We start from the raw sequence: 57,671 nt of genomic DNA, 5'->3' as shown, positions 1-57,671 counted from the left end.
ATAGCGGACAACGACTACATCGCCATCTACGATTTCATCGGTCAAGACGGCTTCGATTGCTTCTTCTTCAGAATCAAAGACCTTGGCTGGACCTGTATGGTTGCGGACTTTCACACCAGAAACCTTGGCAACGGCACCTTCAGGAGCAAGGTTACCTTTGAGGATGATGAGTGGGCCATCTGCACGTTTTGGATTTTCGAGTGGCATGATGACCTCTTGACCTGGAGTCAAGTCTGCAAAATTCTCTAGGTTTTCAGCAACGGTTTTACCTGTACATGTGATGCGGTCGCCATGAAGGAAGCCGTTTTTGAGCAAGTATTTCATAACCGCAGGGACACCGCCGATATTATAGAGGTCTTGGAAGACATATTTACCAGATGGTTTTAGGTCAGCTAGGTGAGGTACTCGTTCTTGGAAATCGTTGAAATCTTCCAATGTTAATTCAACATTAGCAGCATGGGCGATGGCTAGAAGATGGAGCGTAGCGTTGGTTGAGCCCCCCAGAGCCATTGTGACTGTAATAGCATCTTCAAAGGCTTCACGCGTCATAATGTCAGATGGTTTGATACCAAGTTCTAGCATGCGTACAACAGCACGACCAGCTTCTTCGATATCAGCCTTCTTCTCAGGAGATTCAGCAGGGTGAGAAGAAGAGCCAGGAATAGACATACCCATTACCTCAATGGCAGTAGCCATGGTATTGGCAGTGTACATACCCCCACAACCACCAGGTCCAGGACAGGCATTACACTCAATCTGACGAACTTCTTCAGCAGTTAAGTCGCCATTGTTCCATTTTCCGATTCCTTCGAAGACAGAAACCAAGTCAATATCTTTACCATTGAGGTTTCCTGGTGCGATGGTTCCACCGTAGGCAAATACAGCAGGAATGTCCATATTGGCGATAGCAATCATAGAACCAGGCATGTTTTTATCACAGCCGCCGATTGCGACAAAGGCATCCACGTTGTGCCCTCCCATAGCTGCCTCAATAGAGTCGGCTATGATGTCACGGGAAGTCAAGGAGAAGCGCATACCAGGTGTTCCCATGGCGATTCCGTCTGCAACGGTGATGGTACCGTATTGAACAGGCCAGGCACCTGCATCTTTTACCCCTTCTTTGGCTAATTTTCCAAAGTCATGAAGGTGCATGTTACAGGGTGTATTTTCAGCCCATGTCGAAATAACCCCAACAATAGGCTTTTCAAAGCTATCGTCGGTCATTCCTGTTGCGCGAAGCATGGCACGGTTGGGTGACTTGACCATCGAATCATAGACGGAACTACGATGACGGAGGTTTTTAAGTTTGTTTGTATCGGTCATAATTTTCTTCTCCCTATCTTATTTTACCCATTATATCATAGATATGAAAGAAACGATAAAAGATTTGACAAATAATTGGAAATTTCCGAATTTTTCAACAATTTATTCTGCAGTAAAAGGCACCTAAAAATTTTAAGTGCCCTTATCATTTATTTGTAGATTAAGTGGTTGTTTTTCGGCGATTGTTTGCGGATGGATTGATGAAAAGACCGACTAACGATAGAACTAGGAAGGCTGCGCCGATGTACCAATAAGGTTGATCTAAGGTAGTTGAACGTCCAGATAGGTTGATAATGCCTAGGAGAAGGCAACCAGCTGTAATAGTTGCAACGCCAGAATTCCACAAATTATAGGAGAGACGTGAAAGAGTAGGTATAAGTTGCAGCAGACCGAGTAGCACAGCTCCGCCTATTAATGGTACACAGAACATATAATGCATAAAGACAGAGACTTCGCCATAGCTGAGACTTTCATAGATTCGACTGAAAATAAACAGGAAAGCTGTTATTGCTAAGTAGGAGATAAATGTTCTTGAAACTCTTGTAGTTGAATTAGTAACCGATGTAGACAATGTCACTCACCGCCCTTTCTGAGATAGTATTTCCATTTGTTGTTGGGTTGTTAATAACTTGACCGTTAAAGTAAAGAGTGGATGAACCACCGCCATCAAGGTTGTAGGCAGTTTGAGCACCATATTGTTTCATAACTTCTGCCAATTGATAGAGAGAGAGTCCTTCGCTTTCAGACGTACGTCCATCTGCTACGACGATGATATAATGATTTTCATCGATAATCCCGATAGCAGAACGAGGGTTGGATGACATTGCACGTCCAACTTCTGTTGAAGTATCGACGACAATTTCGCCGTTTTCGACCAATGATGGACCAAATGCTAAGAGGTTGACAACGCCCTTGTCAATCAATTCTTGGGCGGTAATCTCATTTTCATAAATGACCTCAAATGAGCCGTCTGCGTAGATGGCCAAGTCGCCATAAGATGCATTGTCCCGAACGGTGTCTCGATACAGAACTCTATTCTTAATAACATAACCAGTTGGGTTGGCTCCGTAGTAGTCACCATTAACCGCTAGAATGGCATTGTTTGCAGCCGCTGTTTCTGAGGTTTTAGCTGTTACGTTTGTACCGTAAGTGTTTTGTGCAAGTGCTGTTTTTAAATACTCGGGTGAGCTGACTTGAATATCTGCGACGTAAACAGTTGTGTTATTGGTGGTAATCGTCTCTAAATTTATCTGAATATTATCATCAGAGTAACTAGTATCAGTAGTAGATACATTGGTTGCTGTTGTGGTAGTGGTGGAAGACGAAGCTGTGGTCGTATTCTGCTCGCTCGTAGAAGTAGCATTGCTTGCTGAGACGGTTGTTATCGCTTCAGAAATGACGAAGGTTTTTAACATGGAGTAAGTAAAGCCTCCTGTCAAAAGCATTCCGAAGATGGATGCGTAGGCAAAGGGTTTTTTAAGCAATTTCATGGGAAAATGATTTCCTTTCTTTAAAAATAATATTCTTTTGAACAAACCAAGAAGCTAGGAAAAGGAAGATACCAACTGCAAGTTTGACAATGTAGAGGTTGAGTCCTAGAATTTGGTGGAAGAGATAGAGGAGGGCTGTATCGCAAAGGAAGAGGACAAGGGCTAGCGTAAAGTAGCCTGCGCCTGTTCGTGCGATGCTCTCTTCATTGTTAAAGACTAATTTCTTATTAAGTGCAAAATTGCAGGTAGCGCTACAAATGCGAGCAATCGTGTTTGCGACCAATAAGCGTACAGCAGTTGGTAAGCTAGTGAGTAGCAATAAGGCAAGTGCATATACTCCGTAGTCAACTAGAAATCCACCAAAAGATGTCAGGGCAAATTTGAAGAGATTTTTGTAAACGAGCAGCCCATCTTTTATGGGACGAAAATGCGAACTGGCATTATCATCGATATAAATGGTTTGGATTGGAACTTCCGTAATTTTATAGCGTTGACTTGCCTGAGTTAACATGTTCATCTCGTACTCATAGCGATCGCCTTCAATATCTAACATGAATGGAATTAAGTCAGTATGGAATCCACGCAAGCCTGTTTGTGTGTCGGACACATTGACACCAGTTTGCAGTCTAAACAATACTCTGGTTAGTTTGTTACCAAAACGACTCCGAAAGGGAATGTCTTTGGTAAATTGACGAACACCAAGAATCAGGCGACTTGGCAAATTCATAGCTGCACGGGCGATGCGGTCAATATCATTCACAGCATGTTGACCATCTGCGTCAGCAGTTACGATAACACCTGGTTTTCTCAAATCTTGGATGAAACTAAAGGCTGTTCGCAAGGCTTGGCCTTTTCCTTTATTGACATCATGGTGTAGAACAATTGCATAGGTTTTGGCGATTTCAAGAATATTTTTGGATGCGCCAGTACTACCATCATCCACAACGATGACCTGACAATTTAGCCTGTTTTTCATTATTTCTAATAGTTGGATTAATTTTTCATCTGGCTGGTAAGCCGGTATCACTACATAATACATATCCTAAACCTCATTTATTTTTCTTGTTGGGACTACTATACTGAAGTTTTCTAAAAGCAAGCTAAAACCAAGCCAGTCAAGGGATTTGCTTAAGTTTTGCTTAAGAAAACGTTAGGAAATGGTTAAGAAAACGAACAAATGTAGGAATTTTCAGAAAATTCCTTGACATTCTACTTCCTTGTGATATTATAGTAGATAACAAATTTGCAGAGAGGAGGAATATTCGTGCAAGAAATTCAACTAGACCAACCGCGTTCGGGGTCCTATCTCATTTTGGACACCCTGCATCAGCTAGGAGTAGACCTTGTTTTTGGTTATCCTGGTGGGGCAGTTTTGCCTCTATATGATGCTATCTATCAATATGAGGGAATCCAGCATATTTTGGCTCGTCATGAACAAGGAGCGGTCCACGAGGCCGAAGGATACGCTAAATCATCAGGAAAGGTGGGCGTAGCCATTGTAACCTCTGGGCCAGGAGCAACCAATGCCATTACAGGCATTGCGGATGCAATGGGTGATAGTGTTCCTCTTTTAGTTTTTACTGGTCAAGTCGCAACACGTGGTATCGGTAAAGATGCTTTTCAGGAAGCAGATGTCTTGGGGATGACAATGCCGATTACCAAGTACAATTACCAAATTCGGGATACGGCAGATATTCCTAGAGTCATCACAGAAGCTCTCCATATTGCAACAACAGGGAGACCGGGTCCCGTTGTTATTGATGTTCCAAAAGACATCCAAGAAAGAGTTGTTGATTTTTATCATGACCCAACTCTACACCTACCAAGTTATCAGCCAACGATTGAACCAAATGGTTTGCAGGTTAAGAAAATTTTGAAACAGCTTAGCCAAGCTCAAAAACCAGTTATATTGGCTGGTGGTGGTGTCAATTATGCAGATGCCAATAAAGAATTAGTTGCCTTTGCAGAGCGCTACCGTATTCCAGTAGTTTCAACCCTCCTTGGATTAGGTGCAATGTCCATTGAGCATGAATTATCCTTGGCTATGGGGGGGATGCACGGTTCATACGCTGCCAATATGGCTATGGATCAGGCTGATTACATTATCAATATTGGAGCGCGATTCGATGACCGCCTAACAGGAAATCCAACAACCTATGCGCCAAATGCGACGGTAGCACATATTGATATTGATCCCGCAGAAATTGGTAAAGTTGTCAAAACGGCTATTCCAGTAGTAGGCGATGCTAAGGCAACCTTGAAAGCTCTACTTGCTTTAGAAATAGTTGAAACAGGCTATGCTGATTGGACGGCACAAGTATTGGAAAACAAACGTCGGGCGCCATTTTGGTATGATGAAGATGAAAAGGTTATTAAGCCACAGGCGGCAATTGAATTAATTGGTCAGTTGACGCAAGGGGATGCCATTGTCGTGACAGATGTTGGTCAGCATCAAATGTGGGCTGCCCAATTCTACCCCTACAAACATGCACGTCAACTTGTAACATCTGGTGGCATGGGGACCATGGGCTTTGGTATTCCTGCAGCTATCGGCGCCAAATTAGCCAATCCAGATAAAGAAGTAATCATCTTTGTTGGTGATGGCGGTTTCCAAATGACCAACCAAGAATTGGCTATTTTGAATGGCTATGGTGTACCGATTAAGGTCGTATTGATCAATAACCACTCTCTTGGAATGGTTCGTCAATGGCAGGAATCCTTCTATGAAAAGCGTCGTAGCCAATCTGTATTTGACGATGAACCGAATTTCCAATTGTTGGCAGAAGCTTATGGCATTAGTCATTATAGTTTTGACAATCCAGCGACTCTAAGTGAAGACATGAAAGTTATCTTAGAAGATAAACCAATGCTCATAGAGGTTCATATTTCTAATCGTGAACATGTTCAACCGATGGTGCCAGCAGGTAAGAGTAATGCAGAGATGTTGGGGGTGAAGTTCAATGCGTAGAATGTTAACAGCTAAATTACGAAATTCATCAGGCGTCCTCAACCGCTTTACGGGTATTCTATCTCGTCGCCAAATCAATATTGAGTCCATCTCCGTCGGCCCAACAGAAGTAGATGGCATCTCACGTGTGACGGTGATTGTAGACGTGACCAGTCACGATGAGGTCGAACAAATCATCAAACAGCTGAACCGCTTGATTGATGTGGTCCGTGTCCGTGATTTGACGGATATACCCCACTTAGAGCGTGAGGTGATTCTTGTCAAAATGTCAGCTCCGCCAACAAAACGAGCAGAAATTTTAGCGATTATCCAACCCTTTAGAGCAAATGTTGTCGATGTGGCACCTCACTCTATTACCATCCAAATGACAGGTGACGGAGATAAGATTGACGCCCTCCTGCGCGTGATTCAGCCTTACGGCATTAAGAATATCGCAAGAACGGGTGCGACTGGCTTTAGTAGAGACTAATCCTCTTCGATAATCAATCCTATACTGCGTTGACTTGGCTTGATGAACGTTAGTTCTATCTTCGCCTACATCGCCTAGTCTAGCCTTCATTTTCTTTGAGCATCCAACCTTATAAATAAAAAAATAGAAAAGAGAATCTTATGACAGTAACAATGCAATATGAAAAAGATGTAACAGTAGCAGCACTTGACGGTAAACGTATCGCCGTTATCGGTTATGGTTCACAAGGTCATGCCCATGCCCAAAACTTGCGTGATACAGGACACGATGTCATCATCGGTGTGCGTGCAGGTAAGTCATTTGACAAGGCAAAAGAAGACGGTTTTGAAACTTTTGAAGTAGCAGAAGCAGCAAAACAAGCAGATGTCATCATGATCTTGGCTCCAGACGAAATCCAAGCTGACCTTTACAATGAAGAAATCGCTCCAAATTTGGAAGCGGGCAATGCCCTTGGTTTTGCCCATGGTTTCAACGTTCACTTTAAATTTATCAAGGTACCAGCAGATGTGGATGTCTTCATGTGTGCACCAAAAGGTCCAGGTCACTTGGTACGCCGTACCTTTGAAGAAGGTTTTGGAGTACCAGCCCTCTATGCTGTTTACCAAGATGCAACTGGCAATGCAAAACATATTGCGATGGACTGGGCAAAAGGTGTTGGTTCAGCCCGTGTTGGTCTTCTAGAAACAACTTTCAAGGAAGAAACGGAAGAAGACTTGTTTGGTGAGCAAGCTGTTCTCTGCGGTGGTTTGACAGCCCTTATGCAGGCAGGTTTTGAAGTCTTGACAGAAGCAGGTTATGCACCAGAATTGGCTTATTTCGAAGTTCTCCACGAGATGAAACTTATCGTTGACCTTGTCTACGAAGGTGGCTTTAAGAAAATGCGCCAATCTATCTCAAACACTGCTGAATTCGGTGACTATGTATCAGGCCCACGTGTAATTACAGACCAAGTCAAAGAAAACATGAAGGCAGTCCTTGCAGATATTCAATCTGGTAAATTTGCAAATGAATTTGTAAATGACTATAAAGCAGGCCGTCCACGTATGGAAGCTTATCGTAAAGAAGCAGAGAATCTTGAAATCGAAAAAGTAGGTGCAGAACTCCGCAAAGCAATGCCATTTGTCGGACGCAATGATGACGACGCATTCAAAATCTATAATTAAACACTATCAAGGTAGATAGGGTGATAGTCAGCTTTACTTTGAGTGATGGCAATACATTTAAGGTTTGAGTTGGCAGATGAGGGGATGTCATTCCCTTTTTCCCCTATCTCCGAAAATGAATAAAAGAGCTGGTTTTCCCAGCTCTTTTGCCCATTTTGTTCATAAATAGATTTTTATAAAATTAAACATTCGTTTTCTGTTGAATAACATGCTAGTAGCTTGAATATAAGTCTAATTGCTAGGATTTTTCAGGGAATATTGGTACAATAAATATAGAAAGAAATTAATGGAACTATGATTACAGCAAAAAATGTAGAACAAGCATACTCCGTTCTTAAGCGCGTGGTAGTACGTACCCCCTTGGATTATAGTCGATACTTGTCGGAAAAATATGGTGCAACTATTTATTTAAAAAGAGAAAATGAACAGCGTGTTCGCTCTTTTAAAATTCGAGGAGCCTATTATGCTATTTCACAATTGACAGATGATGAGAAGTCACGCGGAGTGGTCTGTGCTTCAGCCGGAAACCATGCTCAAGGTGTGGCCTATACCTGTCAGGAAATGCAAATTCCTGCTACGATTTTTATGCCCATTACAACTCCGCAACAAAAAATAGGGCAGGTTAAATTTTTCGGAGGAGACTACGTAGAGATTCGGCTCGTAGGTGATACCTTCGATGAGTCAGCCAAGGCAGCACAAGATTATACTCAGGAAAGTGGGAAAACCTTTATAGACCCATTCGATGATGAAAATGTGCAGGCTGGTCAGGGAACAGTAGCCTATGAAATCTTGGAAGAAGCGGAGGAGCAAACCATTAGTTTTGACCAAATTTTAGTTCCCATAGGAGGAGGTGGTCTGGTTGCAGGCGTTTCGGCCTATCTGAAAGAACATGCACCTGAAATTAAGATTGTTGGTGTTGAAGCAAGTGGGGCACGGTCAATGAAAGCGGCTTTTGATAAAGGTCGTCCGGTTAAATTAGACCAAATTGATAAATTTGCTGACGGTATTGCGGTACAGAAAGTTGGTAAGTCGACCTACGAAGTGGCTCGGAAATACGTAGATCGCCTGATTGGTGTGGATGAAGGATGGATTTCTGGGACTATTTTAGACCTCTATTCTAAGCTGGGTATTGTTGCTGAGCCAGCAGGAGCAGCAACGATTGCAGCTCTTGAGGTAGTCAAGGACCAAATCAAGGGGCAAACCATTTGTTGTATCATTTCTGGTGGTAATAACGACATCAACAGGATGCCGGAAATGGAGGAACGTGCGCTTATCTACGAGGGAATTAAACACTACTTTGTTGTTAATTTTCCACAACGTCCAGGGGCTCTTCGTGAATTTGTAAATGATATTCTAGGGCCAAATGATGATATTACTCGTTTTGAATATATCAAACGTGCCAATAAGGGAACAGGGCCGGTTCTAATCGGTATTGCCCTAGGAGATAAAACAGATTATATGCAGTTTATTTCTCGCTTGGAAGAGTTTGATCCCCAGTACATCAATCTTCATGAAAATGATTCGCTTTATAAAATGCTAGTTTAGGAGGTCATTATGGTGCTTGGTCCAATTGTTTTTATTGGTAGTTTCTTGTTCTTTGTACTGATTGCTTTGATTTTGATTGCTTCAGGGCTATACGTTGTCAAGCAGCAGACGGTCGCTATTATTGAGCGCTTTGGGAAATACCAAAAAACATCCACTTCAGGTATTAACTTTAAAATACCATTTGGAGTCGATGTCATCGCAGCCCGCATTCAATTGCGTATGTTGCAAAGTGAAATTGTGGTAGAAACTAAGACGCAGGATAATGTTTTTGTCACAATGAATGTGGCAACTCAATATCGAGTAAATGAAAATAATGTGACGGATGCCTATTACAAGCTCATGCACCCAGAAGCACAGATTAAGTCCTATATTGAAGATGCCCTGCGTTCATCTGTACCTAAATTGACCCTGGATGAGCTCTTCGAGAAAAAGGATGAGATTGCACTTGAGGTACAAAAACAAGTAGCAGAAGAAATGTCAACCTACGGTTATGTTATTGTCAAAACCTTAATTACCAAGGTAGAGCCAGACGCCGAGGTTAAGCAATCTATGAATGAAATTAACGCAGCTCAGCGGAAACGGGTTGCGGCCCAGGAATTGGCAGAAGCTGACAAGATTAAAATTGTCACAGCAGCAGAAGCGGAAGCTGAAAAGGATCGCTTGCATGGTGTAGGTATTGCACAACAACGTAAGGCGATTGTAGACGGACTGGCAGATTCGATTTGTGAACTGAAAGAATCAAATGTTAGCCTATCTGAAGAGCAGATTATGTCTATCTTGCTGACCAACCAATACTTGGATACTCTCAATAATTTTGCACAAGGAGGTAATCAAACCATTTTCCTTCCTGCGAATCCGGAAGGAGTAGAAGATATCAGAACACAACTACTATCATCTCTTAAAGTAAAATCATAGTAAAAACCGAACAATTTGCTTGACAAAATAGGTTTATCTGTATTATACTTAATTGCACGAATAAAAAAGAAAGGGGTTTCTAATGACTAGTTACGAAAAAGTAGCCGCTGTTGTCGGCTGGGTTCGTGAAAAGAAAATCACAGGTTACCGTATCAGTAAGGAAACAAATGCTCGTGAAATGTCAGTTATCGCTCTTGCACAAGGTCGCGCTAAGATTGACAATATTTCATTTGCAACTGCCTTGGGTCTGATTGATTTTTACGACAAAAACCACAAGAAATTTGAAAACTAATCTAAATGGTTTCATTTAGAGATGTCCAAAAAGAGGAATTTTGCGATTCCTCTTTTTTTTAGTCTAAAAAAACTTACCAGCTTTGAAACTGGTAAGTAATAGTCTTCTATGGAACAGATTGAGTTTATCCAAGGAAACGCTGAAGGAATTCACGTGTGCGTTCTTCCTGGGGATTTTCAAAGATTTGCTGTGGGCTGCCTTCTTCGGCGATGACACCCTTATCCATAAAGATAACGCGGTCAGATACGTCACGGGCAAATTCCATTTCGTGAGTTACGATAAGCATCGTCAATCCTGATTTTGCCAAATCTTGCATGGTTTTGAGAACTTCCCCGACCATCTCTGGATCGAGAGCAGAAGTCGGCTCATCAAAGAGGATAACTTCTGGGTCAACAGATAGGGCGCGTGCAATGGCCACACGTTGTTTCTGTCCACCAGAGAGTTGACTTGGTTTGGCTTGCCAGTACTGTTCGGTCATGCCAACCTTGTTGAGATTTTCTTTGGCGATTTTCTCTGCCTCAGCTCGATCTCGTTTCAGTACCGTAGTTTGTGCTACAATGGCATTTTCCAATACATTTAGATTGTTGAAAAGGTTGAAGGATTGGAATACCATACCTAGTTTTTCACGGTAAGTCGTCAAATCATATCCTTTAGCCAAAACATCTTGTCCGTGGTATAGAATCTGTCCTTCTGTTGGTGTTTCCAAAAGGTTGATAGAACGGAGGAAGGTTGATTTTCCCGAACCAGATGAACCGATGATTGAGATAACCTCGCCCTTTTCAACGCTAATAGAGATGTCTTTGAGGACTTGATTTTGTCCGTATGATTTCTTTAGATTTTTGATTTCAAGAATTACATTTTTAGTCATGTGGCACCTCGACTTGCATTTGGTTTGCACCTGTTGTGTATGTATCTGTATCAAAATGCTTTTCAATTGCGCGTAAGATACGTGTCACAGTAAAGGTTAGAATGAAGTAGATAATAGCAATAACCGTAAAGGTTTGGAAATATTGATAGGTTTGGGTTGCGACAGTATTTCCTGAGAAATAGAGTTCAACAACTGAGATAACGTTCAATACAGAAGTATCTTTGATATTGATGACAAATTCATTACCAGTCGCTGGTAAGATGTTACGAATAACCTGTGGAAGGACAATCTTACGCATGGTCTGATTATGGGTAAATCCGAGAGCAGTAGCAGCTTCAAATTGGCCCTTATCGACGGCAAAGATACCACCGCGGACAATCTCACTCATGTAGGCACCTGTGTTGATGGATACAATGAAGATAGCGGCAAGTGTGCGGTCAAGATTGAGTCCGAATGCTTGGGCGGTACCATAGTAAATAACCATGGATTGTACAATCATCGGCGTACCACGGAAAATTTCGATGTAGATATTGATAATCCAACCGAGTACTTTTTGACCAATAGCAAGCGCCTTATTTGCTGCTTTTGGAGCTGTACGGAAGACACCAATGAGGAGACCGATAGCAGTACCGATAATTGTACCGAGGATGGAAATGAGTAATGTCATCCCAGTTCCGCGCAGAAGTTGTTGCCAGTTGTTAACAACAATATTCCAAACTTGGGCGAAGAAACTAGGTGTTTCGCCCTCGCTGGCTTCTTCAACGGGTTGGTTTTCAATCATATCATCCATAAGTGCGATTTGCTCTTCTTCTGAAATAGTTGCTAAGACTTCGTTGACCTGAGTGATACGAGCGTCATCTTTGCGCATACCGACAGCAATGGTCACGTCTTCGGCATTGGTTTCAAAACTGTCTGCCAATTCAACCATTTTGAAAGCTTTATTTGCAGCTTCTGCTGTACGACCTTCTGGACGTTCAGAAACATAGGCGTCAATAATGCCAGATTCTAAAGCTTGACGGATTTGGGAGAAATCTCCCATGGCAGTCTGTTTGTTAGCCCCTTCAATTTGGTCAATCAAATCATAGAGGTAAACCCCTTGCTGGGCAGTGATTTTTGCGCCAGCAAAATCTGCCAAGCTGGTTGCGTTTGCGTACTGACTATCAGAACGAACAACCAGGGTAGGAATTGAAGTGTAGTAGCTATCTGAGAAGGCGATTTCTTTCTTGCGCTCTTCTGTCGGGCTCATACCGGCGATAATCATATCGATTTTACCCGATGTAAGAGCAGGGACCAACCCTTCCCACTTGGTTTTAACAACCAAGAGTTCTTTGTCCATGGATGCAGCGATTTTTTTTGCAACCTGAACATCATATCCGTTGGCAAATTGATTGGTTCCCTCAATAGGAACGGCACCGTTGCTATCATTTTCTTGGGTCCAGTTAAATGGTGCGTAGGCGGCTTCCATACCGACCCGCAGGTATTCGTCTGCCCGAACCCCTGTTGTTACAGAAAAAACAGCGATTAGGATCAGCAGAAATATACTGAGTTTACGTTTCATAATGTCTCCTTTAAAATGCTATTACACCATTTTATTAAAAATTCTGACAAATTTCAATATCCTTGTACTATGAATAGGGAGTTTTTTTATGATATAATGTAGAGAATTGATGAAAAGGAGCTTTTTATGCTATTGGAATTGTTGAAGGCTATATTTTTAGGAATCATTGAAGGGGTAACGGAATGGTTGCCAGTTTCTTCAACTGGGCATTTAATTTTGGTTCAAGAGTTCGTGAAATTAAATCAAAGTAAGAACTTCCTAGAAATGTTTAATATTGTCATTCAGCTAGGAGCAATTCTAGCAGTTATGACTATTTACTTTAAAAAATTGAATCCATTTCAGCCTGGAAAAACCAAGCGTGATATTCAATTGACTTGGCAATTATGGGCCAAGGTTGTCATTGCCTGTATTCCGTCCATCCTAATTGCAGTCCCGTTGGATAATTGGTTTGAAGCGCACTTCAATTTTATGGTACCGATTGCGATTGCTTTGATTGTCTACGGTATTGCCTTTATTTGGATTGAGAACCGTAACAGAGGTGTAGAGCCACAGGTGACGGACTTAGCGAAAATGTCTTATAAAACTGCCTTGTTGATTGGGTGTTTCCAGGTCTTAAGTATCGTTCCGGGGACTAGTCGCTCAGGTGCGACCATTCTGGGAGCAATCATTTTGGGGACCAGCCGATCTGTGGCGGCAGATTTTACCTTCTTCCTTGGGATTCCAACCATGTTTGGTTATAGTGGCTTGAAGGCTGTTAAATATTTCTTAGATGGCAATAGCCTGAATATGGAGCAGGTATGGCTCTTGTTAGTCGCTAGTGTGACGGCTTACTTGGTATCCTTAGTTGTTATTCGTTTCTTGACAGACTTTGTTAAAAAACATGATTTCACGGTTTTTGGTTACTACCGCATCATTTTAGGGGCGATTTTATTGGTTTATGCCTTTATCACATTTTTATTTTAAGAGCAGGGAGACCTGCTTTTCTTTTGTCTTTCGAGCTTGGTTTTAGTATAATGGTGGAAGATATGTATGAGTATTGAAAATGATCAATCAATTTTAAGAAATTGATGAATCAATGAATGAGGTAGTTATGAAAGTAAAGCAAATTAGTGATTCAACCTTGAAAATCACTATAAAATTAGATGATTTGGAAGAGAGAGGAATGGAACTTTCGGACTTTCTCATTCCGCAAGAAAAGACAGAGGAGTTCTTCTATACTGTTTTGGATGAATTGGATTTACCAATGACTTTCCGAGAAAGCGGTATGCTGAGTTTTCGTGTAACTCCGAAGCCAGATCGGGTGGACATATTTGTTACCAAGTCTGATTTGGATCAGAGCTTGAATTTCGATGAATTTACAGATTTGTCGGAACTTGGTGATGTCGCAAGTATGACTCCAGATGAGTTTTTCAAGAGTTTGGAGCAAACCGTTCGTGAGAAAAGTGCACCGGATGCAACAGCCGTTCGTCATTTGGAAGAGGTAGAGCAAGAGGAAGAAGTAGATGAAGAGGAGCAGGAGCGCTATATTTACTATATTTTGGAATTTCCAACGATAGAGGATCTGTTTACTTTTGTTGGTACGGTTGATTATCCAGTAGAAGAATCGGAATTATATAAAATGGATGGTCACTACTATTTGACCGTTCTTATCAATGTAGAAAATTGTTCCAAGCAGTATCCAGGCTACATTCTCTCACGGATGTTGGAATTTACCAATGATACTAAGTTGACCAGACCTGCTTTACAAGAACACGGAACTTTGATGCTTCCGCTTGCGGCAATCGAGGAGCTTAGGAAGGTTCCGACAGTATGATTCCTTTTGCTCTAAAATACATAATGGTCATTATTACAACCATGGTCATATCAGCCATTGCGACCCCCTTGGTTCGTTTTATGTCCCTGAGGGTTGGAGCAGTCGATAATCCCAATGCACGGCGGATAAATAAGGTGCCCATGCCTTCAGCGGGAGGTCTGGCCATCTTTGTGGCATTTACCATTTCTGTCCTATGGTTTTTACCAGGAATTGTTACCCGTGTCAATTACCATGGCACTTACTTGCATTATATCTGGCCCCTGGTCCTAGCATCCAGCATTATCGTTCTTACGGGATTCATTGATGATGTCAAGGAGCTAAAGCCTGCTCCTAAAATGTTTGGTATTCTAGCTGCAGCGACGATCATTTGGATTTTTACGGAATTTCGTTTTGATAGCTTTAAAATTCCTTTTGGAGGACCTTTCCTTCAATTCCCTGTCTGGCTCTCTTTTCTATTAACGGTCCTTTGGATTGTTTCCATTACGAATGCAGTCAACTTGATTGATGGTCTGGATGGTCTGGTTTCGGGAGTATCGATTATTTCCTTGACAACGATGGGAATTGTGTCTTATTTCTTTTTGCATGATAGCAATATTTTTTTGACCTTAACCATCTTTGTTTTGGTTGCGGCGATTGTTGGTTTTTTACCTTATAACTATAATCCCGCCATCATTTATCTTGGCGATACAGGAGCCCTTTTCATTGGGTTTATGATTGGAGTCTTGTCGCTTCAAGGACTGAAAAATTCGACAGCTGTTGCAGTGGTTACTCCGATGATTATTCTTGGAGTGCCTATTACGGATACTGTAGTAGCCATCATTCGTCGAAAATTGTCTGGGCAAAAAATCTATGAAGCAGATAAGATGCATCTGCATCATAGATTGCTCTCTCTGGGACTTACTCATCGTGGCACAGTATTGGTGATTTACGCCATCTCTTTCTTATTCTCCCTGACCTCTCTTTTGCTCAATGTTTCGAGTCGAATAGGGGGGATTCTCCTATTGGTGACCATGGGACTGGGGATTGAGATTCTCTGTGAATTGATTGGCATCTTTGGTATCAATAGAACTCCGTTGCTCAATCTTCTTCGTTTTATTGGTAATAGTAGTTACCGTCAAGAAAAAATCGCAAAGTATAAAAAGTGCTACGAAGAGAAAAAAAGAAAATAAGAATCTTTCTAAACAAGATAAGAGCCGTCAGGCTCTTTTTTTGATATAATATAGTGGATATGATTAATTAAAATTGTCAGAAAAGACTATTTTATAGATTAACACTCTCTGAAAATCATCATTAACAAGAAAAGAGGCTGGGCTCAAGCCCCGCACCGCTTTTCAAAGTTAGCGTCAACATCTCAATGCAGTGGTGGTTAACAGCCCAGTGGAGTGAAACAGTCTGGGAATAGACTGTTTCAGCTCAACAACTAGAAATAAAGACTTGTTGACGAACTCTTCTATGAATGGTCGGGTTCTTTCCCACTGCCAAAGTTGAGTCTTATCGGTGTATCTAGTTAGCTTGGTCAGTTAATGTGGTTTTTGAAGAGGACAAAAATGAAAAGGAGCACAGCATGTCAGTATTAGAAATCAAAGACCTTCATGTGGAAATTGAAGGCAAAGAAATCTTGAAGGGTGTGAATTTGACCCTTAAAACAGGTGAAATTGCAGCCATCATGGGACCGAACGGAACAGGGAAATCCACCCTTTCAGCAGCCATCATGGGCAATCCAAGTTATGAAGTGACCCAAGGTGAGATTCTGTTTGACGGTGTCAATATTTTAGAATTAGAAGTCGATGAACGTGCCCGCATGGGACTCTTCTTGGCTATGCAATACCCGTCAGAAATTCCAGGGATCACCAATGCAGAGTTCCTCCGTGCTGCTATGAATGCTGGTAAGGAAGATGAAGACAAGATTTCTGTCCGTGATTTCATTACTAAGTTGGATGAAAAAATGGAACTCCTCAATATGAAAGAGGAAATGGCAGAACGTTACCTCAACGAAGGATTCTCAGGTGGTGAGAAAAAACGCAATGAGATTTTGCAACTGCTCATGTTGGAGCCAACCTTTGCCCTTCTTGATGAGATTGACTCAGGATTGGACATTGATGCGCTTAAAGTCGTGTCAAAAGGAATCAATGCTATGCGTGGTGAAGGCTTCGGTGCCATGATTATCACCCACTACCAACGCTTGCTCAACTACATCACACCAGACGTTGTCCATGTCATGATGGAAGGCCGTGTCGTGCTTTCAGGCGGACCAGAATTGGCACAACGCTTGGAAAAAGAAGGATATGTCCAAGTTGCAGCAGAGCTTGGCATCGACTACAAAGAAGATGACATTTAAGTCTTTGGAGGAAGCTATGACCAAAGAAAAAATTCAAGAATTTTCAGCCTTGCAGGCAGAACCAACTTGGTTGACAGACCTGCGTCTTAAGGCTTTTGACAAAATAGCAGAGCTGGACTTGCCAGTTATTGAGCGGGTCAAATTTCACCGCTGGAACCTTGGTGACGGAAGTTTAGCTACAAATGATGAAATCGGGGCAGTTCCAGATTTTACAGCCATCGGTGACAATCCTATGCTGGTACAGGTTGGCAGCCAAACTGTTCTAGAGCAGTTGCCGGTTGACCTTGTAGAGAAGGGTGTAGTCTTTACAGACTTCGCATCGGCTATGGACATCATTCCAGATGTACTTGAAAAATACATCGGCGCTGCCGTAGCCTACGACGAGCACAAGTTAGCGGCTTACAACACAGCCTATTTTAACGCAACAGCTGTCCTCTACGTACCAGATAATGTTGAAATCGACCAGCCAGTTGAGGCCCTTTTCTACCAAGACAGCACTAGTCCAGTTGCCTTTAACAAACGTGTCCTCATCATCGCAGGAAAAAATGCCAAGCTTAATTATCTAGAGCGCTTTGAAAGTCTGGGCAACGGAGCAGCAGCGACTTCAGCCAATATTGTTGTGGAAGTAATTGCTCTTGCTGGTAGCCAAATCAAGTTTGCGGCCATTGACCGCCTTGGTAAGCATTTGGATACCTACCTCAACCGTCGTGGCTATCTCGGAAACGATGCAACGATTGACTGGGCGATTGGTCTGCTCAACGAAGGAAATGTGGTTGCCGATTTGGACAGCGAATTGAAAGGAAACGGCAGTCATGCCAACCTCAAAGTTGTCGGCCTTTCATCTGGTCGTCAGGTACAAGGTGTGGATACGCGCGTGACCAACTATGGTCATAATTCGGTCGGACACATCCTGCAACATGGGGTTATCTTAGAAAGCGGAACCTTGACCTTCAATGGTATCGGACACATTGTTCGTGGTGCTAAAGGTGCAGATGCCCAGCAGGAAAGCCGTGTCCTCATGCTGTCTGACAAGGCTCGCTCCGATGCCAACCCAATTCTCCTTATCGATGAGAATGAGGTCACAGCTGGACACGCAGCCTCAATCGGTCAGGTAGATCCAGAAGACATGTACTACCTCATGAGTCGTGGTCTGGACCGAGTAACTGCTGAACGCTTGGTTGTTCGCGGTTTCCTTGGCGCAGTCATTACCGAAATTCCTGTCAAGGAAGTTCGTGACCAACTGATTGCCGTAATTGAAGAAAAACTAACAAAGAGATAAGATATGGATTTGGAACGCATTCGCAAGGATTTTTCAATCCTAGACCAAGTTGTTAACGATGAGCCGCTGGTCTATTTGGACAATGCGGCGACCACTCAAAAACCGCAGCAGGTACTAGATGTGCTGGCGGATTATTACCAGAAGGACAATGCCAATGTCCACCGTGGCGTTCACACCCTTTCGGAACGGGCAACGGCGCGCTACGAGGCGGCTCGACAGAAGGTGGCTGATTTTATCCAGGCCAAGTCTAGTAAGGAAATTCTCTTTACCAGAGGAACGACCACCGGTCTTAACTGGGTGGCTCAGTTTGCAAAGGAAATTCTCCAGCCAGACCAGGAAGTGATAATCTCAGTTCAAGAGCACCACTCCAATATCATCCCTTGGCAGCAAGCCTGTCAGCAAACAGGTGCTAAGCTCCGCTATGTGACCCTAAAAGACGGCGAGCTAGACATGGACCACCTGCGGTCGCTACTGTCTTCCAAGACCAAGTTTGTCTCCCTAGCCCACGTGTCCAATGTCCTAGGTGGCGTGGCTCCTATTGGGGAAATAGCAGAGCTGGTGCATCAAGTCGGTGCCTACTTGGTGGTGGACGGAGCCCAGTCAGTTCCCCACATGGCCGTCAACGTGCAAGAATTAGACGTGGACTTCTATGCCTTTTCAGGTCATAAGATGTTAGGTCCAACAGGAATCGGCGTTCTCTACGGCAAGGAAGAATTGCTCAATCTCATGTCACCTGTTGAATTCGGTGGTGAGATGATTGACTTTGTCTATGAGCAGTCAGCCACTTGGAAGGAATTACCTTGGAAGTTTGAGGCAGGAACGCCCAACATTGCAGGTGCCATTGGGCTGGGAGCAGCCATTGATTACCTGACCGAAATTGGCATGGACGCTATCCAGGCCCACGAGGCGGAACTGGTTGACTATGTCTTTCCAAAATTGCAGGCTATTCCAGGATTGACCATTTATGGCAGTCAGGACCTGTCCAAGCGGACGGGGGTTATTGCCTTTAACTTAGACGACTTGCATCCGCACGATGTGGCGACTGCCTTGGACTATGAAGGGGTTGCGGTGCGGGCAGGTCACCATTGTGCCCAACCGCTTCTCAGATATTTGAAAGTGCCAGCCACCGTGCGAGCAAGTTTTTATATCTACAATACCAAGGCTGACTGCGACAAGTTGGTTGAGGCAATTATCAAGACAAAGGAGTTTTTCAATGGCCCTATCTAGATTAGATTCTCTTTATATGGCAGTTGTGTCTGAACACTCCAAGTCGCCTCGTCATCGCGGAAGTTTGGATGGAGTGGAAAAACTAGAACTCCACAACCCAACCTGCGGCGATGTGATTGAATTGTCAGTCAAGATTGAAAATGGTCGGATTGCCGACATCGCTTTTGACGGAGTTGGGTGTACCATTTCAACCGCGTCGGCTTCCATGATGACCGAGGCTGTCCTTGGAAAAGAAATCAGTCAGATTCAAGAACTGGCAGAAATCTTCTCACAAATGGTCCAGGGACAAGAAGACACACGTCAGAAGGATCTAGGAGATGCCTCGCTCCTTGCAGGCGTTGCCAAATTTCCTCAACGCATCAAGTGTGCTACACTTCCATGGAATGCCCTAAAGAAGACAATCGAACGCAGTGAAAGTGCTGACTGAGCACCATCGAATAAACAAAAAACGAAAATCATACAGAAAGGATTGTTCAGTTTCTGATTGGAATTGAAATTGAACAGGCCCAGCAAGTATTGAAGAGAGCGTAACTGTTATTTTCATACTTTTTGGGCTTAGTATCTTATATTATGTCAGAAGAAAGAATTGAACCAACCCCGATTGACCTTGGGGAATACAAATTCGGTTTCCATGATGAAAACGTGGAACTGGTGGCTTCGACTGGTAAGGGCTTGAGCGAAGAAGTCATTCGTGAAATGTCCCGTATCAAAGGCGAGCCTGAATGGATGTTGGAATTCCGTTTGAAATCCTACGAAACCTTCAAGAAAATGCCTATGCAGACTTGGGGAGCCGACTTGTCTGAACTGGATTTTGATGATATTGTTTACTATCAAAAACCGTCGGATAAGCCAGCACGCAGCTGGGACGATGTGCCAGACAAAATCAAGGAAACCTTTGAACGCATCGGAATTCCAGAAGCTGAGCGTGCTTACTTGGCAGGAGCTTCTGCCCAGTACGAATCAGAAGTGGTCTACCACAACATGAAGGAAGAGTACGACAAGCACGGTATTATCTTTACAGATACCGACACGGCCCTCAAGGAACACCCAGAACTCTTCAAAAAATACTTTGGAAAACTCGTTCCGCCATCAGACAATAAACTAGCTGCCCTCAACTCAGCGGTTTGGTCAGGTGGGACCTTCATCTATGTACCAAAGGGTGTTAAGTTGGATATTCCACTCCAAACCTATTTCCGTATCAACAACGAAGGAACAGGTCAGTTTGAACGCACCCTCATCATCGTGGATGAAGGAGCGAGTGTTCACTACGTAGAAGGCTGTACCGCTCCGACTTACTCAACCGCCAGCCTCCACGCTGCTATTGTGGAAATCATTGCCCACGAAGGTGCCTATATGCGTTATACCACCATTCAAAACTGGTCAGATAACGTTTATAACCTGGTAACCAAGCGTGCTCGTGCTGAGAAAAATGCTACAGTTGAGTGGATTGACGGAAACCTTGGTGCTAAGACGACCATGAAATACCCTGCGGTTTACTTGGAGGGTGAAGGAGCTCGAGGGACTATGTTGTCCATTGCCTTTGCCAACAAAGGTCAGGTCCAAGATACCGGAGCCAAGATGATCCACAATGCACCACGGACTTCATCTTCTATCGTATCCAAATCCATTGCCCGAGGCGGTGGAGAAGTTAACTACCGTGGTCAAGTCACTTTTGCTAAAAACTCAGCCAAGTCAATCAGCCACATTGAATGTGATACCATTATCATGGATGATATTTCCAAATCAGACACCATTCCATTTAATGAAATCCACAACTCACAAGTGGCCCTCGAACACGAAGCCAAAGTATCAAAAATCTCAGAAGAACAGCTCTACTACCTCATGAGCCGAGGCCTATCCGAGTCAGAAGCCACAGAGATGATTGTCATGGGCTTTGTCGAACCATTCACCAAAGAACTCCCAATGGAATACGCAGTCGAACTCAACAGACTGATTGCCTATGAAATGGAGGGCTCGGTTGGTTAGATTTTTGGCAATTTAGCAAATATGAGTTTGCTAAAAGCCAAAAATCTCCAACCGAGGTGGGAGATAAGGAGTAGCGAAAGCTACTCTACATTGTAATGCCAACGCTCGTTGGAGATAGGGAGCGACGGCAGTCGCTCTTCTTTATAACCTTATAAAAATTCCATGCCTTCCACGCTCGTCATTTTCTGTAAGAAAATGATATGTAGTGAGGAGTTCCACAGGAACTCTCTCCAACTCAATCTCCAACCGAGGTGGAAAATAGGGAGCGACGGCAGTCGCTCCTCTTTGTAATTCAGCTAACCTTGTGACTCAAACAGCTTTAAAGCTGTTCAAGCACGTCAAACTCCCTACTGAAGTAGGAGAAGAGGAGTAGCGGATGTCACTCTGCGATAAAAAAATAGTATGTCGAAAATCGTTCGACATACTATTTTTTATAATTTTTCATTGACATAGCGGACAAATTGATTCCACCAAGAGAAAGGCCAGGATGCTTCTTTCATATCGCTAGGGATAATCATATCGACACTAGCTTGCTCGGAAATATAACCTTTTCCAATGAGATCTTGATCTTTCAGTTGCAGTTTGCCAACCAAGGTCCCTGCTTTGAGGGGAGCATCAATTTCTTTTATATCCGTTGTGAAAGTTGCGGTGGGGACATTATCAGTTTGATTTCGTTGAACAACAGTTAAATCTGCTGCTGCAACAACAGGACTTGTTTCTTTTTCACCATTGAAAACCTTTATCTTACTACCTTCAAAAGCTTCCCCTTTTTTTACTAGCGTAACAAGCGAAAAGTTAGAATAAACATAGTTCATCAAATCATTTGTCGCGACAAATCGATTTTCTGGAGAGGTCAGCCCATCAGTGGCATTCAATACTACTGTGATAATGCGCATACCAGCTTGTTGAGTTGTTGCAAGAAAACTTGAACCTGCTGAGTTTGAGGTCCCTGTTTTTAAGCCGTCAACCCCTCCACGAGCGTGAGTACCATCGCTTAGCATTTGGTTGGTGCTATAGTAAGTGTAGCCACCAAAATCGTAGGCGTTTAGTGAGGTAATGTCGAGTACCTGAGGATAGTCGAGTATTAATCGTCTTGCAATGATAGCAACATCTAGGGCTGAAAACATATTTACATCTTCAGGACTGGAACCTGGATAAATATTTTCACCCAAGTCGGTATTGTCTAGTCCGGACACATTGACAATCTTTGCGTCGGTAATTCCCCATTCTTGGACTTTTGCTTTCATTCGATCCACGAATGCAGCTTCGCTACCGGCTATTTTTTCTGCCAGAGCAATAATAGCACTATTGGATGATGTTATTAAAGAAGCGTTTAATAGGTCTCTTACTGAATAGGAACGTGCATCAAGGTTGACGTTGCTTAATTCTGTATTAGAAGTGAGGCTATAGGGATAATCAGAAATATCTACCATAGTATCTAAAGTGATCTCACCCTTTGCCAGTGCTTCGTAGATCAGGTAAATGCTCAATGTCTTACTGATAGAAGCGATGCTTGCTTTGGTTTCGGCATCTTGCTCATACAAGATTTTGCCGCTACTTACCTCAACTGCGATAGCATGCTTAGCTGCAACAGAAAAATCTTCTGCCAAAATAGGTGTGGAAGTGAAAAAAAGAGCAATAACTGTAGTGAGTGTTAGTAAAAATTTACGCATAATCATTCCTTTGGCTGTTACTTTATTCTATTATATCACAAGAAATGTGAGAAAAATTTGGAAAAAATATGTAAAAAATGAGAAAATGCTGAAAAATTATGTTTTTACAAAATTTTCTGACAAAAAGACTTTATTTAAGAAAATTTTATGATATAATGATTTTTATAAGACATAGTAATAAGTGTCAAACAAAAAGAAAACAGAGGTGTTTTATGAAAAAGACAACGAAACTTTTTGCACTTGCAGGTGTGACTCTCCTTTCAGCATCTGTTCTTGCAGCATGTGGTTCAAAACAATCAGGTGCAGCAAAACAGGAATTGTCATTCCCAGCTGAGGTAAAACAAGACGGAACAGCAGTGTCTGACGCTCAGTTGAAATATGCATGGGTATCACCAACAACTTCATCAGGTCTCTTGATTGACGAGTTGACTGAAAATACAACTGACTCAACATTTGGTGGTTTTGTTGATATCTCACTGTTCGGTTTCGATGGAAATCGTAAGTTAGATGATTCAGGTCTTGCTAAAGCTGAATTTGATGTAGCAGGTAAGAAAATCACAGTTAGCTTGACAGGTAAGGACTACAAGTGGTCAGATGGTCAACCATTCACAATCAACGACTACATCTTTACTATCAAGTCAATGGCAAGCAAAGATTATACAGGTGTTCGTTTTGATGATAAATTCTTGAACATTGAAGGTATGCAAGAATTTGTTGACGGTAAAGCATCAGACATCTCAGGTATCAAGAAAATCGATGACTACACAGTGGAATTGACTGTAAAAGAAATGTCACCTTCTATGATGTATGCGGGTGGTGATGTCCCAGCCTATATCCAACCAGAACATATCTATAAAGATATACCTGTTGCAGACTGGGAAAAGAGCGAGTACTCACGTACAGCTAAACTTGTTGGTATGGGACCTTGGAAAATCAAGGAAATCGTAAACGGTGAGTCTATCACTTACGTACCAAATGAATACTTCTTCAAAGGTACAACACCAAAAACAAGTTCATTGAAGATTGACATCGTGTCTCCAGATACAATCGTTTCTGAGATGAAAGCTGGTAACTATGACATCGCAGATATGCCAGTTGATCAGTTGGATTCTTATAAAGATGCATCTAACTTGAATATCGTTGGTTCATTGGATTCAGCTTATGAATATATCTCATTCAACCTTGGTAAATATGACGAGTCTGCTGAGAAGAACGTCATGGATGAAAATGCTAAGATGAATGATGTAAAACTTCGTCAAGCGATTGCCTATGCGATTGATACCAAGACAGCTGGTGAGTCATTGTACAATGGTCTTTACCACCCTGCAAAATCATTGATTATCTCATTCTTCGGCGATATTCATGATTCAGAGTTGGAAGGTTATTCATACGATCCTGAAAAAGCGAAAAAACTCTTGGATGAAGCTGGCTACAAAGACGTAGATGGCGATGGTATCCGTGAAGGCAAAGACGGTAAGGAATTCAAGATTACCTTTGCTGCTCGTAAACGTACTGAAGCTAACGAAGCGCTTGTACAACAGTACATTGCTTGGTGGAAAGAAGTCGGCTTGAACGTTGAACTTTACACAGGCCGTACAGTTGAAATCAATACATTCTACGAAGCTGTTCAAGCAAATGACCCTGCTATCGATATGTACGCCGGTGGTTGGTCAACAGGTTATGATCCAAACCCAACAGGTACTTGGGGTCCTATCGCTGCCTTCAACATGTCACGTTTCGTGTCTGATGAAAACACTAAATTGTTGAATGCAATCAGCTCAACAGAATCATTTGACGATAAGAAAAATGTTGAAAACTACAAGGCATGGCAAAAATATGCTCACGAGCAAGCATTTGCCATTCCAACATTTGAGTCTGAGTCAATTACTGCGCTTAACAAACGCGTGAAAAACTATGATTCAAACTATGGTTCAGCTTCAGGTAAAGGTATCGCTCTTGAAAATATCGAACTTACAGCTGATAAAGGTGTAGCAGAATAGTCTGCAAGAAGACAATAGAATTTGAAAAAGCCAACTTGGTTGGCTTTTTTCAGATTGCTATTGGAATTTTCAGATAATTGTGGTATAGTAGACTCAGTACACAAAAATGAGTCCCTACTAACAAAAACTCAAGATGGATCACATTAACCTACTCAATTCCTAATTGAGACAGTAATAGGGATGGTCTTGATTTATGATTGGATATACGTACATTTTTTACTTCTGGATAACCGCTATCAAACGATAATTGATAGAAATATGTTATTCTAGAGTAGTTATATAAAGTCAGTTAATCAAACATTATATGAACTTGATAATCGTAAGGATATTGAATTGATTGAGCTTGATTAGCTGGCACATAAAGGAGGAAAAAGCGTGGCTACCGAAAAACCGCTTTTAGACATTAAAGATTTACACGTCGGTTTCCGTATTGGAGATGATTATTTTGACGCTGTTGACGGTGTTGACATCTCATTGCAAAAAAATGAAATTTTGGCAATTGTAGGGGAATCTGGTTGTGGTAAATCAACTTTGGCAACGACCATTATGGGCTTGCATAACCCTTTGAATACCAAAATCACAGGAAGCATCCAGTACAACGATATGGAATTGATTGGTATGGATGAAGCCAAGTACAATACGGTACGTGGTAATGATATTGGTATGATTTTCCAAGATCCCTTGGCTTCTCTGAATCCATTGATGACGATTGGTGCACAGATTGATGAGGCGCTGTTCTATCACACTGATTTGGATGCCAATGCTCGTACAGAGCGAGTTTTGGAACTCTTGGCTCAGGTAGGTATTCCAAATCCTAAGCGGACATTTAAACAGTATCCACATGAGCTTTCAGGTGGTATGCGTCAGCGTATCATTATTGCGATGGCCTTGTCTTGTAAACCGCCAATTATTATTGCGGACGAACCGACAACAGCCTTGGATGTTACAATTCAAGCACAAATCTTGGATCTCTTAAATGATATTCAAGCGGAGACAGGTTCGGGTATTATTTTGATTACCCATGACTTGGGAGTAGTTGCAGAAACTGCTGATCGTGTGGCTGTCATGTACGGTGGTCAGTTTGTCGAAGTAGCGCCAGTAGAAGAACTCTTTACCAATCCAAAACATCCATATACACGTTCGCTCTTGAAGTCAAATCCTCAATCAGGTAGCGAAGGAGGCGATCTTCATGTTATTGAAGGTATTGTGCCACCGATTACAAAAATGGTTCGTAAGGGTTGCCGTTTTGCTCCACGTATTCCGTGGATTGGAGCAGAGGCTCATGAAGAGAATCCGAGCATGCACGAGGTAGGTCCAAATCACTTTGTTCGTTGTACCTGCCATGAGACATTCTATTTTGAAGGGGAGGCCTAATAGTGGGATTTATTGAAGTAAAAGATTTAAAAGTCCATTATCCAATTCGTAGTGGCTTCTTTAACCGTGTGACGGATCATGTCTATGCTGTCGATGGCGTTAATATTGAGTTTGAAGAAGGAAAAACCTATGGTTTGGTAGGTGAGTCAGGTTCTGGGAAATCGACCATTGGTAAGGCAATTATCGGTTTAGAGCGTGCCACTTCTGGTCAGATTATCTATGAGGGACAAAATGTAACCAACAAATCACGTGGTAAAAAAGGAAACTTTAATCGTGATGTTCAAATGATTTTCCAAGATTCTCTTTCAAGTTTTAACCCGAAAAAACGTATTTTGGACATCATTGCGGAACCAATCCGTAACTTTGACCGCTTATCTCCAGATGAAGAAAAGAAAAAGGTTCTTCATCTCTTGGATACAATCGGTCTAAATGAAGAAGCCCTGATTAAATATCCTCATGAATTCTCAGGTGGTCAGCGCCAACGTATCGGTGTTGCTCGTGCCTTGGCTAGTAACCCTCGTTTGATTATTGCTGATGAGCCGGTTTCTGCCTTGGATTTGTCTGTTCAGGCACAGGTCTTGAACTATATGAAACGTATCCAAGATGAGTTCAAGCTTAGCTATCTCTTTATTTCCCATGACCTCGGTGTTGTACAACACATGTGTGATGAATTGTTCATCATGTATCGCGGACGTTTCGTAGAGACAGGAAATAAGAACGATATTTATAATAATCCACAACATATTTACACTAAACGTTTGTTGTCTGCGATTCCAACGATTGACCCAGTCAACCGTTTGAAGAATAAAGAAAAACGTTTGGCTGCTGAAAAAGAGTATCAAGAAATGCAAGGTCAATACTATGATGAAAACGGTCGTGTGTACGATTTGAGATCCTTCTCAGAAACTCATCAAGTAGCCCTTCCAGAAGGAGGTCAGAACTAAGATGTGGAAAACAGTATTACGTCGTTTACTCATGATGATTCCGCAGATTATTATCTTGAGCATCATTGCTTTCTTTGTTGCGAAGATGATGCCGGGGGATCCCTTTACAGGATTGATTGACCCAAATATCGATCCAGCAATCATCGAACAAAAACGGATTGCGGCAGGTTACTATGACCCAATCCCTGTTCAGTATTTCCGTTGGATTGGTAATCTTTTGCAGGGGGATTTTGGTCAAAGTATCCTCTTCAAGCAACCTGTTGTTGATGTTATCATGCAACGTTTAAACAACACTATTTGGTTGTCTTTATTGACGATGGTGTTGACTTATTTGATTGCCCTTCCATTGGGGATGATTGCAGGTCGTTACCAAAACTCGCTTGCAGATAAAATCATTGGCGTGTATAACTTCTTGACATTTTCAACTCCAACTTTCGTTTTTGCCATCCTTATGCTTTGGATGTTTGGCTTTAGTTTGGGTTGGTTCCCAACGCGTGGGTCGATTGACGGTGGTGTAGCAGGATTTGCAGCCATTCTCAGTCGCTTACACCACATGATTCTGCCAGCGATTACAATGGCAATTTTGTCAACAACAGTCACTATTCAATATCTTCGTACGGGGATTATCGATGCGAAGAGCCAGGACTATGTTCGTACAGCTCGTGCCAAAGGTGTTCCTGAGAGAGTTGTTTATAACCGTCATATCTTCCGTAATTCTATCTTGCCAATTGCATCTTTCTTGGGCTATGAATTGACAGGGTTGATTGGTGGTTCTATCTTCATTGAAAATATTTTCACTTATCCAGGTATCGGTCAGTTATTCTTCAACTCTATTTCTAGTCGTGACTATAGTGTCATCTTGGCTTTGTTGTTGATATTTGGTATGGGTACCTTGTTGGGGACATTGATTTCAGATATTATCATGAGTATCGTGGATCCACGTATCCGTGTGAAATAGAAGGAGGAGTAAGGTGAGTAAAGAAAATAAAAAACAAGCACAATCTGCTTCAACTCCTCCAGGTGGCTTCCGTGTCATCGCGCGGGAGTTTATGAAGGATCGACTTGCATTGACCTCATTAATTATCTTAGTGACGGTTCTCTTGGCAGTCTTTATCGGAGCGCTTCTGTTGGATCAAGAACAAGTTATGAAAGTCAACCTTTTGGGACGTTACTTGGAACCAGGTGTTAACGGCTATATCTTGGGGACAGATGAAGGTGGTAAAGATATCTTTGGTCAGCTGATTATCGGTGCTCGTAACTCAATCATTATCGGTTTTACCATTACGATTATTACTAGTATCGTTGGTATCTCTATCGGTCTGATTTCTGGTTATTACGGTGGTCGCTTGGACGGATTCTTGATGCGTATTGTCGATTTCATCATGATTTTGCCGGTGACTATGTTGATCATTGTGTTCGTGACAGTTATCAAGAACTATACGATCTATCACTTCATTCTCATCATGAGTGCCTTTTACTGGACAGCCAAGGCTCGTCTATTCCGTACAAGGACATTGTCAGAGGCAAGCTTGGATTATGTCAATGCATCAAAAACATTGGGAACAAGCGACTTCATGATTATGTTCCGTGAAATTTTACCAAACTTAAGTTCATTGATTATCGTTAACTTGACCTTGAACTTTGCGGGAAATATTGGTATCGAGACTTCGTTGACTTATCTTGGTTTCGGTCTACCATCGACAGTACCAAGTTTGGGTACCTTGATTGCCAATGCCCGCAATGCAGATATTTTGGAAAACAAGACATGGATTTGGTTGCCAGCAGCCATCTTCATCCTTGTGATGATGCTCTGTATCAACTATGTCGGACAAGCTTTCCAACGTGCAGCAGATGCTAAGCAGCGTTTAGGTTAATTGTGAAAAGGGTTCCTTTGGGAGCTCTTTTTTTGTAAAATCCGATGTAACAAGCTTGTTTTTTACAGAAAGCAGAAAATATGGTAAAATGGAGTGATAAAACTATTTGAGGTAACGAATTATGACTGTTAAAATCAATACTAAAGACGGCCAAATCGAATTGACTGATGACGTGATTGCCACAGTTGTTGGCGGTGCTACGACTGAGATTTTCGGTGTTGTTGGGATGGCTAGTAAGTCTGCGATCAAGGATAATTTTCAAGCACTTTTGAGAAAAGAAAATTATTCTAAAGGTGTTGTGATCAAGACCTTGGAAGATGGTCGCATTGCAGTCGATGTTTATACTGTGATGAGCTACGGTGTAAAAATCAGTGAAGTATCTCGCAATATCCAAGAACGTGTTAAGTTCAACTTGGAAAATCAACTAGGTATCTCTGTAGATGCCGTCAATGTCTTTATCCAAAATATCAAAGTCGTAGGAGAATAATTGTGTCTAAAATTACAACTAGTTTATTTCAAGAAATGGTGCAAGCAGCATCAACTCGTCTGAATAAACAAGCCGAATATGTGAACTCACTCAATGTTTTCCCAGTTCCAGATGGGGATACTGGTACCAACATGGGGATGACTATTACCAATGGTGCTAAAGAAGTAGCAGATAAGTCTGCTTCTACTGTTGGAGAAGTTGCACAAATTCTTTCTAAGGGCTTGTTGATGGGAGCTCGTGGAAACTCAGGTGTTATTACGTCGCAATTGTTCCGCGGTTTTGGTCAATCTGTTAAAGGCAAGGTTGAATTGGACGGTAAGGATTTGGCGCAAGCTTTTCAACATGGTGTAGAAGTGGCTTATAAAGCCGTTATGAAGCCAGTTGAAGGTACAATTCTTACTGTTTCTCGTGGGGCAGCCACTGCTGCTTTGAAAAAAGCAGAAGAGACTGATGATGCGGTTGAGGTCATGCGTGCTACTCTTGACGGTGCTAATCGTGCTCTTAAGAAAACGCCAGAGATGCTTCCAGTCTTGAAGGAAGTTGGTGTTGTCGATTCAGGTGGACAAGGTCTTGTTTACATTTATGAAGGCTTCTTGTCAGCTTTGACAGGTGAGTATATTGCTTCGGAAGATTTTGAGGCGACACCTGCTGTTATGTCTGAAATGATCAATGCTGAGCACCACAAGTCAGTTGCAGGTCATGTAGCGACTGAAGATATTACCTTTGGTTACTGTACCGAAATCATGGTGGCTCTTCGCCAGGGTCCTACTTATGTCAAGGACTTTGATTATGAAGAATTCCGTAACTACCTTAACGACCTTGGGGATTCCCTCCTTGTGGTCAACGATGATGAAATCGTTAAAGTCCATGTCCATACAGAAGATCCAGGTTTGGTCATGCAAGCGGGTCTTCAATATGGTAGCTTGGTCAAGGTAAAAGTGGATAATATGCGTGAGCAACATGAAGCTCAGGTTGAGAAAGAAGAAAGTTTCCAAAAACCGGCTGAACAAAAAGAGTATGCTATTATTGCGGTAGCTGCTGGGGAAGGTTTGACAGAAATCTTCAAATCACAAGGTGTTGACTATGTGATTTCAGGTGGTCAGACCATGAACCCATCAACAGAAGATTTTGTCAATGCTATTGAATTGGTCAATGCCCGTAATGTCATCTTGTTGCCAAACAATAAGAACATCTTGATGGCGGCTCAGACGGCTGCTGAGGTTGCAGAAGTTGCGGTTAAGGTTGTGGAAACCAAGACCCTGCCACAAGGGTTCACTAGCTTGCTTGTTTTTGATCCAAGTCGTGATTTGGAAAGCAACTTTGAAGCGATGACGGCATCGCTTGCAGAGGTGAAAAGCGGTAGCGTGACAACTGCGGTCCGCGATACAACCATTGACGGTCTTGAAATCCATGAGAATGATAACCTTGGTATGGTTGATGGCAAGATTGTGGTTTCTAATCCAGATATGATGGAAACACTTGTCGCTACATTTGAGAAAATGCTTGATGAAGATAGCGAAATCGTGACAATCTATATCGGTGAAGATGGTAATGAAGAATTGGCTCAAACTCTTGCTGAACAGCTAGAAGAACAATTTGAAGATGTCGAGGTCGAAATCCATCAAGGAAATCAACCAGTCTACCCATATCTTTTCAGCGTAGAATAAACAAAATCGCAGGCTCTGGCTTGCGATTTTTTCTGTCGACTTGTCGACAATTTCCAGTAGACCTATGACAAACTACTGGGGCTATGGTATAATTAAAGACATGTATAGTCAGAAGGAAAATGAATTGATTGCCATTGGTGAGAGAATTGGAAAAGCCTGTAAGCCAAATCAAGTTCTAGTATTATCAGGGGATTTGGGTGCTGGGAAAACTACTCTGACCAAGGGTTTGGCCAAGGGTTTAAAAATTGAACAGATGATTAAGAGTCCTACTTATACGATTGTTCGAGAGTATGAGGGGACCATGCCACTCTATCACTTAGATGTTTATCGAATTGGAGATGATCCTGACTCGATTGATTTGGATGATTTTCTCTATGGAGGTGGTCTAACGGTTATCGAGTGGGGAGAATTACTGGATGTCAGTCTGTTTGATGACTATTTGCTCATTCGTATAGAGAAAGAGGGAGATGGTCGACGATTGACAGTCGAATCTCATGGGGCTCAAAGTAGCGATTTAGCGAAGGAGTTCCAAAATGTCTGAAAAAGAAGTGTATTTTAGTGAAGCTGAACCAGCTGATGCAGCAGCTTTTATTGATTTTATGAATCAAGTTGCTAGAGAAACGGATTATCTGGTCATGGATGAGACTGGTTTTCGATTTAGTGTTGATGAAATGGAGACCATCTTCGAAGCAGGAATCGAAAATCCTCGTGAATTGTGCCTGCTGGCTAAGGTTGGTTCGGAAGTCGTCGGCGCAATTTCTGTTAAGTCCTCTAAGCAGTTTCGCATTAGCCATATCGGAAATATTTTTATTGCAGTAAAAAAAGCCTATTGGGGTCACGGTCTAGGGACGATTTTACTGGAGGAAGTATTGCATTGGGCAGAGGAAATGGATGTATTGAAACGTTTGGAATTAACGGTTCAGGTTCGCAATCAGGCGGCAGTACATTTATACCAAAAACTAGGATTCAACATTGAAGGAACCCAGGTACGTGGGGCTAGAACAGATGAAGGAGAATGGCTTGATCTTTATTATATGGGCAAGTTAATTGGTGAAGTATGACAATTGGAAAAAAAATATTCTTAATGTCTTTGGCTATTGTTGGTTTAACACTAGGTGCCGGCTTAATATATGGAGCCAGCTTGTTAAATTTTTCTACAGGTACTATTTCAAAAACCTATAAGCAGCTAGATGGAGAAAAAGAAATCACTCCTATTGATGCGACAGAGCCCCTAACCATCCTACTGATGGGAGTGGATATGGACCAAGCAACCCGTGGGGGAGATTGGGAGGGTGGTCGTAGTGATTCGATGATTTTGGTAACTGTTAATCCTAAGACTAAGGAAACCAATATGATGAGCTTGACTCGTGATATTATGGTTGAGATTGCAGAAGCGAATGGGGAGTCTTCAGGAACGGTTGAAAAACTAAATCATTCTTATAGCTACGGACAGGCACCGATGGCCATTGCCACGATCGAAAAGATGATGGATATTAACATTGACCGCTATATCGAAATAAATATGGATGGTCTGATTGAGCTTGTTGATGCGGTTGGAGGTATTGAGGTAAACAATACTCTTGGCTTCCCTATATCCATTTCGGAACATGAGCCTGCCTACACCTCTATTGTTCAGCCGGGGAAACAGTTGGTAAATGGGGATCAGGCGCTGGTTTATGCTCGGATGCGCTATGATGATCCTGAGGGTGATATCGGACGTCAGAGACGCCAACGAGAAGTTATCACGGCTATTATAAAAAAACTCCTCCAGTTAGATGGTTTGACCCAGTATAAGAAGATTTTGACCGCCATTTCCAATAATATGCGAACCAACATTGAGATTAGTCCTGCGACAATTCCAAGCCTCTTGGGTTATAAAGACTCGGTCTCTAAGTTGAATTCCTATCAGTTGCGCGGTGTGGATCAAATGGTTGATGAAATCTATTATCAATTACCAACCAGTGAACATCTATTGGAAATGCAAAATATTTTGAAAAAATCTATCGGCTTAGAAGAAAAGACCGACTTAGTCACAAACGTGAAGGTCTACGAAGGACAGATGGGATTACCAAGTCCAATCAACGTTTATGATGTATATACAAATCTCTTGCTGTTAGAAGCAAGTCCATGGGCAGAAAGCTTGGATCCGGAAATAGGGAGTCCATCGGCTACTACGACTGTGACAACAGAAGAGCAGGTAACCGATTTTTCAACAGAGCCAGTACTTGGTGATGAAAACGGGTCACAATAATGTAGTCATCTAGTTCTTCTTTTATTACTTTGACAAGCGAGTGCTAAAAGCCTATAAAAATAGAGGTTGTTTGCAACCTCTCAGATTGAAGAAAAAGTCCATTTTGGACAATGTTCTTCAATCTTTTTTCTTTATGTTGAAAATAAAAAACTCTCAGAAACGCCGAAATATCAATGTTTCTAAGAGTTTAATGACTTGCTATCTTTTGCAAACTTCTTCAATTTTTTATATTTTTATAGGCTTTTAGTTTACTTTTAGTACTCGCTCCAACTATCTGGGAGATAGTTGGAGACTGGGGATAAAGTGAACGATGTTCACATCAAAAGCCGCAGGCATAACTGAAGTTAGGCAAGGCGAGTTCAAACAATCCAGTGGAGTGTTTGAAGTTGGAAATAAGGAAACAGAGTTTCCTCTTACGTCCAAGTAATAAAAGAAAAACTAAATGATGATATTTGGAAATTCCCTATGTTAGGGAGTGTTATTCTCATTCTGGTATTTTTTGAGAATCTGTTGGATTTCTTCCAAGTTTCCTGCAATACTTTGCTGATAGACTCGAGTCTTATATTGTAAGTCAGAAGCCATTTCCTGCAAGGGTTCTTGAAAACTTTGGATAATGGCAAGTTGTTCCTGAATATTGTCCTTGCTCAATTGAATATCTGATAGAAGTTGTTTGGTTTCCTGTACTTCTTTAGCAATTTTATCCCGATGCGTGACTGCAAGGAAGCTGGCGGTAGCGGCGCTTACGGCTAAAATGATATTACGAAGTTTCATATTATTCTCCTAGATAGAGCTCTTGTGCTAGTTGAGCCAGGGCTGGGAAGTCAGGGTCGTTGGCTTTAAATTGAATGTTCAATCCATCTTGATTGTTAAAGCGTGGTAAGAGATGGATGTGTGTATGAAAGACGGTTTGTCCAGCGGCCTCCTCGTTGTTATTAACGATGTTTAGACCACTAGCTCCAAGTTTTTCTTTTAACTGACAAGCGATGGTTGGCACAACAGAAAAGAGTGTGGCTGCAGCTTCTTCATCCATGTCAAGTACGTTTCGGTAGTGTTTTTTAGGGACGACCAATGTGTGTCCTTTTGTGACCTGAGTGATGTCTAAAAAGGCTAATACTTGGTCATCTTCGTAGACTTTTGAAGCTGGTATTTCTCCAGAGATAATTTTGCAAAAAATACAATCCGACATAATGGCAACCTCTTTCTGGGATTTTTGTTATAATAATTATATCAAATTGTAGGAAGAAATGTATGTTAGAAGTAAAAAATGTAACTGGAGGGTATGTCAATATCCCGGTTTTGAAAGATGTATCTTTTACGGTTGAGGATGGTCAATTAGTTGGTCTAATTGGTTTAAATGGTGCAGGGAAATCAACGACTATTAAGGAAATTATCGGTCTTTTGACACCTTATCAAGGACAGATTGCAATTGACGGCCTAACTTTGCTACAAGGGGCTGAAAATTATCGGAAGAAGATTGGGTTTATCCCTGAAACACCAAGTTTGTATGAAGAACTAACCCTCAAAGAGCACTTGGAAGTGGTAGCAATGGCCTATGATTTATCCTGGGAGCAAGCTTGGGGACGTGTTGAGCACTTGTTAAAACTGTTTCGCTTGGATGAAAAATTGGACTGGTTTCCTGTCAATTTTTCAAAGGGAATGAAGCAGAAGGTCATGATTATTTGTGCTTTTATGGTGGAGCCGAGTCTGCTGATTGTTGATGAGCCTTTTCTGGGATTAGACCCTGTGGCTATCTCTGACTTGATCGCTCTTTTGGAGGAAGAAAAATCTAAGGGGACTTCCATTCTCATGTCCACTCACGTTCTTGACTCAGCTGAGAAAATGTGCGACTCTTTTGTGATTTTACATCAGGGACAGGTCCGTGCAACTGGAAATTTGGAGGAGCTACAAAGCGCATTTGGTATGGATGGTGCAAGTTTGAACGAAATTTATCTGGCCTTGACGCAAGAAGGAGTGGCTGGATGAAAGAATTGTTTCAACAACGCCGACTAGATTTTTTAAATCGTTGTTCCAAATATCTGCGCTATGTTCTGAATGACCATTTTGTTTTGGTTCTCATGGTTTTATTAGGCTTTTTGAGTTTGCAATACCGTCAATTATTATTGTCATTACCTGAGAATCCGTTGCCGATTATTTTGGTGGTTATTGCAATCAGTCTACTGGTGCTATTGTCCGGAAGAATTGCGACTTATTTAGAAGAAGCTGATCAAATCTTCTTATTGACCAAGGAAAAAGACATTCTGCAAGGACTCGAGGTTGCAGCCAGACGCACGGTCTTGTTTTGGTCCTCTATACAGGTGGTGGTTCAGCTTGTTTTGTTACCAATCTATTTGAAACTGGGTTTGCCGGTGTGGATGATTGTAGCTGGTCTTCTTACTTTGTTGGTTTTAAAATGTCTTCTTGTCAAGCGCCAATTAGTGGCTTATCAGTCACAGGGAGTATTGGACTGGTCTAAGGCTATTCAAGATGAACAAAAAAGGAAACAGTCTATTTTACGTTTCTTTGCCTTGTTTACGACGGTTAAAGGCATCAGCACGACAGTTAGACCGAGAAGCTATCTCAATGGAATCTTGCGTCTTGTCAAGTCGAGACAGACTTGGTTTTATCTCTACTTACGGGCTTTCTTGCGTTCAGGAGACTACTTGGGCTTGACGATACGTCTACTGTTGTTGGCGATTTTGTCTCTATTTGCCATCGAAGAATCGTGGTTATCCATCGGCCTAGTTTTAGTCTTTCATTATTTGCTTGTCTTCCAGTTGTTGGGGCTTTACAAGCACTATGATTATCAATATGTAACACAACTGTATCCTTTGGAGAAAGATTCCAAGAAAATCGGTCTTCAGAATTTGCTTAGAGTGATTTTATACAGTCTATTACTGGTAGAATTGGGCTTTGCTCTGCTATTTTCTAAAGAGAATACGATGGTAGTCGTCTTACTTCTCGTGGGGATTTTCTTGCATGAAATATATTTGCCTCTAAAATTAAAAAAATTGATTGACTAAATAGACGAAAATTAGTAAAATAGTAAGGAATTTTTAAAGGAGGAAAGGCATGCAGTTTGATACCAGTGGGCTACAATTACAGTCTATTGCAGGAAATAGTGGCAAAGCGTTTAAAGGCCTACGGTCAGACGGAACGCCAGTCTTTGTGAAGTATGAGATGCCTCCGATAGTGTCTGCTCTTGCGCGTGAGCAAATTACACCACCCGTTTTGTCAGCAAATCGTGAAGTAGGAATGGGGCATCGTGTAGAGCAGGAGTGGTTGAATGGTCGTACCTTGGAGCGTCAAGATATGACTAGTAAACAGATTCGTCAAATACTGGTGAGAATGCACTATTCTCGCATTTTGCTCAATCAGGCTTTGCAGATGAATTACACCTATATGGAACCTCAGGATTTGGTTTATCGTTGGCAAAAAGAGGCGCCAACTAGATTGGGACAGAATTCTTATCTGCAATCTATCTGTCAAGATTTATTGAATAATCTACCAAGATTCCGTCAAGAGGTGGCAACATTTGTTCACGGAGATTTGCATCATAGTAACTGGGTAGAAACGACGTCTGGTTTGGTGTATTTGACAGATTGGGAGACCGCTTGTGTAACGGATCGGATGTTGGATGTTGCCTATATTTTGACGCATTATATTCCTCGTCAGTCCTGGGAAGAGTGGCTCCGGGCTTACGGCTACAAATATAACAGCACAGTGTTAAATAAGGTTTATTGGTATGGCCAGCTTGGCTATCTAAACCAAATTGCTAAGCATGTAGAAAGCTACAATGTTTTGGCTGCAAATAAAGAAATTTACGCTCTACGGCAATTCCGTCAGAGTTTCTATAAGGAAGTATGAGAGTTAGAAATCGTAAGGGAGCGAGTGAGCTTCTAGCAAACAATCCCCAGTATGTTATCTCCAATCCAGAGGAATGTAAGGGGAAATGGGCAGAGATTTTTGGAAACAATAATCCTATCCACATAGAAGTTGGTTCTGGTAAAGGTCGCTTTGTCACTGGTATGGCTGCGCAAAATCCAGATATTAACTATATTGGTATTGATATTCAGATGACCGTGTTAAGCTATGCCTTGGATCGTGTGCTTGAAGCTGGCTTGCCAAATATAAAATTATTGCAGGTGGATGGTTCGAGTTTGACCAACTATTTTGCACCGGCAGAGATAGATCAGCTTTATCTGAATTTTTCAGATCCATGGCCTAAGAAACGTCATGAGAAACGCCGTTTGACCTACAAGTCATTCTTGGATACCTACAAGGAAATCTTGCCTGAGAAAGGAGAAATCCACTTCAAAACAGATAATCGTGGTCTGTTTGAGTATAGCCTGGCTAGTTTTTCTCAATATGGCATGGTCTTGAAGCAAGTTTGGCTAGATTTGCATGCTGATGGTTTGGAAGGCAACGTTATGACAGAGTATGAGGAGAAATTCTCAAACAAGGGTCAAGTCATCTATCGTGTGGAAGCACAGTTTCAATAATTCTTTTAGTGGAAAATGAGGAGAGGTCTAGCAGAGACCTTTTTCCTTTGTCGAATAAACTAAATGACTATAATCCATCGTTTTCCTTTACAAATAGGGATAGATATGATAGAATAATGGAAGTGAATAATGAGAAAAGGGGTTGGCGTCAGTCAACCCTTTCCCTGTACACGGATTTCTGTATATAGAATGAATGATAGTACAAGGGAGTTTACTGTCAAAGGAAATAGAGAGTCCTGGATAGTGCGAACTATTTGAGTAATGTATTTCTAGCGACTGTAAAAGTAGGAGGTGTTTATGTCATCAATTATTGAATTGGTCACAGCAGCAATTACCCCCGCTATTCAAACTCCTTACGAGTTGGTAGATGTGGAATATGGTAAAATGGGCGGTGACTATGTCCTATCGATTTTTGTCGATAAGGAGGGTGGAATCTCTCTTCAAGATACGGCAGATTTATCCGAAAAGATCAGTCCGATTTTGGACACTATCAAACCAGATCCATTTCCAGACCAATACATGCTGGAGGTAACAAGTCCAGGTTTGGAACGTCCTTTAAAAACGGCAGATGCTGTTGAGAAGGCGGTTGGAAAGTACATCCATGTCAAGCTCTATCAGGCAATTGATAAAATCAAGGTTTTCGAAGGAACGTTGCTCTCCTTTGATGGAACAGACCTGATTATGGAATATATGGATAAAACTCGTAAGAAGGAAGTGACTATTCCTTACCAGACGGTGGCTAAGGCCCGTTTGGCTGTTAAGTTATAATGCTCTTTCATGAGTATTTTAAAAGATATTAGACTTTAAGAAAGGACCTTTTGAGCGCAAAAGGAAAACAACATGAGTAAAGAAATGCTAGAAGCCTTCCGTATTTTAGAGGAAGACATGGGTATTAACAAAGCGGATATCATTGATGCAGTTACAGAGTCGCTTCGTTCAGCTTATAAACGCCGTTATGGTCAATCAGAATCAGCAGTGATTGAATTTGACGAGAAAAAAGGCGATTTCCATGTATTTACTGTTCGTGAAGTAGTAGATGAAGTATTTGATAGCCGACTAGAAATTAGTCTAAAAGATGCCTTGGCTATTTCATCAGCTTATGAAATGGGTGACAAAATTAAATTCCAAGAAGACCCAGCGGAATTTGGACGTGTAGCTGCTCAATCAGCTAAACAGACCATCATGGAAAAGATGCGCAAACAAAAGCGTGCCATTACCTTCAATACCTACAAGCAACATGAAAATGAGATTATGTCAGGTACGGTAGAGCGTTTTGATAATCGCTTTATCTATGTCAACCTTGGTACGATTGAAGCACAGTTGTCAAAACAGGATCAAATTCCTGGTGAGGTTTTCCAATCTCATGATCGCATCGAGGTCTATGTCTACAAGGTAGAAGACAATGGTCGTGGGGTTAACGTATTTGTCAGCCGTAGCCATCCAGAAATGATCAAACGTCTCATGGAACAGGAAATTCCAGAAGTATACGATGGAACAGTTGAAATCATGAGTGTTGCCCGTGAAGCTGGAGACCGTACGAAAGTGGCTGTTCGTAGCCATAATCCAAACGTGGATGCCATCGGTACGATCGTTGGTCGTGGTGGTTCAAATATCAAGAAAATCACTAGCAAATTCCATCCAGCTCGTTATGATGCTAAGAATGACCGTATGATTCCTACTGAGGAAAATATTGACGTTATCGAGTGGGTAGCTGACGAAGCGGAATTTATCTACAATGCCTTAGCACCTGCTGAAGTTGACCAAGTATTGTTTGACACGGAAGATGGGAAACATGCTACAGTCGTTGTACCAGATGATAAGTTGTCATTGGCAATTGGTCGTCGTGGTCAAAACGTTCGTTTGGCAGCGCATTTGACAGGATTCCGTATCGACATCAAGTCAGCATCGGAGTATGAAGCTTTTGAAGCAACTCAATATGCAACAGACGAAGTTGTAGAAGAAGTCGAAGAAGAACAAGAATAAGGCAAAAGGAGCAACCATGGCAAAAGCTAGAAAAATACCCTTGCGCAAGTCTGTGGTGTCCGGTGAAATCATCGACAAACGGGATTTGCTCCGTATTGTAAAAAATAAAGAAGGTCAAGTATTTATCGATCCAACAGGCAAGGCAAACGGTCGTGGGGCTTACATCAAGCTTGATAATGATGAGGCAAGCCAAGCTAAGAAACGTCGTGTCTTCGATCGTTCCTTTAGTATGGAAGTGGCCGAAGAATTTTACGATGAATTAATTGCCTATGTTGATCATAAGATCAAGAGGAGAGAACTTGGACTCGAATAAGAGACAGAAAATCTTAAATTTATTAGGTTTGGCCCAGCGAGCTGGTCGCCTGGTTTCGGGTGAGGACCTGGTTGTTGAAGCTATTCAAAAAGGGCAGGCAAAGTTGGTGTTTTTAGCCGAAGATGCTGCTGGAAATTTAAGTAAAAAAGTAACAGATAAAAGTCATACCTATCAAGTAGAAGTTGTAACAGTGTTTTCAACACTGGAATTGAGTGCAGCTGTTGGCAAGGCTAGAAAAGTTCTTGCAGTGACAGACGCTGGATTTACAAAGAAGATGAGGTCTATTATGGAATAGAACAGGAGGACAAGGCATTGTCTAAGAAGAGATTGAATGAAATAGCCCGTGAATTAGGCGTAAGCAGTAAGGAAGTTGTTGCTAAGGCTCAAGAATTGGGCTTTGAAGTCAAGAGCCATGCTTCAAGCGTAGATGAAGCAAGTGCTAAACGCCTTGCAGAAAGCTTTGGTGGACAAAAATCAGAGGCAACTAAAGTTGCGGCAAAAGTTAGCAAGCCTGAGAAGGTTGATGAAACTCCAAAAGTGGAAACAGCTAAGGTAGAAAAAGCTAAGGAAACACAGCCAGTAGTAAAAGAAGAAGTTGCGACAAGTGCAGTACAATCAGCTCCACATCGTCCACAGAGTCGAAACTTTAAGGCAGAACGTGAAGCACGTGCCAAAGAGCAGGCTGCTAAGCGAGCTCAGGGTCAAGGAAAAGGTGGTCAAGCTAAATCTGGTCAGGACCGTCGTGACAACCGTCAACAAGGTCAGGGACGTTCAAACAATGAGCGAAATGATCGACGCGACAATCGTCGTGACCAGCGTTTAGAAGAGCGGAAAGATAACCGATTTGGTGATCGTCGCGATAATCGTGACAACCGTCGTCAGGACAACCGTTCAGGTCAGTCAGCTCGCTTTGAACAAAGAGAGGCTGCAAAACCAGCAGGACCTAAAATTGACTTCAAAGCGCGTGCTGCTGCTTTGAAAGCAGAACAAAATGCGGAGTATGCTCGTACCAGTGAAGAACGTTTTCGTCAGGCTCAGGAAGCTAAAAAGCAACCTAAGAAGCCAAAAGAAATTAAGTTTGAAGAACCGGTTGTGGAAAGCAAACCATTTGTGAAGCCTGCACCTGTTGCATCGGTACCAGAGCAAGTTGCAGAAACTACTGTAGATACCCGTCGTAAGAAACAAGCTCGACCAGATAAAAAACGTGACTTTAATAGTGACGAAGAAGATGGTCCACGGAAACAACAAAGAAATCGAAATAGTCAAAATCAAGTGAGAAATCAAAGAACAAGTAACTGGAATAACAACAAGAAAAATAAAAAAGGCAAGGCTAACCAACCTGCCAAACCTGTCACAGAACGCAAGTTCCACGAATTGCCAACTGAATTTGAATATACTGCTGGCATGACCGTCGCAGAAATTGCAAAACGGATCAAACGTGAACCTGCTGAAATTGTGAAAAAACTCTTCCTTATGGGAGTTATGGCGACTCAAAACCAATCTTTGGATGGAGATACTATCGAACTCCTCATGGTTGATTATGGTATTGAAGCGAAAGAAAAGGTAGAGGTCGATAACGCAGATATTGAGCGTTTCTTCGTAGAAGAGGGCTACCTCAATGAAGAAGAGATGACAGAACGCCCACCTGTTGTGACTATCATGGGACACGTTGACCATGGTAAAACAACCTTGTTGGATACCCTACGTAATTCTCGTGTTGCTACTGGAGAAGCTGGTGGTATCACACAGCATATCGGTGCCTACCAAATTGAGGAAGCTGGTAAGAAAATTACCTTCTTGGATACTCCAGGACACGCGGCCTTTACTTCTATGCGCGCGCGTGGTGCATCTGTTACCGACTTGACCATCCTAGTCGTTGCAGCAGATGATGGTGTCATGCCACAAACAATTGAGGCTATCAACCACTCAAAAGCAGCTAATGTGCCAATCATTGTAGCTATCAACAAGATTGACAAGCCAGGTGCAAACCCAGAGCGTGTCATCGGTGAATTGGCTGAGCACGGTGTTATCTCAACCGCTTGGGGTGGAGAATCTGAATTTGTAGAAATCTCAGCTAAGTTTAACCAAAACATTGATGAATTGTTGGAAACTGTTCTTTTGGTTGCTGAAATTCAAGAACTGAAGGCAGACCCAACTGTTCGTGCGATTGGTACAGTTATCGAAGCGCATTTGGATAAAGGGAAAGGTGCGGTTGCAACCCTCCTCATTCAACAAGGGACACTTAATGTTCAAGACCCAATCGTTGTCGGAAATACCTTCGGACGTGTTCGTGCCATGACAAATGACCTTGGTCGTCGTGTTAAAACTGCTGGTCCATCTACACCGGTATCTATTACTGGTTTGAACGAAGCTCCTATGGCAGGCGATCACTTTGCAGTTTACGAGGATGAGAAATCAGCTCGTGCAGCAGGTGAAGAACGTGCTAAACGTGCTCTTCTTAAACAGCGTCAAGCAACGCAACGAGTTAGTCTTGAAAACCTCTTTGATACCCTTAAAGCAGGTGAGGTTAAGTCAGTTAATGTGATTATCAAGGCTGACGTACAAGGTTCAGTTGAAGCACTTGCATCATCGCTTCAAAAGATTGAAGTAGAGGGAGTACGTGTCAATATCGTCCACTCTGCAGTCGGAGCTATCAACGAATCAGATATTACTCTTGCGGAAGCTTCAAATGCTCTTGTGATTGGTTTCAACGTTCGTCCAACAGCTGAAGCACGTAGCCAAGCTGAAGCAGATGATGTTGAAGTACGTCTTCACAGCATCATTTATAAGGTTATCGAAGAGATGGAAGATGCCATGAAAGGTATGCTTGACCCAGAATATGAAGAAAAAATCATTGGTGAGGCAATCATTCGTGAAACCTTCAAGGTATCCAAAGTTGGAACGATCGGTGGTTTCATGGTTGTTCGTGGTAAAGTTACCCGTGATTCAAGTGTTCGAGTTATCCGTGATGGTGTTGTAGTATTTGATGGTAAACTAGCTAGTTTGAAACGCTATAAAGATGACGTGAAAGAAGTTGGTAATGCCCAAGAGGGTGGTTTGATGATTGAGAACTACAACGACTTGAAAGTTGATGATACCATTGAAGCTTACATCATGGAAGAAATCAAAAAATAATATTTTCTCACTGTCAAAATCATAGACAAGTGATTTTGTCGAGGAAGTGACAATTTAATAGATTTTAGTAGGTTTTAAAGCAATAGTTTTTAATCTACTTGGATTATTCAAGCTGGGGAAACTCAGCTTTTCTATCATCTAAGAAAGGAAAGAATATGGCGAATCATTTTCGTACAGACCGTGTCGGGATGGAAATCAAGCGCGAAGTCAATGAGATTTTGCAAAAGAAAGTTCGTGATCCACGTGTGCAGGGAGTGACTATTACAGATGTTCAGATAGTCGGCGATTTGTCAATGGCCAAGGTTTACTACACAATCATGAGTAATTTGGCATCCGATAATCAAAAAGCACAAACGGGTCTTGAAAAAGCGACGGGAACCATTAAGAGAGAACTTGGTCGTAAGTTAACTCTTTATAAAATTCCGGATTTGGTCTTTGAAAAAGACCAATCAATTGAGTACGGCAATAAAATTGACCAAATGTTGCGCGCTCTTGATCAGAAAGATTAACAACAAAAGTCGGATGGGAACATTCGGCTTTTTTTGCTCGGATGCTTTGTCCATATATGGTGGCGTTTACAAGCCCTCGAAAAGATGTTATACTAAGACCAAAGATAGAGCACAGGAGGAAGTTATGAAAACATTTATTAGTAAACTGATGTTAGTGTCCACGGTTGTACTATTAGCTGCTTGTCAGTCTAATCAGGTAAAAGGTGGTGAGAGTTCTAGTTCTAGTGCTTCAAGCCAAGTTTCAGATGGTTCTAGTTTGCAGCAAGCGTCAACAATAGCATCTAGCTCCGCGACGCAAGCATCCTCAGTGACAACTCCTGAGCTAAGTGAAGTATACCAATCAGTTATTGATCGTTATCAAGCGAATATGGGTCAGCCTGCTGAGGCAATCAATCAGGATGAGGTCAGTAGCTATCTGAGCTTATTAACTAGCCAGGGGCAAGAATACAGTGGAATATTTTATAGTTTGTATGATGTCAACCATGATGGTACAGAGGAGCTGCTTCTAGCTTTGGACAAGTCGGGAGAATATGTCTTAATTGACCTCTATACTCAGCTTGCCGATGAGAGTCTACGTTTGGTGGATAATTTCCGCAATCTTGGATTTGAAATTGGACCGAACGCCCTACTTCGTCCTTTACAGGATGGAACATACTTATTTGAAGGAGATGGTATTTTTCGCATTTATCAATACAATGCGATGATTCCAGGTTTAAAACGGATTTCTGAATCAGATACCAATCCTGAAACTTCTCCCTTGCTTGAGTTGAAAAGCTTGCATTGGGTTGAGCTATAGATTTTATCAATGATTATTCCTAGGCTGGGTTTCCCGGCCTTTTGTAGTTCCTAAGAACTTTAAGTTTTCTTTTGGCAATCTTTAATCTTTCTTTTGGGAAGGAAAGGTAAACTAGGAGCATATCAGGAAGGGATACGACTTCCTAAAGAAAGAAAAGGAATCTACATTATGAAAACAAATCTTAAAAAATTACTCTACTCTGGTGTTACTCTTATGAGCCTTGGTGTCTTAGCAGCATGTTCATCTACTTCAAGTTCAACGACTACTTCAAACTCAGCAGCAACTAGTCAGACAAGTGTAGCGACAACTTCAAATAATAGCACTTCATCAGATTCAAGCTCGTCAACTATTGACTGGTCAGCCCTTCCAACGACAGAAGTGACGCTTTCAAATGATGGCTTGAAAATTACTGAGGGTGGAACCTATATTTTGACTGGTTCAACAACAGCTGGTGTAACGGTTGAAACAGATGCCAATGTTCGCATCATTCTAGCAGGTGCTGAGATTTCAAGTTTAGATACAGCAGCAATCAATGTTATTAATGCTGACAATGTTGAATTGGAAATCAAAGATGGTACGACGAATACAGTGAAAGATACCAGCAATCATACAGACACCAATATTGAAGGGGCTATCCATGTTGAAGCTGATTTGACCATTACAGGAAATGGTAGCCTGACCGTTGAAGGCAACTTCCAAGACGGCATCGTATCGACAGATGACCTTGTCGTGAATTCAGGAAACATTACCGTCACTGCAGTGGATGATGGTATCCGTGGTAAGGATTCATTGACAATCAATGGTGGTACAATCAATGTAACAGCAGGTGGTGATAGTATCAAGTCTACAAATGATACAGATACTACCAAAGGTTATACAACTATCACAGGTGGTGAAATTACTGTAAAAGCAGGTGATGATGGTATTAAAGCGGAGACGGCTTTGACAATTGACGGAGGTACCATTACAGTATCAGAATCTGCTGAGGCACTGGAAGGTACTAACATCACGATTAATGGTGGTACATTAGATGTTTACGGTTCAGATGATGCTATTAATGCGGCAAGTACAACGTCATCAGATATCTTTATCAAGGTAACTGGCGGTGACTTGAAAGTGGCTGTAGGTAGTGGAGATACGGATGCCTTTGATGCTAATGGAGACATTTATATCTCCGGTGGGACAATTGATGTAACAGCTCAATCTGCTTTTGACTTCGATGGAACTGCTGAATTGACAGGAGGTACTGTGACAGTTAACGGTGAGCAGATTACTCAAATCACTGCGACAGGACCAGGTGCTGGTGGTCACGGTGGCTGGTAATCAATAATCATACAAAAAGGTCTGAGTTGACGAACTCAGACCTTTCGTTTGCTTTCCATATTGGGAAGATTGATTTTGTATTTAATTACCAATAATCGAATGATTAAAGAAATGGTAAAAATAGTGATGAAGGTTGGAATTTGTGGTAATTTCCAATTTACAACGCAAAGATGATAGAGGACTCCTGAGAAAAATGCAAGGACAGCATAGACATCTTCTTTAAGAACAATAGGTGTTTCATTGACGAGTAAATCACGGGCGATTCCGCCTCCGACACCTGTCAAAGCTGCCAGAATACCACTGGTTAGAGCGTTTAGCTGGAGAGAGATGCCAGTACTGGCTCCAATGAGGGCGAAGATGGCTAGACCGATTGCATCAAAGATAAGGTTTGTCTGGGAAAGGAAATGAATCATCTTCTTATCAAGTGGTTTGTCCTGCTTTAGATTGATAACAATCAAGTACATGCTAATCGCTACTCCGAGAGATAAATAGATGGCTGTAGGATCGGTCAGAGCAGTAGGAATGCGATTGGCCATCGTATCTCGAATAATTCCCCCACCAACGGCGGTAATGATGCCGAGCAAGCTAATTCCAAAAATATCTAACTTTTTCTTAAATCCTTTTACGGCCCCCGAAACAGCAAATGCGATAGTGCCTACGTAGTTACAAATCATCAGAAATAAATCGAATTCCATAAGAACCTCCGTACCTATATTAACAGAAAGAAAGACGGCGTGCAAGCTCATTTTAAAGTTTGTGAAAAAAGTTTCAAACAAGGAAAATAAATCTTTTTGGAATTTGTGAAAAAACGCACTAAACCAAGGTTTTCACGAAAATTTCTGTAAAAAGAAAACGGTTCAATTACTTGCCATTTGTGAAATATTGGTCTATCATAGTACAGAAAGAGAAAAACCTTTGGAGGAAATTATGGTATCTATCACAAAAGAACAACATTTGGACATGTTCTTGAAAATGCAACAAATCCGTGATGTTGATATGAAATTAAACAAATTAGTGCGTCGCGGTTTCGTACAAGGTATGACTCACTTCTCAGTCGGTGAAGAAGCTGCAGCTGTTGGACCTATTGCTGGATTGACAGATGAGGACATCATCTTCTCACATCACCGTGGTCACGGTCACGTTATTGCAAAAGGTATTGACATCAATGGCATGATGGCTGAGCTTGCTGGTAAGGCAACTGGTACATCAAAAGGCCGTGGTGGTTCTATGCACTTGGCAAACGTTGAAAAAGGAAACTTTGGTTCAAACGGTATCGTAGGTGGTGGTTATGCCCTTGCAGTTGGTGCAGCCCTTACGCAACAATACCTTGGTACAGATAACATTGTTATTGCCTTCTCAGGTGATTCAGCTACTAACGAAGGTTCCTTCCATGAATCAATGAACTTGGCGGCAGTTTGGAACTTGCCAGTTATCTTCTTCATTACAAACAACCGCTACGGTATCTCAACAGATATTTCTTACTCAACTAAGATTCCTCATCTCTACCAACGTGCAGCAGCATACGGTATTCCAGGTCACTATGTTGAGGATGGTAACGACGTTATTGCTGTTTATGAAAAAATGCAAGAAGTTATCGAGTACGTTCGTGCAGGAAATGGTCCTGCCATGGTCGAAGTTGAGTCATACCGCTGGTTTGGTCACTCAACTGCAGATGCAGGTGTGTACCGTACAAAAGAAGAAGTCAACGAGTGGAAAGCAAAAGACCCACTTAAGAAATACCGCAAATACTTGACAGAAAACAAGATTGCGACAGACGAAGAATTGGATGCCATCGAAGCACAAGTTGCAGAACAAGTAGAAGCATCTGTGAAATTCGCACAAGAAAGCCCAGATCCAGACATCTCAGTAGCTTACGAAGATGTGTTTGTAGACTAGTCTACTGTTCAGATTGAAGAAAATTTTTGATATAAGTAGGAGAAATTTTAAAATGGCTGAAACAAAAGTAATGGCCTTGCGTGAAGCGATTAACTTGGCTCAGAGCGAAGAAATGCGTAAGGATGAAAAAGTATTCTTGATGGGTGAAGACGTCGGTATCTACGGCGGTGACTTCGGTACATCTGTTGGTATGTTGGACGAGTTTGGTCCAAAACGCGTTCGCGACACGCCTATCTCTGAGGCAGCAATCGCTGGTTCTGCGGTTGGTGCGGCTCAAACGGGTCTTCGTCCAATCGTTGACTTGACTTTCATGGACTTCATCACAATTGCCCTTGATGCGATTGTTAACCAAGCGGCTAAAACCAACTATATGTTTGGTGGTGGCTTGAAAACACCTGTAACCTTCCGTGTGGCATCTGGATCAGGTATCGGTTCAGCGGCACAGCATTCACAATCTCTTGAAGCTTGGTTGACTCACATCCCAGGTATCAAAGTTGTTGCACCTGGTACAGCTAACGATGCAAAAGGTCTCTTGAAATCATCTATCCTTGACAACAACCCAGTTATCTTCTTGGAGCCAAAAGCTCTTTACGGTAAAAAAGAAGAAGTGAACTTGGACCCAGATTTCTACATTCCACTTGGTAAAGGTGAAATCAAACGTGAAGGTACGGATGTAACCATTATTTCATACGGTCGTATGTTGGAACGTGCCTTGAAAGCGGCTGAAGAAGTGGCTGCAGAAGGCATCAGCGTAGAAGTGGTTGACCCACGTACCCTTATCCCATTGGATAAAGAATTGATCATCGAATCTGTGAAGAAAACTGGTAAGGTTATCTTGGTTAACGATGCTTACAAAACAGGTGGTTTCATCGGTGAAATCGCATCAATCATCACAGAAAGCGAAGCCTTTGACTACTTGGATGCACCAATCATCCGTATCGCTTCAGACGATGTACCAGTTCCTTACGCAAACATTCTTGAAAACGCAGTATTGCCAAACGTAGAGAAAATTAAAGCGGCAATCTACAAGCAAGTAAACAAGGGTTAATCTTATCGTCATTCGCTTATCTTTTCTGGCTGTGTTGATTTGGCTTGCCTAAGGTCAGTTATGCCTGAACCAAATTGACTTGTCAGAAAAGCAATCGGAAAGACGATAACCTTAATATGCTAGAAATAAAATATTCTAGCATGACTAAGAATGCTTGGAAAAGAATTAAGCCACTTCGCTTGTCGAAGTCTGGTTTGGTTCTTGACAAGGTAAGAAACTGAAAGAAAGGATTAGAACACGAACTAAATGCTCGGAATTTAGATAGTCCGCCTTAGATGTGAAGCATCCTGCGTTGGACTCCTAAAATTCGGTCGCATTTGGACGTTCTTTGTATCATAATTATGGCTATTGAAATCATTATGCCTAAGCTCGGTGTGGACATGCAAGAAGGTGAAATCATCGAGTGGAAAAAACAAGAGGGCGATTTCGTCAATGAAGGCGACGTCATCTTGGAAATGATGTCTGACAAGACCAGCATGGAGCTGGAAGCAGAAGAGTCAGGCGTCCTATTGAAAATTGTTCACGGAAACGGTGCTACCGTTCCTGTAACAGAAGTTATTGCCTACATCGGTGCTGAAGGTGAGACGGTTGAAGCCGGCGCTTCAGCTGCACCTGCTGTTGAACCAGCAGCGGCTATTGAAGAAGTACCTGCTGGTCGTACACCAGTGATTGTTGCTCCTGCACCTGCTGCCAAACCACAAGGTGGTGGCAAGGTTCGTGCGACTCCAGCAGCACGTAAATTGGCGCGTGAGCTTGGAATCGATTTGGGTCTTGTTCCAGGAACAGGTGCTAACGGTCGTGTCCACAAGGTTGACGTCGAAGACTTCAAGGGAGCAGCTCCCAAAGCAACTCCGCTTGCAGCCCGTATTGCAGCAGACCAAGGTGTTGACTTGTCAACCCTTACAGGTTCAGGTGTCAACGGTAAGATTGTCAAGAACGACGTTCTTGCAGTACTTGCTCCTGCAGCTGTAGAAACTGCTGCTCCAGCACCAAAAGCAGAAGAAAAACCAGCTAAAGAATTGCCAGAAGGCGTTGAAATCATCAAGATGAGCCCAATGCGTAAGGCAATTTCAAAAGGTATGGTCAACTCTTACTTGACAGCTCCAACCTTTACGCTTAACTACGATATCGACATGACCAACCTCATGGCACTTCGTAAGCAAGTCCTTGAGCCAATCATGAACAAGACTGGTTTGAAAGTAACCTTTACAGACTTGATTGGTCTTGCGGTTGTTCGTACTTTGATGAAAGAAGAACACCGTTATATGAACGCATCTTTGATTAACGATGCACAAGAAATCGAATTACACAAGTTCGTCAACCTTGGTATCGCAGTAGGTCTAGATGATGGCTTGGTGGTGCCAGTTGTTCACGGTGCAGATAAGATGAGCTTGTCTGACTTTGTAGTGGCTTCGAAAGATGTCATCAAGAAGGCTCAATCTGGTAAGTTGAAGGGGGCTGAAATGTCAGGTTCGACCTTCTCTATCACCAACTTGGGTATGTTTGGTACTAAAACCTTTAACCCAATCATCAACCAACCAAACTCAGCAATCCTTGGTGTAGCATCAACTGTTCAAACACCAGTTGTTATCGACGGTGAAATCAAAATCCGTCCAATCATGGCACTCTGCTTGACCATCGACCACCGTATCATTGATGGTATGAATGGTGCTAAGTTCATGGTTGACTTGAAGAACTTGCTGGAAAACCCATTGGAATTGTTAATCTGATAAGGTTTTGTTGGTCAAAAATAAAGGAATGTAGATTTCTGAATAGAAAATAAAGAAAGGGAATAAGAGCGAGAGAGTTTTAGCAATTGAACCCGAGCGGAAAGCTCGGAAAAATAGATAAATCGTTTAGAAAATCAGGATTTTCTACGATTTCCTAATTTTTCAGTCGCTTTCTCTTCGCTCTTGGTATCTTAAACATGGCTATTGAAATTATTATGCCGAAACTTGGTGTAGATATGCAAGAAGGCGAAATCATCGAGTGGAAAAAACAAGAGGGTGATTTTGTCAACGAAGGTGATGTTATCTTGGAGATGATGTCAGACAAGACAAGTATGGAATTGGAAGCGGAAGAATCAGGTGTTCTTTTGAAAATCGTTCACGGTAACGGTGCAACTGTTCCTGTAACAGAAGTCATTGCTTACCTTGGTGCAGAAGGTGAAACAGTTGAAGTGGGTGCTGCACCTGCTCCAGCTGAAGTTGCTCAAGCAACTGCTGACTTGAAGGCAGCTGGTTTGGAAGTGCCTGCAGCTCCTGCAGCAGCTCCACAAGCTCCTAAGGCTGAATTGGCAGCTGATGAGTACGACATGGTTGTTGTCGGTGGTGGTCCTGCTGGTTATTATGCAGCTATTCGTGGTGCTCAATTGGGCGGTAAAATCGCTATCGTTGAGAAATCAGAATTTGGTGGTACTTGCTTGAACAAGGGTTGTATCCCAACTAAGACCTACCTTAAAAACGCTGAAATCCTTGATGGCTTGAAGATTGCTGCTGAGCGTGGTATCAACCTTGCTTCAACCAACTACACCGTTGACATGGACAAGACAGTTGACTTCAAGAACAAGGTTGTCAAGACATTGACTGGTGGCGTTCAAGGTCTCTTGAAAGCTAATAAAGTGACTATCTTCAACGGTCTTGGTCAAGTAAACCCTGACAAGACTGTTGTCATTGGCGACAAGGTTATCAAAGGTCGTAGCATCATTCTTGCAACAGGTTCTAAAGTATCACGCATCAACATCCCAGGTATTGATTCTAAGTTGGTATTGACTTCTGATGATATCCTTGACTTGCGTGAAATTCCTAAGTCACTCACTGTTATGGGTGGTGGCGTAGTCGGTGTGGAACTTGGTTTGGTTTACGCATCATACGGCACAGAAGTGACCGTTGTTGAAATGGCTGACCGTATCATTCCAGGTATGGACCGCGAAGTGTCTGTTGAATTGCAAAAAGTCCTTTCTAAGAAAGGTATGAAATTCTTGACATCTGTTGGTGTATCTGAAATCGTTGAAGCCAACAACCAATTGACAATCAAATTGAACGACGGTTCAGAAATCGTGTCTGAAAAAGCCCTTCTTTCAATCGGTCGTGTACCACAATTGGCTGGTCTTGAAAATCTGAACCTTGAACTTGACCGCGGTCGTATCAAGGTCAACGAGTACCAAGAAACTTCTATCCCAGGTATCTATGCACCAGGTGATGTCAATGGTACTAAGATGTTGGCACACGCTGCTTACCGTATGGGTGAAGTGGCAGCTGAAAACGCAATCCACGGTAACCACCACAAAGCTAAATTGGACTTCACACCAGCAGCGGTTTACACACACCCAGAAATCGCTATGGTTGGTTTGACAGAAGACCAAGCGATCGAGAAATACGGTAAAGAAAATATCCTTATCGGTCGCAACAGCTTCACTGGTAACGGTCGTGCAATCGCTTCTAACGAAGCACATGGTTTCGTAAAAGTTATCGCTGATAAGAAATACCATGAAATCCTTGGTGTTCACATCATCGGTCCAGTTGCAGCTGAAATGATCAACGAAGCAGCAACTATCATGGAATCTGAGTTGACAGTTGACGACGTGGCAGCATCTATCCACGGTCACCCAACCTTCTCGGAGGTTATGTATGAAGCCTTCCTTGATGTTCTTGGTGTTGCGATTCACAACCCACCAAAACGTAAATAATATAATAAATGAAAAGAAAGTCCAAGTGGCTTTCTTTTTTTGCATGTTCATAGGATAGTATCAATCTTTCGCAGTTTTGGACTGTTATTTGATAGAAAAACAGACTATACTTGTAGTAGAAAAAAGGCAAGGAGAATAAAGATGCGCAAGATTATTTTTTTAGATGTTGACGGGACCTTGGTTGACTATCACAATCGGATTCCAGAAACAGCTATTCGGGCTATTCGACAAGCTCGTGAAAATGGGCACTTGGTCTATGTCTGTACTGGTAGGAGCCGAGCGGAAATGCAGCCAGAACTATGGGAAATTGGCCTGGACGGAATGATTGGCGGCAACGGCTCCTATGTAGAGCATCAGGGAAAGGTCGTTATGCACCAACTCATTTCTAAGGAAGACGCAAAAGCTGTTGTAGACTGGCTCCATGAACGTGGTTTGGAATTTTATCTGGAAAGCAATAATGGCCTCTTTGCTAGTGAGAATTTCCGTGAACGGGCTCGTGAAACCTTGAAAATCTATGCCATGAACAAGGGGAAAACAGCTGAGGAGGTCGCTAATCAAGAGGTAGAAGATGTCATGCATGGAATGGTATTTGATGGAGAATTGTACCGAGATGATTTGAATAAAATCAGTTTTGTACTCGATTCCTACCAGGATCATTTGGACTCCAAGGCGGCGTTTCCACGGTTAGTAGCTAATACCTGGGGTGGTCGCGGAGAGACGGCGCTATTTGGTGATTTAGGTGTGAAAGATATTGACAAGGCACATGCGATTGATGTTCTGTTGGAACACCTTGGAGCCAAAAAAGAGGATACCATCGCATTTGGAGATGCTAAGATTGACATCCCTATGCTGGATTACTGTGCGATTGGTGTCGCTATGGGAAATGGCGGAGCGGAAATCTTGGCTATGGCTGATATGGTGACGGACGATGTAGAACATGACGGTCTCTATAATGCTTTCGAAAAATTGGGATTGTTAGAAAAACAGGAGGGGGTAATATGATTGGATTTGTAGCGGCTTGCTTGACAACTTTTGGATTTTTGCCACAGGTCATACAGGTAGTAAAAACGAAGGAAACTCAGGCTATTTCACTCGGAATGTATAGTATGTCTGTCACAGGTATCGGTCTATGGTTAATCCATGGCATTTTGATAGGAGATGCGGCACTCATCGTTGCGAATAGTATTTCCTTTGTTTTATCTGGTATTATTCTGTTCTATAAACTGCGTTACAAATAAGATTTTTAAACCGCTTGCAAAACGATTTGTAATCTGATAAGATAAGAGTAGGATTGTTACTGATAAGCAGGCAAAACCTAAGCAGATAGTGAATAGTCTGGCGACAGTCTTATTTGCTATGTGTTTAGGTTCTTTTTTATCAGTTGAATAAAGAGGCGGTAAAGTAGATGCAGATTGAAAAAGTTTATAACAACAATGTCATTCAAGCAATAGATCAGCAGGGCCGTGAGTTGATTGTCATGGAAAAGGATTAGGTTTTCAGAAAAAAGCAGGGGAAGAATTAGACACCAGTAAAATCGAGAAAACCTTTGTGCTGCAAAATGACTATCAACAATCAGATTTATCAAGTCTGTACCTGCAAATGGAGAGCAGTGAAGTCGAAGTAGTCAATGCCATTATCAATAGGGCAGAAGAAACCTTAGAAGTTCAGTTTGATTTGTCTTTGTATCTAGCCTTAGCAGACCACTTACATTTTGTATTTCAGCGATGCCGTGAAGGTATCTTTATTGAGAATCCGCTGTCTTGGGAAGTACGTAAGTTTTATCCGAAGGAATACCAAATTGGCTTAGAAGCCTTGCAGTTGGTGCAGGAACGTTTAGGCTTGGAACTAGGAAAGGGAGAGGCTTCGTCTATCGCTCTTCATCTGGTAAATGCTCAGAAAAATGGTGCGTTTGGGAAAGAGACTCAAATCATCAGTAAGATTGTCACACAAATTTTAGATATTGTTCGCTTGCATTTTGGCTCTGTCAGCTATGAAGAAGATACAAGCTATCATCGATTTGTAACACATATCCAGTATTTTGCTCAACGTGTGGTCAATGGTGTTATAGAGGGGCAAAATGATGCCTTTCTGTATGAACAGGTAAAGGCTAACTATCCTGACTCGTTTGCTTGTACGACTAAGATTCGTCAGCATATTGCGGAGGTTTATCAATTTGAGATGTCAAAAGATGAACAAGTCTATTTGACTATTCATATCCAGCGTTTAAAAACAAGTTAGAAAAAAAGTCAAAAAAACTTCGGAAAACGCTTGCAAAAAAATTTGCAATGTGTTATTATAATCTCAACAAAAGGATTGTTACTGGTAAGCAGGCAAAACCTAAATATATACAAGATACTCTTTTTGGCTTGGGTCGAGAGGTAGTGTTTGGTATATGTTTAGGTTTTTCTGTTTTTCCAGAAAAGAAAGGAGCCGGAAAATGGCAAAGGATTATACAGATTTAGCTACAGATATAGTAGCTCATGTCGGAGGAAAAGAAAACATCAGCAGTCTCAAGCACTGTGTGACTCGTCTTCGTTTTGGTCTCAAGGATGAGTGCAAGGCAGATACAGACTACCTTAAAGCGCGTGATGGTGTTGTGACAGTTGTACAAGCTGGTGGACAATACCAAGTGGTTATCGGTAACCATGTACCAGATGTTTATGCAGCGGTGCAAAAAGTTGCAGGGATCGCAGGGGATGGCTCATTGGATATTGACGAAGGCGACGGACCGAAGGGAAATCTGTTTGAACGCTTTATTGATTTGCTTTCAGGAATTTTTCAAGCTTTCTTGGGTCCCCTAGCAGCGGCTGGTATCATCAAAGGTATTGTTGCTATCATGGCTTCCAGAGGCATGACAAGTGATAACAGCGCAGTTTATGCAATCTTAAACGCAGCGGGCGACGGATTCTTCCAATATTTACCTTTGCTAGTTGCACTAACTTCAGCACGTAAATTCAAGATGAATGAATTTACTGCCCTAGCAATCGGTATGGCCTTGATCTACCCAACCTTACCGGGCTCACTTGCAACATTGAAGGAAGCTGGACTGGATAATGTGTTTGGTATTCCATTTGTTTTGCCAACAGCAGGTAGCTACTTGTCAACAGTTATCCCAGCTATCTTAGCAACTTGGGTGGCATCTATCATCGAAAAAAATATTCGTAAAGTCACACCAGATGTTGTCAAACTTTTTGTTGTCCCATTTGTGACCATTCTGGTGGCAGTTCCATTAACCTTCTTAGTGGTGGGTCCAGTTGCCAACTTTATCTCTGATATTCTATCTAATACCTTCACAGCTATCATGAATTTCAGCCCAATTCTCTACGGCTTGGTTCTTGGAGCAGCGTGGCAAGTTTTGGTTATGTTTGGAATGCACTGGGCAGTAGTACCATTGGCAATCATGCAAGTAGCTTCAAACGGTATGTCTGCAATTCTTGTTCCAGCCTTGCTTCCAAACTTTACACAGACAGGTGTTCTTTTGGCAATCATGTTAAAAACTAAAGAATCCAAGGTGAAAACAGTTGCGATGCCTGCCTTCGTGTCATCTATCTTTGGTGTTACCGAACCAGCAATCTACGGTGTTACTCTCCCAATGAAAACTCCATTCTTTATCTCATGTGCTGTTTCAGGTATAATCGGAGCTGCGATGATGTTCTTTAATGTGTTGGGCTATTCAATCGGAGGTATGGGGGTCTTCTTGTATCCATCGCTTGTTAATCCAACCAACGGAGATATGTCAGGAATGATTGCTGCAATCGGTTTAACAGTAGCAGCTATCGTCGCTTCATTTGCTATCCAAATGGCTCTTCCAGTTCCTTACTTGTACGGAGAGCCTACTGAAAAAAAGACAGTTGAACCAACTAAGGAATCTATCCCAGAATTAAAAGAAATCAAGCAAGAAATTATTGCTAGTCCCCTGATTGGTAAGGTTGTGAAATTGGAAAATGTTCCAGATGCTGTATTTGCTTCAGGAGCTATGGGCAAAGGGATTGCAATTGATTCATTGGATGGCATCTTAGTCTCTCCAGCCAAGGCTGAAGTAACTCTTGTATTCCCAACCAAGCATGCCATCGGTCTTCGGACGGAAAATGGTGCAGAGCTTCTTATCCATATTGGTATGGACACCGTATCTCTTGCAGGTAAGGGATTTGAGTCCTTTGTCCAAGTAGGGGATGTGGTAGATGCAGGTCAGAAACTACTCGAATTTGACCTCCACCAAATTAAAGCAGCTGATCTTCCAGTCATCACTCCAATTATCGTGACCAACACAGCTGACTACGAGGACATCTTGGTAACCCAAGAAAGCCAGATCAACAGTGGTGATTACCTCCTAACTACTGTGAAATAAAAATAGAGCGGTTGGCAATTGTGCCGACCGCTTTATTTTTGAATTTTATTTAGCGATTAAGAAACTCCTTATCTTGCTCCGGAATCCCATCTTCATCACTGCTATAGCGTTCTGCTGTCACAGTCAGCTGGTACTTGCTCCGTAGATCTAGGATTTCCTGCATCATAGGAGAAGCATGGTGGATATCCAGAGCGGCTTGGTCCGTCCAACTATCAACCAAGAGGATGGAGTGGGGATCGTCGAGTGGTACAAAGTATTGGTAACGCAGGTTGCCAGCCTGCTGGCGAATGCGGTCCGCAATGCCACTAGCTTCCATTTCCTGAGCGAACGCACGCGCATTGTCAGCTGGTCCAGTATAGTAAAGATGCATGGTGATCATAATCTAAGATATAAAGGGCGTTATGCGGACACAGACAAAATAGAGTCTTTTAGTTTACTTTTAGTACTAGGCAATGAGCTGTAGGCAGTACTGAAGTACGGCAAAGCGAATTAACGAAGTAATAAAAGAAAAACTAAATGACGTAGGAAACAGAACGACGACGCAAGCGTCCAGTTCTCGTTTATCTTTTTGGCACAGTCCGTAGCCCGTATTCAGTTCAACCAAATACGGAGGCCCTAGTCCTTTCTAT

General features: G+C 42.1%; 55 protein-coding genes and 1 pseudogene (2 of these 56 cut by a window edge). 44 read left to right on the top strand and 12 right to left on the bottom strand.

Annotated elements, in window-relative coordinates:
- The 4 genes from ilvD to GPW69_RS08985 all read right to left on the bottom strand — a co-directional run.
- Nucleotides 1-1,323, bottom strand: partial view of a dihydroxy-acid dehydratase gene (gene ilvD / locus GPW69_RS09000; protein ID WP_074391657.1) — the 5' portion only. Its footprint begins 393 nt before the window's first position; 1,323 of the gene's 1,716 nt are visible here — the first part of the coding sequence; the start codon lies at nucleotides 1,321-1,323; its stop codon lies off the left edge, out of view.
- Between the two features lie 160 nt (nucleotides 1,324-1,483).
- The gene (locus tag GPW69_RS08995; RefSeq protein WP_074391658.1) at nucleotides 1,484-1,900 is read right to left on the bottom strand and encodes a hypothetical protein; all 417 of its coding nucleotides are present in this window, start codon (nucleotides 1,898-1,900) and stop codon (nucleotides 1,484-1,486) included.
- Nucleotides 1,875-2,813 carry a phosphodiester glycosidase family protein gene (locus GPW69_RS08990; protein WP_074391659.1) on the bottom strand — a complete coding sequence of 313 codons (939 nt, stop codon included), beginning with the start codon at nucleotides 2,811-2,813 and terminating at the stop codon, nucleotides 1,875-1,877. The genes GPW69_RS08995 and GPW69_RS08990 overlap by 26 nt, the downstream gene beginning before the upstream one ends.
- Nucleotides 2,800-3,852 carry a bifunctional glycosyltransferase family 2/GtrA family protein gene (locus GPW69_RS08985; protein WP_074391660.1) on the bottom strand — a complete coding sequence of 351 codons (1,053 nt, stop codon included), beginning with the start codon at nucleotides 3,850-3,852 and terminating at the stop codon, nucleotides 2,800-2,802. The genes GPW69_RS08990 and GPW69_RS08985 overlap by 14 nt, the downstream gene beginning before the upstream one ends.
- A 225-nt stretch (nucleotides 3,853-4,077) precedes the next feature.
- Here GPW69_RS08985 and GPW69_RS08980 point away from each other — a divergent pair, with 225 nt between their 5' ends.
- The 6 genes from GPW69_RS08980 to GPW69_RS08955 all read left to right on the top strand — a co-directional run bounded on the left by GPW69_RS08980 (nucleotide 4,078) and on the right by GPW69_RS08955 (nucleotide 10,165).
- Nucleotides 4,078-5,781: an acetolactate synthase large subunit gene (locus GPW69_RS08980; RefSeq protein WP_074391661.1), complete on the top strand. Its 1,704-nt coding sequence runs from the start codon at nucleotides 4,078-4,080 to the stop codon at nucleotides 5,779-5,781.
- A complete protein-coding gene (gene ilvN / locus GPW69_RS08975) occupies nucleotides 5,774-6,250 on the top strand; it encodes an acetolactate synthase small subunit (RefSeq protein WP_074391662.1) in 477 nt (158 codons plus the stop codon). Before GPW69_RS08980 ends, ilvN begins: the two co-directional genes overlap by 8 nt.
- Nucleotides 6,251-6,390: 140 nt before the next feature.
- Entirely contained in the window at nucleotides 6,391-7,413 is a 1,023-nt protein-coding gene (gene ilvC / locus GPW69_RS08970) for a ketol-acid reductoisomerase (protein ID WP_074391663.1), read from the top strand.
- A gap of 294 nt (nucleotides 7,414-7,707) precedes the next feature.
- Nucleotides 7,708-8,958, top strand: coding sequence for a threonine ammonia-lyase IlvA (gene ilvA, locus GPW69_RS08965; RefSeq protein ID WP_044673916.1), 1,251 nt, complete (start codon nucleotides 7,708-7,710; stop codon nucleotides 8,956-8,958).
- Nucleotides 8,959-8,967: 9 nt separating this feature from the next.
- Nucleotides 8,968-9,873 (top strand): SPFH domain-containing protein, encoded by a 906-nt coding sequence (locus GPW69_RS08960; protein WP_074391664.1) that lies wholly within the window; start codon nucleotides 8,968-8,970, stop codon nucleotides 9,871-9,873.
- Between the two features lie 82 nt (nucleotides 9,874-9,955).
- Nucleotides 9,956-10,165 (top strand): capsule biosynthesis transcriptional regulator, encoded by a 210-nt coding sequence (locus tag GPW69_RS08955; RefSeq protein ID WP_009910800.1) that lies wholly within the window; start codon nucleotides 9,956-9,958, stop codon nucleotides 10,163-10,165.
- A 124-nt stretch (nucleotides 10,166-10,289) separates the two neighbouring features.
- Here GPW69_RS08955 and GPW69_RS08950 read toward each other — a convergent pair whose 3' ends face one another.
- Together GPW69_RS08950 and GPW69_RS08945 are read right to left on the bottom strand one after the other, a co-directional pair.
- Nucleotides 10,290-11,033, bottom strand: a complete 744-nt coding sequence (locus GPW69_RS08950) for an amino acid ABC transporter ATP-binding protein (protein WP_012775335.1) — start codon at nucleotides 11,031-11,033, stop codon at nucleotides 10,290-10,292.
- A complete protein-coding gene (locus GPW69_RS08945) occupies nucleotides 11,026-12,591 on the bottom strand; it encodes an ABC transporter substrate-binding protein/permease (RefSeq protein WP_044673918.1) in 1,566 nt (521 codons plus the stop codon). Before GPW69_RS08945 ends, GPW69_RS08950 begins: the two co-directional genes overlap by 8 nt.
- Nucleotides 12,592-12,717: 126 nt before the next feature.
- Here GPW69_RS08945 and GPW69_RS08940 point away from each other — a divergent pair, with 126 nt between their 5' ends.
- The 8 genes from GPW69_RS08940 (at nucleotide 12,718) to sufB (ending at nucleotide 21,234) form a co-directional block, all read left to right on the top strand.
- Nucleotides 12,718-13,554, top strand: a complete 837-nt coding sequence (locus GPW69_RS08940) for an undecaprenyl-diphosphate phosphatase (RefSeq protein WP_014638628.1) — start codon at nucleotides 12,718-12,720, stop codon at nucleotides 13,552-13,554.
- A 127-nt stretch (nucleotides 13,555-13,681) separates the two neighbouring features.
- Nucleotides 13,682-14,404 (top strand): adaptor protein MecA, encoded by a 723-nt coding sequence (mecA, locus tag GPW69_RS08935; RefSeq protein WP_074391665.1) that lies wholly within the window; start codon nucleotides 13,682-13,684, stop codon nucleotides 14,402-14,404.
- Nucleotides 14,401-15,573 carry a glycosyltransferase family 4 protein gene (locus GPW69_RS08930; protein WP_024414291.1) on the top strand — a complete coding sequence of 391 codons (1,173 nt, stop codon included), beginning with the start codon at nucleotides 14,401-14,403 and terminating at the stop codon, nucleotides 15,571-15,573. The genes mecA and GPW69_RS08930 overlap by 4 nt, the downstream gene beginning before the upstream one ends.
- A gap of 395 nt (nucleotides 15,574-15,968) precedes the next feature.
- The gene (gene sufC / locus GPW69_RS08925) at nucleotides 15,969-16,742 is read left to right on the top strand and encodes a Fe-S cluster assembly ATPase SufC (RefSeq protein WP_002938165.1); all 774 of its coding nucleotides are present in this window, start codon (nucleotides 15,969-15,971) and stop codon (nucleotides 16,740-16,742) included.
- Between the two features lie 16 nt (nucleotides 16,743-16,758).
- The gene (sufD, locus tag GPW69_RS08920) at nucleotides 16,759-18,021 is read left to right on the top strand and encodes a Fe-S cluster assembly protein SufD (RefSeq protein WP_074391935.1); all 1,263 of its coding nucleotides are present in this window, start codon (nucleotides 16,759-16,761) and stop codon (nucleotides 18,019-18,021) included.
- A 3-nt stretch (nucleotides 18,022-18,024) separates the two neighbouring features.
- Nucleotides 18,025-19,248: a cysteine desulfurase gene (locus GPW69_RS08915; protein ID WP_044673924.1), complete on the top strand. Its 1,224-nt coding sequence runs from the start codon at nucleotides 18,025-18,027 to the stop codon at nucleotides 19,246-19,248.
- Nucleotides 19,235-19,675, top strand: a complete 441-nt coding sequence (gene sufU, locus GPW69_RS08910; RefSeq protein ID WP_074391666.1) for a Fe-S cluster assembly sulfur transfer protein SufU — start codon at nucleotides 19,235-19,237, stop codon at nucleotides 19,673-19,675. Before GPW69_RS08915 ends, sufU begins: the two co-directional genes overlap by 14 nt.
- 143 nt (nucleotides 19,676-19,818) lie before the next feature.
- The gene (sufB, locus tag GPW69_RS08905) at nucleotides 19,819-21,234 is read left to right on the top strand and encodes a Fe-S cluster assembly protein SufB (RefSeq protein ID WP_024379508.1); all 1,416 of its coding nucleotides are present in this window, start codon (nucleotides 19,819-19,821) and stop codon (nucleotides 21,232-21,234) included.
- Nucleotides 21,235-21,665: 431 nt separating this feature from the next.
- On the opposite strand, the gene pbp3 is transcribed toward sufB, so the two are convergent.
- Nucleotides 21,666-22,907, bottom strand: a complete 1,242-nt coding sequence (pbp3, locus tag GPW69_RS08900; protein WP_074391667.1) for a D-alanyl-D-alanine carboxypeptidase PBP3 — start codon at nucleotides 22,905-22,907, stop codon at nucleotides 21,666-21,668.
- 212 nt (nucleotides 22,908-23,119) lie between these two features.
- Between pbp3 and GPW69_RS08895 the strand changes: the two genes are divergently transcribed.
- The 10 genes from GPW69_RS08895 to GPW69_RS08850 all read left to right on the top strand — a co-directional run bounded on the left by GPW69_RS08895 (nucleotide 23,120) and on the right by GPW69_RS08850 (nucleotide 33,504).
- The gene (locus GPW69_RS08895) at nucleotides 23,120-24,907 is read left to right on the top strand and encodes an oligopeptide ABC transporter substrate-binding protein (RefSeq protein ID WP_074391668.1); all 1,788 of its coding nucleotides are present in this window, start codon (nucleotides 23,120-23,122) and stop codon (nucleotides 24,905-24,907) included.
- Between the two features lie 375 nt (nucleotides 24,908-25,282).
- Nucleotides 25,283-26,281: an ABC transporter ATP-binding protein gene (locus GPW69_RS08890; protein WP_002942324.1), complete on the top strand. Its 999-nt coding sequence runs from the start codon at nucleotides 25,283-25,285 to the stop codon at nucleotides 26,279-26,281.
- A gap of 2 nt (nucleotides 26,282-26,283) precedes the next feature.
- Nucleotides 26,284-27,225, top strand: a complete 942-nt coding sequence (locus GPW69_RS08885; protein ID WP_029694475.1) for an ATP-binding cassette domain-containing protein — start codon at nucleotides 26,284-26,286, stop codon at nucleotides 27,223-27,225.
- Nucleotide 27,226: 1 nt separating this feature from the next.
- Nucleotides 27,227-28,183: an oligopeptide ABC transporter permease gene (opp4B, locus tag GPW69_RS08880; protein ID WP_074391669.1), complete on the top strand. Its 957-nt coding sequence runs from the start codon at nucleotides 27,227-27,229 to the stop codon at nucleotides 28,181-28,183.
- Nucleotides 28,184-28,196: 13 nt separating this feature from the next.
- Nucleotides 28,197-29,099, top strand: coding sequence for an ABC transporter permease (locus GPW69_RS08875; protein WP_029171026.1), 903 nt, complete (start codon nucleotides 28,197-28,199; stop codon nucleotides 29,097-29,099).
- Between the two features lie 121 nt (nucleotides 29,100-29,220).
- Nucleotides 29,221-29,586: an Asp23/Gls24 family envelope stress response protein gene (locus GPW69_RS08870; protein WP_002939192.1), complete on the top strand. Its 366-nt coding sequence runs from the start codon at nucleotides 29,221-29,223 to the stop codon at nucleotides 29,584-29,586.
- 2 nt (nucleotides 29,587-29,588) lie between these two features.
- Nucleotides 29,589-31,253 carry a DAK2 domain-containing protein gene (locus tag GPW69_RS08865; RefSeq protein WP_074391670.1) on the top strand — a complete coding sequence of 555 codons (1,665 nt, stop codon included), beginning with the start codon at nucleotides 29,589-29,591 and terminating at the stop codon, nucleotides 31,251-31,253.
- A 100-nt stretch (nucleotides 31,254-31,353) separates the two neighbouring features.
- Complete coding sequence (gene tsaE, locus GPW69_RS08860; protein ID WP_074391936.1) at nucleotides 31,354-31,794, top strand: tRNA (adenosine(37)-N6)-threonylcarbamoyltransferase complex ATPase subunit type 1 TsaE; 441 nt, start codon at nucleotides 31,354-31,356, stop codon at nucleotides 31,792-31,794.
- Complete coding sequence (locus GPW69_RS08855) at nucleotides 31,787-32,314, top strand: GNAT family N-acetyltransferase (RefSeq protein WP_024406553.1); 528 nt, start codon at nucleotides 31,787-31,789, stop codon at nucleotides 32,312-32,314. Before tsaE ends, GPW69_RS08855 begins: the two co-directional genes overlap by 8 nt.
- Nucleotides 32,311-33,504: an LCP family protein gene (locus tag GPW69_RS08850; protein ID WP_024379502.1), complete on the top strand. Its 1,194-nt coding sequence runs from the start codon at nucleotides 32,311-32,313 to the stop codon at nucleotides 33,502-33,504. The genes GPW69_RS08855 and GPW69_RS08850 overlap by 4 nt, the downstream gene beginning before the upstream one ends.
- 468 nt (nucleotides 33,505-33,972) lie before the next feature.
- Here the strand turns inward: GPW69_RS08850 and GPW69_RS08845 are convergent, their stop codons facing one another.
- A complete protein-coding gene (locus GPW69_RS08845) occupies nucleotides 33,973-34,275 on the bottom strand; it encodes a hypothetical protein (protein ID WP_024383569.1) in 303 nt (100 codons plus the stop codon).
- 1 nt (nucleotide 34,276) lies between these two features.
- Nucleotides 34,277-34,690: an HIT family protein gene (locus tag GPW69_RS08840; protein ID WP_014638608.1), complete on the bottom strand. Its 414-nt coding sequence runs from the start codon at nucleotides 34,688-34,690 to the stop codon at nucleotides 34,277-34,279.
- A gap of 62 nt (nucleotides 34,691-34,752) precedes the next feature.
- On the opposite strand from GPW69_RS08840, the gene GPW69_RS08835 reads away from it, so the two are divergent.
- The 12 genes from GPW69_RS08835 to GPW69_RS08780 all read left to right on the top strand — a co-directional run bounded on the left by GPW69_RS08835 (nucleotide 34,753) and on the right by GPW69_RS08780 (nucleotide 46,062).
- Nucleotides 34,753-35,487, top strand: a complete 735-nt coding sequence (locus GPW69_RS08835; RefSeq protein WP_002942356.1) for an ABC transporter ATP-binding protein — start codon at nucleotides 34,753-34,755, stop codon at nucleotides 35,485-35,487.
- Nucleotides 35,484-36,524 carry an ABC transporter permease gene (locus GPW69_RS08830; protein WP_074391671.1) on the top strand — a complete coding sequence of 347 codons (1,041 nt, stop codon included), beginning with the start codon at nucleotides 35,484-35,486 and terminating at the stop codon, nucleotides 36,522-36,524. Before GPW69_RS08835 ends, GPW69_RS08830 begins: the two co-directional genes overlap by 4 nt.
- Before the next feature lie 49 nt (nucleotides 36,525-36,573).
- Complete coding sequence (ccrZ, locus tag GPW69_RS08825; protein ID WP_002942360.1) at nucleotides 36,574-37,368, top strand: cell cycle regulator CcrZ; 795 nt, start codon at nucleotides 36,574-36,576, stop codon at nucleotides 37,366-37,368.
- Nucleotides 37,365-38,003: a tRNA (guanosine(46)-N7)-methyltransferase TrmB gene (gene trmB, locus GPW69_RS08820; protein WP_002939002.1), complete on the top strand. Its 639-nt coding sequence runs from the start codon at nucleotides 37,365-37,367 to the stop codon at nucleotides 38,001-38,003. Before ccrZ ends, trmB begins: the two co-directional genes overlap by 4 nt.
- A gap of 297 nt (nucleotides 38,004-38,300) precedes the next feature.
- A complete protein-coding gene (rimP, locus tag GPW69_RS08815; RefSeq protein ID WP_002942369.1) occupies nucleotides 38,301-38,771 on the top strand; it encodes a ribosome maturation factor RimP in 471 nt (156 codons plus the stop codon).
- 72 nt (nucleotides 38,772-38,843) lie between these two features.
- Nucleotides 38,844-39,986, top strand: coding sequence for a transcription termination factor NusA (nusA, locus tag GPW69_RS08810; protein WP_014638606.1), 1,143 nt, complete (start codon nucleotides 38,844-38,846; stop codon nucleotides 39,984-39,986).
- Nucleotides 39,987-40,002: 16 nt separating this feature from the next.
- Complete coding sequence (gene rnpM / locus GPW69_RS08805) at nucleotides 40,003-40,299, top strand: RNase P modulator RnpM (RefSeq protein WP_002942375.1); 297 nt, start codon at nucleotides 40,003-40,005, stop codon at nucleotides 40,297-40,299.
- Nucleotides 40,286-40,594 (top strand): YlxQ-related RNA-binding protein, encoded by a 309-nt coding sequence (locus GPW69_RS08800; protein WP_002942377.1) that lies wholly within the window; start codon nucleotides 40,286-40,288, stop codon nucleotides 40,592-40,594. Before rnpM ends, GPW69_RS08800 begins: the two co-directional genes overlap by 14 nt.
- A gap of 17 nt (nucleotides 40,595-40,611) precedes the next feature.
- Nucleotides 40,612-43,434 (top strand): translation initiation factor IF-2, encoded by a 2,823-nt coding sequence (gene infB / locus GPW69_RS08795; protein WP_074391672.1) that lies wholly within the window; start codon nucleotides 40,612-40,614, stop codon nucleotides 43,432-43,434.
- A gap of 155 nt (nucleotides 43,435-43,589) precedes the next feature.
- Nucleotides 43,590-43,943 carry a 30S ribosome-binding factor RbfA gene (rbfA, locus tag GPW69_RS08790; RefSeq protein ID WP_074391673.1) on the top strand — a complete coding sequence of 118 codons (354 nt, stop codon included), beginning with the start codon at nucleotides 43,590-43,592 and terminating at the stop codon, nucleotides 43,941-43,943.
- Between the two features lie 124 nt (nucleotides 43,944-44,067).
- On the top strand, nucleotides 44,068-44,739 hold the full coding sequence (locus GPW69_RS08785; RefSeq protein WP_074391674.1) for a colicin lysis protein: 672 nt from the start codon (nucleotides 44,068-44,070) through the stop codon (nucleotides 44,737-44,739).
- A gap of 168 nt (nucleotides 44,740-44,907) precedes the next feature.
- The gene (locus GPW69_RS08780; protein WP_074391675.1) at nucleotides 44,908-46,062 is read left to right on the top strand and encodes a carbohydrate-binding domain-containing protein; all 1,155 of its coding nucleotides are present in this window, start codon (nucleotides 44,908-44,910) and stop codon (nucleotides 46,060-46,062) included.
- Between the two features lie 35 nt (nucleotides 46,063-46,097).
- On the opposite strand, the gene GPW69_RS08775 is transcribed toward GPW69_RS08780, so the two are convergent.
- On the bottom strand, nucleotides 46,098-46,757 hold the full coding sequence (locus tag GPW69_RS08775; RefSeq protein WP_024385176.1) for a trimeric intracellular cation channel family protein: 660 nt from the start codon (nucleotides 46,755-46,757) through the stop codon (nucleotides 46,098-46,100).
- Nucleotides 46,758-46,989: 232 nt separating this feature from the next.
- Here GPW69_RS08775 and GPW69_RS08770 point away from each other — a divergent pair, with 232 nt between their 5' ends.
- From GPW69_RS08770 to GPW69_RS08735, 8 genes and pseudogenes are all read left to right on the top strand, one after another.
- The gene (locus GPW69_RS08770) at nucleotides 46,990-47,958 is read left to right on the top strand and encodes a thiamine pyrophosphate-dependent dehydrogenase E1 component subunit alpha (RefSeq protein WP_013730549.1); all 969 of its coding nucleotides are present in this window, start codon (nucleotides 46,990-46,992) and stop codon (nucleotides 47,956-47,958) included.
- A 52-nt stretch (nucleotides 47,959-48,010) separates the two neighbouring features.
- Nucleotides 48,011-49,006 (top strand): alpha-ketoacid dehydrogenase subunit beta, encoded by a 996-nt coding sequence (locus GPW69_RS08765; RefSeq protein ID WP_002942393.1) that lies wholly within the window; start codon nucleotides 48,011-48,013, stop codon nucleotides 49,004-49,006.
- A 341-nt stretch (nucleotides 49,007-49,347) separates the two neighbouring features.
- Complete coding sequence (locus GPW69_RS08760; RefSeq protein WP_024385178.1) at nucleotides 49,348-50,736, top strand: dihydrolipoamide acetyltransferase; 1,389 nt, start codon at nucleotides 49,348-49,350, stop codon at nucleotides 50,734-50,736.
- A 197-nt stretch (nucleotides 50,737-50,933) separates the two neighbouring features.
- The gene (lpdA, locus tag GPW69_RS08755) at nucleotides 50,934-52,694 is read left to right on the top strand and encodes a dihydrolipoyl dehydrogenase (RefSeq protein WP_029171016.1); all 1,761 of its coding nucleotides are present in this window, start codon (nucleotides 50,934-50,936) and stop codon (nucleotides 52,692-52,694) included.
- A gap of 141 nt (nucleotides 52,695-52,835) precedes the next feature.
- A complete protein-coding gene (locus GPW69_RS08750) occupies nucleotides 52,836-53,696 on the top strand; it encodes an HAD family hydrolase (protein WP_074391676.1) in 861 nt (286 codons plus the stop codon).
- A complete protein-coding gene (locus GPW69_RS08745) occupies nucleotides 53,693-53,932 on the top strand; it encodes a SemiSWEET transporter (protein WP_029171014.1) in 240 nt (79 codons plus the stop codon). The genes GPW69_RS08750 and GPW69_RS08745 overlap by 4 nt, the downstream gene beginning before the upstream one ends.
- 167 nt (nucleotides 53,933-54,099) lie before the next feature.
- A pseudogene (gene licT, locus GPW69_RS08740) lies at nucleotides 54,100-54,932 on the top strand (BglG family transcription antiterminator LicT).
- A gap of 199 nt (nucleotides 54,933-55,131) precedes the next feature.
- Nucleotides 55,132-57,042, top strand: coding sequence for a beta-glucoside-specific PTS transporter subunit IIABC (locus GPW69_RS08735; protein ID WP_074391677.1), 1,911 nt, complete (start codon nucleotides 55,132-55,134; stop codon nucleotides 57,040-57,042).
- 49 nt (nucleotides 57,043-57,091) lie between these two features.
- Here GPW69_RS08735 and GPW69_RS08730 read toward each other — a convergent pair whose 3' ends face one another.
- Entirely contained in the window at nucleotides 57,092-57,421 is a 330-nt protein-coding gene (locus tag GPW69_RS08730) for a putative quinol monooxygenase (RefSeq protein ID WP_197737233.1), read from the bottom strand.
- A gap of 249 nt (nucleotides 57,422-57,670) precedes the next feature.
- Nucleotide 57,671: a 1-nt sliver of an AraC family transcriptional regulator gene (locus tag GPW69_RS08725; RefSeq protein WP_074391678.1), read on the bottom strand. The gene runs 914 nt beyond the window's last position; a 1-nt sliver of its 915-nt coding sequence is all that appears in the window; its start codon lies off the right edge, out of view; only part of the stop codon is in view: it crosses the right edge, with 1 base visible at nucleotide 57,671.

The organism is Streptococcus suis (genome assembly GCF_902702775.1).
Classification (GTDB): domain Bacteria; phylum Bacillota; class Bacilli; order Lactobacillales; family Streptococcaceae; genus Streptococcus; species Streptococcus hashimotonensis.
The sequence above is the reverse complement of the archived record's forward strand: the minus strand, read 5'-3'. Positions and strand labels throughout refer to the sequence as shown.

What these genes read in the sequence shown, in the direction of transcription:
- ilvN (WP_074391662.1), top strand. Translation starts at nt 5,774, where the DNA reads ATGCGTAGAATGTTAACAGCTAAATTACGAAATTCATCAGGCGTCCTC.
- GPW69_RS08785 (WP_074391674.1), top strand. Translation starts at nt 44,068, where the DNA reads ATGAAAACATTTATTAGTAAACTGATGTTAGTGTCCACGGTTGTACTA.
- tsaE (WP_074391936.1), top strand. Translation starts at nt 31,354, where the DNA reads ATGTATAGTCAGAAGGAAAATGAATTGATTGCCATTGGTGAGAGAATT.
- GPW69_RS08835 (WP_002942356.1), top strand. Translation starts at nt 34,753, where the DNA reads ATGTTAGAAGTAAAAAATGTAACTGGAGGGTATGTCAATATCCCGGTT.
- GPW69_RS08830 (WP_074391671.1), top strand. Translation starts at nt 35,484, where the DNA reads ATGAAAGAATTGTTTCAACAACGCCGACTAGATTTTTTAAATCGTTGT.
- GPW69_RS08985 (WP_074391660.1), bottom strand. Translation starts at nt 3,852, where the DNA reads ATGTATTATGTAGTGATACCGGCTTACCAGCCAGATGAAAAATTAATC.
- ilvC (WP_074391663.1), top strand. Translation starts at nt 6,391, where the DNA reads ATGACAGTAACAATGCAATATGAAAAAGATGTAACAGTAGCAGCACTT.
- pbp3 (WP_074391667.1), bottom strand. Translation starts at nt 22,907, where the DNA reads ATGCGTAAATTTTTACTAACACTCACTACAGTTATTGCTCTTTTTTTC.
- rimP (WP_002942369.1), top strand. Translation starts at nt 38,301, where the DNA reads ATGTCATCAATTATTGAATTGGTCACAGCAGCAATTACCCCCGCTATT.
- GPW69_RS08750 (WP_074391676.1), top strand. Translation starts at nt 52,836, where the DNA reads ATGCGCAAGATTATTTTTTTAGATGTTGACGGGACCTTGGTTGACTAT.
- GPW69_RS08950 (WP_012775335.1), bottom strand. Translation starts at nt 11,033, where the DNA reads ATGACTAAAAATGTAATTCTTGAAATCAAAAATCTAAAGAAATCATAC.
- trmB (WP_002939002.1), top strand. Translation starts at nt 37,365, where the DNA reads ATGAGAGTTAGAAATCGTAAGGGAGCGAGTGAGCTTCTAGCAAACAAT.
- GPW69_RS08960 (WP_074391664.1), top strand. Translation starts at nt 8,968, where the DNA reads ATGGTGCTTGGTCCAATTGTTTTTATTGGTAGTTTCTTGTTCTTTGTA.
- GPW69_RS08765 (WP_002942393.1), top strand. Translation starts at nt 48,011, where the DNA reads ATGGCTGAAACAAAAGTAATGGCCTTGCGTGAAGCGATTAACTTGGCT.
- nusA (WP_014638606.1), top strand. Translation starts at nt 38,844, where the DNA reads ATGAGTAAAGAAATGCTAGAAGCCTTCCGTATTTTAGAGGAAGACATG.
- GPW69_RS08895 (WP_074391668.1), top strand. Translation starts at nt 23,120, where the DNA reads ATGAAAAAGACAACGAAACTTTTTGCACTTGCAGGTGTGACTCTCCTT.
- GPW69_RS08760 (WP_024385178.1), top strand. Translation starts at nt 49,348, where the DNA reads ATGGCTATTGAAATCATTATGCCTAAGCTCGGTGTGGACATGCAAGAA.
- sufC (WP_002938165.1), top strand. Translation starts at nt 15,969, where the DNA reads ATGTCAGTATTAGAAATCAAAGACCTTCATGTGGAAATTGAAGGCAAA.
- sufU (WP_074391666.1), top strand. Translation starts at nt 19,235, where the DNA reads ATGGCCCTATCTAGATTAGATTCTCTTTATATGGCAGTTGTGTCTGAA.
- GPW69_RS08870 (WP_002939192.1), top strand. Translation starts at nt 29,221, where the DNA reads ATGACTGTTAAAATCAATACTAAAGACGGCCAAATCGAATTGACTGAT.
- GPW69_RS08840 (WP_014638608.1), bottom strand. Translation starts at nt 34,690, where the DNA reads ATGTCGGATTGTATTTTTTGCAAAATTATCTCTGGAGAAATACCAGCT.
- sufB (WP_024379508.1), top strand. Translation starts at nt 19,819, where the DNA reads ATGTCAGAAGAAAGAATTGAACCAACCCCGATTGACCTTGGGGAATAC.
- GPW69_RS08855 (WP_024406553.1), top strand. Translation starts at nt 31,787, where the DNA reads ATGTCTGAAAAAGAAGTGTATTTTAGTGAAGCTGAACCAGCTGATGCA.
- sufD (WP_074391935.1), top strand. Translation starts at nt 16,759, where the DNA reads ATGACCAAAGAAAAAATTCAAGAATTTTCAGCCTTGCAGGCAGAACCA.
- rbfA (WP_074391673.1), top strand. Translation starts at nt 43,590, where the DNA reads ATGGCGAATCATTTTCGTACAGACCGTGTCGGGATGGAAATCAAGCGC.
- GPW69_RS08940 (WP_014638628.1), top strand. Translation starts at nt 12,718, where the DNA reads ATGCTATTGGAATTGTTGAAGGCTATATTTTTAGGAATCATTGAAGGG.
- GPW69_RS08730 (WP_197737233.1), bottom strand. Translation starts at nt 57,421, where the DNA reads ATGATCACCATGCATCTTTACTATACTGGACCAGCTGACAATGCGCGT.
- GPW69_RS08845 (WP_024383569.1), bottom strand. Translation starts at nt 34,275, where the DNA reads ATGAAACTTCGTAATATCATTTTAGCCGTAAGCGCCGCTACCGCCAGC.
- GPW69_RS08770 (WP_013730549.1), top strand. Translation starts at nt 46,990, where the DNA reads ATGGTATCTATCACAAAAGAACAACATTTGGACATGTTCTTGAAAATG.
- GPW69_RS08780 (WP_074391675.1), top strand. Translation starts at nt 44,908, where the DNA reads ATGAAAACAAATCTTAAAAAATTACTCTACTCTGGTGTTACTCTTATG.
- opp4B (WP_074391669.1), top strand. Translation starts at nt 27,227, where the DNA reads ATGTGGAAAACAGTATTACGTCGTTTACTCATGATGATTCCGCAGATT.
- GPW69_RS08775 (WP_024385176.1), bottom strand. Translation starts at nt 46,757, where the DNA reads ATGGAATTCGATTTATTTCTGATGATTTGTAACTACGTAGGCACTATC.
- rnpM (WP_002942375.1), top strand. Translation starts at nt 40,003, where the DNA reads ATGGCAAAAGCTAGAAAAATACCCTTGCGCAAGTCTGTGGTGTCCGGT.
- GPW69_RS08915 (WP_044673924.1), top strand. Translation starts at nt 18,025, where the DNA reads ATGGATTTGGAACGCATTCGCAAGGATTTTTCAATCCTAGACCAAGTT.
- ccrZ (WP_002942360.1), top strand. Translation starts at nt 36,574, where the DNA reads ATGCAGTTTGATACCAGTGGGCTACAATTACAGTCTATTGCAGGAAAT.
- GPW69_RS08930 (WP_024414291.1), top strand. Translation starts at nt 14,401, where the DNA reads ATGATTCCTTTTGCTCTAAAATACATAATGGTCATTATTACAACCATG.
- lpdA (WP_029171016.1), top strand. Translation starts at nt 50,934, where the DNA reads ATGGCTATTGAAATTATTATGCCGAAACTTGGTGTAGATATGCAAGAA.
- ilvA (WP_044673916.1), top strand. Translation starts at nt 7,708, where the DNA reads ATGATTACAGCAAAAAATGTAGAACAAGCATACTCCGTTCTTAAGCGC.
- GPW69_RS08850 (WP_024379502.1), top strand. Translation starts at nt 32,311, where the DNA reads ATGACAATTGGAAAAAAAATATTCTTAATGTCTTTGGCTATTGTTGGT.
- mecA (WP_074391665.1), top strand. Translation starts at nt 13,682, where the DNA reads ATGAAAGTAAAGCAAATTAGTGATTCAACCTTGAAAATCACTATAAAA.
- GPW69_RS08990 (WP_074391659.1), bottom strand. Translation starts at nt 2,813, where the DNA reads ATGAAATTGCTTAAAAAACCCTTTGCCTACGCATCCATCTTCGGAATG.
- GPW69_RS08745 (WP_029171014.1), top strand. Translation starts at nt 53,693, where the DNA reads ATGATTGGATTTGTAGCGGCTTGCTTGACAACTTTTGGATTTTTGCCA.
- GPW69_RS08955 (WP_009910800.1), top strand. Translation starts at nt 9,956, where the DNA reads ATGACTAGTTACGAAAAAGTAGCCGCTGTTGTCGGCTGGGTTCGTGAA.
- GPW69_RS08945 (WP_044673918.1), bottom strand. Translation starts at nt 12,591, where the DNA reads ATGAAACGTAAACTCAGTATATTTCTGCTGATCCTAATCGCTGTTTTT.
- GPW69_RS08735 (WP_074391677.1), top strand. Translation starts at nt 55,132, where the DNA reads ATGGCAAAGGATTATACAGATTTAGCTACAGATATAGTAGCTCATGTC.